At 63.7% G+C, this 57671-nt stretch carries 46 protein-coding genes and 1 riboswitch (1 of these 47 running past the window's edge); of the genes, 23 read left to right on the forward strand and 23 right to left on the reverse strand.

Annotation, left to right across the window (positions count from 1 at the left end):
* From X773_RS50405 to X773_RS50420, 4 genes are all read left to right on the forward strand, one after another.
* A partial coding sequence (locus X773_RS50405; protein ID WP_023675989.1) for a glycine cleavage T C-terminal barrel domain-containing protein occupies positions 1-2320 on the forward strand: 2320 nt, incomplete at its 5' end.
* The gene (locus tag X773_RS50410) at positions 2313-2942 is read left to right on the forward strand and encodes a sarcosine oxidase subunit gamma family protein (RefSeq protein WP_023675990.1); all 630 of its coding nucleotides are present in this window, start codon (positions 2313-2315) and stop codon (positions 2940-2942) included. The genes X773_RS50405 and X773_RS50410, both read left to right, overlap by 8 nt.
* 265 nt (positions 2943-3207) lie before the next feature.
* Positions 3208-5574, forward strand: coding sequence for an aminomethyltransferase family protein (locus X773_RS50415; RefSeq protein WP_023675991.1), 2367 nt, complete (start codon positions 3208-3210; stop codon positions 5572-5574).
* Between the two features lie 396 nt (positions 5575-5970).
* Complete coding sequence (locus tag X773_RS50420; RefSeq protein ID WP_023675992.1) at positions 5971-7680, forward strand: APC family permease; 1710 nt, start codon at positions 5971-5973, stop codon at positions 7678-7680.
* A gap of 147 nt (positions 7681-7827) precedes the next feature.
* Here the strand turns inward: X773_RS50420 and msuE are convergent, their stop codons facing one another.
* The 7 genes from msuE to X773_RS50455 all read right to left on the reverse strand — a co-directional run bounded on the left by msuE (position 7828) and on the right by X773_RS50455 (position 18603).
* Positions 7828-8388, reverse strand: a complete 561-nt coding sequence (gene msuE, locus X773_RS50425; RefSeq protein ID WP_023675993.1) for an FMN reductase — start codon at positions 8386-8388, stop codon at positions 7828-7830.
* 115 nt (positions 8389-8503) lie between these two features.
* Entirely contained in the window at positions 8504-9859 is a 1356-nt protein-coding gene (locus X773_RS50430; RefSeq protein WP_023675994.1) for an LLM class flavin-dependent oxidoreductase, read from the reverse strand.
* A 133-nt stretch (positions 9860-9992) separates the two neighbouring features.
* Positions 9993-11486 carry an aldehyde dehydrogenase family protein gene (locus X773_RS50435; protein ID WP_023675995.1) on the reverse strand — a complete coding sequence of 498 codons (1494 nt, stop codon included), beginning with the start codon at positions 11484-11486 and terminating at the stop codon, positions 9993-9995.
* Between the two features lie 70 nt (positions 11487-11556).
* Positions 11557-14697 carry an efflux RND transporter permease subunit gene (locus X773_RS50440; protein WP_023675996.1) on the reverse strand — a complete coding sequence of 1047 codons (3141 nt, stop codon included), beginning with the start codon at positions 14695-14697 and terminating at the stop codon, positions 11557-11559.
* Positions 14698-14905: 208 nt separating this feature from the next.
* Positions 14906-16054, reverse strand: a complete 1149-nt coding sequence (locus X773_RS50445) for an efflux RND transporter periplasmic adaptor subunit (RefSeq protein WP_023675997.1) — start codon at positions 16052-16054, stop codon at positions 14906-14908.
* Between the two features lie 62 nt (positions 16055-16116).
* Positions 16117-16725, reverse strand: a complete 609-nt coding sequence (locus tag X773_RS50450; RefSeq protein WP_023675998.1) for a TetR family transcriptional regulator — start codon at positions 16723-16725, stop codon at positions 16117-16119.
* Between the two features lie 237 nt (positions 16726-16962).
* Positions 16963-18603, reverse strand: a complete 1641-nt coding sequence (locus tag X773_RS50455) for an acyl-CoA synthetase (protein ID WP_023675999.1) — start codon at positions 18601-18603, stop codon at positions 16963-16965.
* 188 nt (positions 18604-18791) lie between these two features.
* Between X773_RS50455 and X773_RS50460 the strand changes: the two genes are divergently transcribed.
* Together X773_RS50460 and X773_RS50465 are read left to right on the forward strand one after the other, a co-directional pair.
* Positions 18792-19757 carry a sugar-binding transcriptional regulator gene (locus X773_RS50460; protein WP_023676000.1) on the forward strand — a complete coding sequence of 322 codons (966 nt, stop codon included), beginning with the start codon at positions 18792-18794 and terminating at the stop codon, positions 19755-19757.
* 83 nt (positions 19758-19840) lie between these two features.
* Positions 19841-21895 carry a bifunctional aldolase/short-chain dehydrogenase gene (locus X773_RS50465; protein WP_023676001.1) on the forward strand — a complete coding sequence of 685 codons (2055 nt, stop codon included), beginning with the start codon at positions 19841-19843 and terminating at the stop codon, positions 21893-21895.
* 68 nt (positions 21896-21963) lie between these two features.
* Here X773_RS50465 and X773_RS50470 read toward each other — a convergent pair whose 3' ends face one another.
* From X773_RS50470 to X773_RS50480, 3 genes are all read right to left on the reverse strand, one after another.
* Positions 21964-23019 carry a substrate-binding domain-containing protein gene (locus tag X773_RS50470; protein WP_023676002.1) on the reverse strand — a complete coding sequence of 352 codons (1056 nt, stop codon included), beginning with the start codon at positions 23017-23019 and terminating at the stop codon, positions 21964-21966.
* 47 nt (positions 23020-23066) lie between these two features.
* Positions 23067-24062, reverse strand: a complete 996-nt coding sequence (locus tag X773_RS50475; RefSeq protein WP_023676003.1) for an ABC transporter permease — start codon at positions 24060-24062, stop codon at positions 23067-23069.
* 83 nt (positions 24063-24145) lie between these two features.
* Positions 24146-25657, reverse strand: a complete 1512-nt coding sequence (locus X773_RS50480) for a sugar ABC transporter ATP-binding protein (RefSeq protein ID WP_023676004.1) — start codon at positions 25655-25657, stop codon at positions 24146-24148.
* Between the two features lie 135 nt (positions 25658-25792).
* Between X773_RS50480 and mtnK the strand changes: the two genes are divergently transcribed.
* From mtnK to dhaL, 10 genes are all read left to right on the forward strand, one after another.
* Positions 25793-27064, forward strand: coding sequence for an S-methyl-5-thioribose kinase (gene mtnK, locus X773_RS50485; RefSeq protein WP_023676005.1), 1272 nt, complete (start codon positions 25793-25795; stop codon positions 27062-27064).
* On the forward strand, positions 27061-28155 hold the full coding sequence (gene mtnA, locus X773_RS50490) for an S-methyl-5-thioribose-1-phosphate isomerase (RefSeq protein WP_023676006.1): 1095 nt from the start codon (positions 27061-27063) through the stop codon (positions 28153-28155). The genes mtnK and mtnA overlap by 4 nt, the downstream gene beginning before the upstream one ends.
* A gap of 181 nt (positions 28156-28336) precedes the next feature.
* A complete protein-coding gene (locus X773_RS0137610; protein WP_031211585.1) occupies positions 28337-29221 on the forward strand; it encodes an AraC family transcriptional regulator in 885 nt (294 codons plus the stop codon).
* A gap of 130 nt (positions 29222-29351) precedes the next feature.
* Complete coding sequence (locus tag X773_RS50495) at positions 29352-30011, forward strand: 2Fe-2S iron-sulfur cluster-binding protein (protein WP_023676008.1); 660 nt, start codon at positions 29352-29354, stop codon at positions 30009-30011.
* A 3-nt stretch (positions 30012-30014) separates the two neighbouring features.
* A complete protein-coding gene (locus X773_RS50500) occupies positions 30015-31001 on the forward strand; it encodes a xanthine dehydrogenase family protein subunit M (protein WP_023676009.1) in 987 nt (328 codons plus the stop codon).
* 71 nt (positions 31002-31072) lie between these two features.
* Positions 31073-31543 carry a nuclear transport factor 2 family protein gene (locus X773_RS50505; RefSeq protein WP_023676010.1) on the forward strand — a complete coding sequence of 157 codons (471 nt, stop codon included), beginning with the start codon at positions 31073-31075 and terminating at the stop codon, positions 31541-31543.
* Positions 31544-31689: 146 nt separating this feature from the next.
* The gene (locus X773_RS50510; protein ID WP_031211586.1) at positions 31690-33951 is read left to right on the forward strand and encodes a xanthine dehydrogenase family protein molybdopterin-binding subunit; all 2262 of its coding nucleotides are present in this window, start codon (positions 31690-31692) and stop codon (positions 33949-33951) included.
* Between the two features lie 116 nt (positions 33952-34067).
* Positions 34068-34214: riboswitch (FMN riboswitch) on the forward strand.
* Between the two features lie 77 nt (positions 34215-34291).
* A complete protein-coding gene (locus X773_RS50515) occupies positions 34292-34765 on the forward strand; it encodes a 6,7-dimethyl-8-ribityllumazine synthase (protein ID WP_023676012.1) in 474 nt (157 codons plus the stop codon).
* A 66-nt stretch (positions 34766-34831) separates the two neighbouring features.
* On the forward strand, positions 34832-35839 hold the full coding sequence (locus X773_RS50520; RefSeq protein ID WP_023676013.1) for a dihydroxyacetone kinase subunit DhaK: 1008 nt from the start codon (positions 34832-34834) through the stop codon (positions 35837-35839).
* Positions 35840-35848: 9 nt separating this feature from the next.
* Positions 35849-36487: a dihydroxyacetone kinase subunit DhaL gene (dhaL, locus tag X773_RS50525; RefSeq protein WP_023676014.1), complete on the forward strand. Its 639-nt coding sequence runs from the start codon at positions 35849-35851 to the stop codon at positions 36485-36487.
* On the opposite strand, the gene X773_RS50530 is transcribed toward dhaL, so the two are convergent.
* From X773_RS50530 to X773_RS50540, 3 genes are read right to left on the reverse strand one after another with little or no spacing between them, the layout of a single operon-like run.
* Positions 36484-36927 (reverse strand): RpiB/LacA/LacB family sugar-phosphate isomerase, encoded by a 444-nt coding sequence (locus X773_RS50530; protein WP_023676015.1) that lies wholly within the window; start codon positions 36925-36927, stop codon positions 36484-36486. The two genes, dhaL and X773_RS50530, sit on opposite strands and share 4 nt — an antisense overlap.
* A 26-nt stretch (positions 36928-36953) precedes the next feature.
* A complete protein-coding gene (locus X773_RS50535) occupies positions 36954-37712 on the reverse strand; it encodes a triose-phosphate isomerase (RefSeq protein WP_023676016.1) in 759 nt (252 codons plus the stop codon).
* A gap of 10 nt (positions 37713-37722) precedes the next feature.
* Positions 37723-38487, reverse strand: a complete 765-nt coding sequence (locus tag X773_RS50540) for a DeoR/GlpR family DNA-binding transcription regulator (protein WP_023676017.1) — start codon at positions 38485-38487, stop codon at positions 37723-37725.
* Positions 38488-38743: 256 nt separating this feature from the next.
* Between X773_RS50540 and fba the strand changes: the two genes are divergently transcribed.
* A complete protein-coding gene (gene fba / locus X773_RS50545) occupies positions 38744-39808 on the forward strand; it encodes a class II fructose-bisphosphate aldolase (protein ID WP_023676018.1) in 1065 nt (354 codons plus the stop codon).
* A 47-nt stretch (positions 39809-39855) separates the two neighbouring features.
* On the opposite strand, the gene X773_RS50550 is transcribed toward fba, so the two are convergent.
* The 10 genes from X773_RS50550 to X773_RS50595 form a co-directional block, all read right to left on the reverse strand.
* A complete protein-coding gene (locus X773_RS50550; RefSeq protein ID WP_023676019.1) occupies positions 39856-40794 on the reverse strand; it encodes a TIM barrel protein in 939 nt (312 codons plus the stop codon).
* On the reverse strand, positions 40794-42311 hold the full coding sequence (locus X773_RS50555; protein ID WP_023676020.1) for a glycerol-3-phosphate dehydrogenase: 1518 nt from the start codon (positions 42309-42311) through the stop codon (positions 40794-40796). The genes X773_RS50550 and X773_RS50555 overlap by 1 nt, the downstream gene beginning before the upstream one ends.
* A gap of 19 nt (positions 42312-42330) precedes the next feature.
* Positions 42331-43371: a 2-hydroxyacid dehydrogenase gene (locus X773_RS50560; RefSeq protein WP_023676021.1), complete on the reverse strand. Its 1041-nt coding sequence runs from the start codon at positions 43369-43371 to the stop codon at positions 42331-42333.
* A 7-nt stretch (positions 43372-43378) separates the two neighbouring features.
* Entirely contained in the window at positions 43379-44941 is a 1563-nt protein-coding gene (locus X773_RS50565; RefSeq protein ID WP_023676022.1) for an FGGY-family carbohydrate kinase, read from the reverse strand.
* On the reverse strand, positions 44941-46065 hold the full coding sequence (locus tag X773_RS50570; RefSeq protein WP_023676023.1) for an ABC transporter ATP-binding protein: 1125 nt from the start codon (positions 46063-46065) through the stop codon (positions 44941-44943). Before X773_RS50570 ends, X773_RS50565 begins: the two co-directional genes overlap by 1 nt.
* The gene (locus tag X773_RS50575) at positions 46062-47180 is read right to left on the reverse strand and encodes an ABC transporter ATP-binding protein (RefSeq protein ID WP_023676024.1); all 1119 of its coding nucleotides are present in this window, start codon (positions 47178-47180) and stop codon (positions 46062-46064) included. The genes X773_RS50570 and X773_RS50575 overlap by 4 nt, the downstream gene beginning before the upstream one ends.
* 4 nt (positions 47181-47184) lie before the next feature.
* On the reverse strand, positions 47185-48042 hold the full coding sequence (locus X773_RS50580) for a carbohydrate ABC transporter permease (protein WP_023676025.1): 858 nt from the start codon (positions 48040-48042) through the stop codon (positions 47185-47187).
* A 9-nt stretch (positions 48043-48051) separates the two neighbouring features.
* The gene (locus tag X773_RS50585; RefSeq protein WP_023676026.1) at positions 48052-48975 is read right to left on the reverse strand and encodes a sugar ABC transporter permease; all 924 of its coding nucleotides are present in this window, start codon (positions 48973-48975) and stop codon (positions 48052-48054) included.
* 152 nt (positions 48976-49127) lie between these two features.
* The gene (locus tag X773_RS50590) at positions 49128-50573 is read right to left on the reverse strand and encodes an extracellular solute-binding protein (RefSeq protein WP_023676027.1); all 1446 of its coding nucleotides are present in this window, start codon (positions 50571-50573) and stop codon (positions 49128-49130) included.
* 44 nt (positions 50574-50617) lie between these two features.
* Positions 50618-51592 carry a sugar-binding transcriptional regulator gene (locus tag X773_RS50595; RefSeq protein WP_023676028.1) on the reverse strand — a complete coding sequence of 325 codons (975 nt, stop codon included), beginning with the start codon at positions 51590-51592 and terminating at the stop codon, positions 50618-50620.
* 227 nt (positions 51593-51819) lie between these two features.
* Between X773_RS50595 and X773_RS50600 the strand changes: the two genes are divergently transcribed.
* From X773_RS50600 to X773_RS50625, 6 genes are all read left to right on the forward strand, one after another.
* Positions 51820-52863 (forward strand): substrate-binding domain-containing protein, encoded by a 1044-nt coding sequence (locus tag X773_RS50600; RefSeq protein ID WP_023676029.1) that lies wholly within the window; start codon positions 51820-51822, stop codon positions 52861-52863.
* A gap of 36 nt (positions 52864-52899) precedes the next feature.
* Positions 52900-54168 carry an ABC transporter substrate-binding protein gene (locus tag X773_RS50605; RefSeq protein WP_023676030.1) on the forward strand — a complete coding sequence of 423 codons (1269 nt, stop codon included), beginning with the start codon at positions 52900-52902 and terminating at the stop codon, positions 54166-54168.
* A gap of 75 nt (positions 54169-54243) precedes the next feature.
* Positions 54244-55089 carry a sugar ABC transporter permease gene (locus tag X773_RS50610; protein WP_023676031.1) on the forward strand — a complete coding sequence of 282 codons (846 nt, stop codon included), beginning with the start codon at positions 54244-54246 and terminating at the stop codon, positions 55087-55089.
* The gene (locus tag X773_RS50615) at positions 55086-55928 is read left to right on the forward strand and encodes a carbohydrate ABC transporter permease (RefSeq protein ID WP_023676032.1); all 843 of its coding nucleotides are present in this window, start codon (positions 55086-55088) and stop codon (positions 55926-55928) included. Before X773_RS50610 ends, X773_RS50615 begins: the two co-directional genes overlap by 4 nt.
* 21 nt (positions 55929-55949) lie before the next feature.
* Positions 55950-56990 (forward strand): ABC transporter ATP-binding protein, encoded by a 1041-nt coding sequence (locus tag X773_RS50620; RefSeq protein WP_023676033.1) that lies wholly within the window; start codon positions 55950-55952, stop codon positions 56988-56990.
* Between the two features lie 32 nt (positions 56991-57022).
* Positions 57023-57671 carry the 5' portion of a trehalase family glycosidase gene (locus X773_RS50625; RefSeq protein WP_023676034.1) on the forward strand. It continues 632 nt past the right edge of the window, so the window shows 649 of its 1281 coding nt (coding positions 1-649); the start codon lies at positions 57023-57025; its stop codon lies beyond the right edge, outside the window.

Raw genomic sequence — 57671 nt, forward strand, 5'->3', positions numbered from 1 at the left:
GGCGGCCGAATGGATTACGCGCACGCTGGCCGAACTTGCCGCACTGCCCGATGTCCGCATCATGACCCGCACGACATTGTTCGGCGTCTATGATGGCGGCACCTATGGCGCCATCGAGCGGGTCAACGACCACCTGCCCTCGCCGCCCGAGCACCAGGTGCGCCAGCGGCTGTGGCGGATCGTGGCCAAGCGCTGCGTCGTCGCCGCCGGCGCCATCGAGCGGCCGATCGTCTTTGCCGGTAACGACACGCCGGGCGTGATGATGGCTTCGGCTATGCGGACCTATGTCGCGCGCTACGCGGTTACCCCTGCCAAGAGGATCGCGCTGTTCACCAACAATGAGGATGGCTGGCGCACGGTCGAGCCCGCGCTTGGCGCCGGTTTGCAGATCGCGGCGGTCGTCGATGCGCGCCCGGACGTCTCCGCCGCGCATCGCGCGCTTGCCGCCAAAGGCGGCTTTGCCGTGCTCAACGGCTCGGTCAGCGGCGTCGAAGGCGGCAAGGACGGGGTCCGGAAAATCGTGGTGGCGCTGACCGGCGGCGCACGGGCGGAAGTCGAAGCCGACGGGCTTGCCGTGTCCGGCGGCTGGAATCCGGCGGTCGGGCTGACCTCCTATCATCGCGGCCGGCCGAAATGGCAGGACGATATCGCAGCCTTCGTGCCGGATGGTGCGCCGCCCGGCATGGTGGCCGCCGGCGCCGCCAACGGCGCCTTCGGGCTGGGCGACTGCCTGCGCCAGGGCTTTGCCGCGGGTGCTGCGGCAGCGCAGAGTGCTGGACGCAGCGGCAATGCCGGCACATCGCCGGTCGCCGACAGCGAGGCGTTTTCGCTGACGCCGCTTTGGTATGTGGCCGGCAAAGGGAAAGCCTTCGTCGATTACCAGCATGACGTGACCGCGTCCGACATCGAACTGGCGCAGCGCGAAGGTTTCGAATCGGTCGAGCATCTCAAGCGCTATACGACGCTCGGCATGGCCACCGACCAGGGCAAGACCTCGAACGTCGCCGGTCTCGCCATCATGGCGGCAATCAGCGGCAAATCGATCCCCGAAACCGGCACGACGATCTACCGCCCGCCCTATGTGCCGGTCGCCATCGGCGCCTTCGCCGGCCATCACCGTGACGAGAATTTCCATGCGACGCGGCTGACGCCATCGCATCACTGGGCGGCCGAACAGGGCGCGATCTTCGTCGACACCGGCCTGTGGAAGCGCGCGCAATGGTATCCGCGCGCCGGCGAAAAGGACTGGCTGGAATCGGTCACCCGCGAGGTCAAGGCGGTGCGCTCCGGCGTCGGCTTCTGCGATGTCTCGACGCTCGGCAAGATCGACGTGCACGGCCCGGATGCCGGCGCCTTTCTCGACCGCGTCTACATCAACACCTTCTCCAGTCTCGCCGTCGGCAAAGCCCGCTACGGGCTGATGCTGCGCGAGGACGGCATCGTCTATGACGACGGCACGACGTCACGGCTGGCCGAGGACCACTATTTCCTGACCACCACCACCGCCAAGGCCGGGCTGGTGATGCAGCATCTCGAATTCTGCCGGCAGGTGCTGTTCCCCGAATTCGACGTTCAGCTGACATCCGTCTCGGACCAGTGGGCGCAATTCTCGATCGCCGGGCCGAAGACCCGTGACCTGCTCCGGGAAATCGTCGCTCCGTCCGAGGATTTGTCGAACGAAGGTTTTCCGTTCATGGGGGCGCGGGAAGTCGCGCTTCGCGGTGGCATCAAGGCGCGGCTGTTCCGCATCTCGTTTTCGGGCGAAATGGCGTTCGAGATTTCGGTTCCCGCCCGCTATGGCGAGGCGCTGGTGCGCAATTTGATGCTGGCCGGCAAGCCGTTCGGCGTTACGCCCTACGGTACCGAGGCGCTCGGCGTCATGCGCATCGAAAAGGGCCATGTCGCCGGCCCGGAGCTGAACGGCACGACGACCGCCGCCGACCTCGGGTTGGGCAAGATGATGTCCAGCAAGAAAGATTTCATCGGCCGCGTCATGGCCGGGCGCGAGGCGCTGATTGCGCCGGACCGCCAGGTCGTGGTCGGCATCAAGCCGGTCGACAAGACGCGCCGCCTGCGTTCCGGCGCGCATATCATCCCGAAGGGCGAGACGCCCGGTCCCGATAACGACCAGGGCTACGTCACCTCGGTCTGCTTCTCGCCGACGCTCGACCAGTGGATTGGGTTGGCACTGGTTGAGCGCGGGCGCGAGCGCATCGGCGAAATCGTCCATGCGCATGACCCGCTGCGCGGCGAAGACTACGACGTCGAGCTGTGCAGTCCCGTCTTCTACGATCCGGATGGAGGGCGCCAGCGTGGCTGAGTTTTCCTGGATTGCCCGCAGTCCGCTGGAGAAAGCGCTTGTTGTCGGCGCCTATGGCGCGCGCGGCACGGCGGCCGGCGTATCGCTCACCGAGATCCGCAATTTCGACCTGATCCAGGTGATGGCGCGGCGCGGCAAAGCGGCAGAACTGGGGAAGGCCGCCGAAACCCGCTTCGGCGTTGCCGCCCCGGAAACGCCCAAGGCGACCCAAACTCCCGACGCTACGCTGATCTGGTCGGGACCGGATCAGTTCCTGGTCCTGTCCAATGGCGGCAAGCACCCGAGCGAACCGCTGAGCCAGGCGTTTGCGCAATCCGCCTCGTTGTCCGACCAGTCGCATGCCCGCGCGCTGATCAGCGTTTCCGGAGAAAAGGCGCGCGCGATGCTGGCCAAACTGTCGTCGCTAGACCTGCACCCCGCGGCGTTCCCGGCCGGCACCGCTGCGGCGACCTCGGTCGATCACACCAGCATCAATCTCTGGCGTGGCAATGACCGGCCGGACGGACAGGCGGTGTTCAATCTTCTGGTGTTCGCCACCTTCGCGGAAAGCCTGTGGCATACGATGCTGGACGCTGCCGCCGAGTATGGCGTCGAGATCAGCCACAACGAGGAGTTGGCATAGCCTTGGCGCGTCTTCCCTTCTCCCCTTGTGGGAGAAGGTGGATCGGCGCGCAACGCCGAGACGGATGAGGGGTGTTCCAGCGGAGTGAGAGGCTGGCGTTCCCTGGGACACCCCTCATCCGTCGCCTTCGGCGACACCTTCTCCCACAAGGGGAGAAGGGGGAGCTTGTGCCACCTTCACCTTGCCAAACCCGATCCCCCTGCTATTCTTCCCGCTAAAATAATTTTACACACAGGCAAACTTGTTTCTCGAAACCAAGGTTGAGATGAGCCAGTCGCCCTACCCCGTCGTCGCCGGACCGCCCCGGCCGAGCCTGATCCTGCGGCCAGGCCAGATTACGCTGCCGGCCGGGATGGAGCGCTACTCGGTTCAGGGCAATGGCGCGATGCTGATCGAGGTCGAGGCCGGCGACATTGTCACCGTGCGCGATGTCGAGGGCGGGCAGGCCTGCGAGCTGCTGGCATGGGACAGCAGCGACGCGACCGATCCCGGCATTCTCGGCGAGAAATCGAACAGCAATGCCGCCGGCATCAAGGCGCTGCTGGCCGAAGGCGACGACAGCCTCGCATCCTTGCGCCGGGGGCTCGAGCGGCGCCAGGTGCAGCTCGACCAGGCGAAGGCGGTTCGCGTTTTCGGCGGCGCCACCCCTGCCGGTACCGAACAGGCTTTTACCGTCGCCCGCGATGGGTCGATGCTGATTGCCGCGCCCGGCGGGCCGATGCTGGTCGACGGCCACGATACGGCGACGCCGCTTAGCGTCATCGTCCGCCGCGCCACCATCCGCCCTGCGGCGAAATCCAGGCTTGCCGACCCGCTGGCCGATCCCGTGCTCGACCTGCGCGTCCATTCGGCGACGGCGGAGGCCTACTTCGTCAAGGCGGGCGACTATCTGCAGATCATCGATGTCGACGGGCGCCAATGCACCGACTTCCAGTGCTTTTCGGCGCGCAAGCTGGACAAGGGCCGCGATCATCCGCTCGACGTGACGACGACGCGCACGCTGATGGGTTCGAGCTATCCGATGCCCGGTCTGCACTCGAAATACTACGACCAGGACATGGAGCCGCTGGTCGAGGTTGTGCAGGACACTTGCGGCCGCCACGATGCATTCGCGCTCGCCTGCGCGGCCAAATATTACGACGACATCGGTTATCCCGGCCATCCCAACTGCTCGGAGAATTTCAACCACGCGCTGGCCGACAAGGGTGTCACGCCTCGCGCCGGCTGGATGGCGATCAACTTCTTCTTCAACACGGCCATCGACGCGCATGGCGTCGTGGTATCGGACGAGCCGTGGTCGCGGCCGGGCGACTATGTGCTACTCAGGGCGCTCACGGACATCGTCTGCGTCTCGTCCGCCTGCCCCGACGATACGACGCCGGCCAATGGCTGGAACCTGACCGACATCCATGTGCGAACCTATCCCGGCCAGCACAAATTCTCGCGAGCGATCGCCAGACGCATGACGCCCGATTCGGAACCGAAAATGACCCGCGAGACCGCCTTTCATTCGAGCTTTGCCAAGCACACCCGCAACTTCGTCGAGTACAAGGGCTATTGGCTGGCCAATTCCTTCGCCAGGCAAGGCCCGATCGATGAATACTGGGCCTGCCGGCAGGACGCCGTGATCATGGACCTGTCGCCGCTGCGCAAGTTCGAGGTCACCGGGCCGGACTCCGAGGCGCTGCTGCAATACACGCTGACCCGCGACATCAAGAAGCTCGGCGTCGGCCAGGTCGTCTATTCCGCCATGTGCTACGAGCATGGCGGCATGATCGACGACGGCACGCTGCTCAGGCTCGGCAAGGATAATTTCCGCTGGGTCGGCGGCGACGATCTATCCGGCGAATGGCTGCGCGAGACGGCGACAAAGCTCGGCCTCAACGTGCTGGTGCGCTCGTCGACCGACCAGATGCACAATGTTGCCGTGCAGGGGCCGAAAAGCCGCGACGTCCTGCGGCAGATCATCTGGACCTCGCCGCTGCAGCCGTCGATCGACGAACTCGAATGGTTCCGTTTCGCCGTTGCCCGCATCGGCGGCGGCAACGGCATTCCGGTCGTTGTCTCGCGCACCGGTTACACCGGCGAGCTCGGCTACGAGATCTGGTGCCATCCGCGCGACGCCGAAAAGGTCTTCGACGCGATCTGGCAGGCCGGCCAGCCGCACGGCCTGAAGCCGATGGGGCTGCAGGCGCTCGATATGGTGCGCATCGAGGCCGGGCTGATCTTTGCTGCTCACGAGTTTTCCGACCAGACGGATCCGTTCGAGGCCGGCATCGGCTTCACCGTACCGCTGAAGACCAAGAGCGACGATTTCATCGGCCGCGAGGCGCTGATCCGGCGCAAGGAAAACCCGCAGAAGAAGCTGGTCGGCCTCGACATCGACGCCAATATCGCGGTCGGCCACGGCGATTGCGTGCATGTCGGCCGGGCCCAGATCGGCGTCGTCACCTCCGGCATGCGCTCGCCGGTGCTGAACAAGACCATCGCGCTGGCCAGGCTCGACGTCGCGCATTCGGCGATCGGCACCGAGGTCGAGATCGGCAAGCTCGACGGCCACAGCAAGCGGCTGCCGGCGCGCGTCGTCGCCTTCGCCCATTACGACCCGCAAAAGAACAGGCCGCGCTCCTGACCGACGCTTCCTGGTTCTTCCCTTCTCCCCTTGTGGGAGAAGGTGGATTGGCGCGCAGCGCCAAGACGGTTGAGGGGTGCTGGACGAAGTGCGGTTTTGCCAAGCTGGAACACCCCTCATCCGACCGAGCTTCGCTCGGCCACCTTCTCCCACAAGGGGAGAAGGACAGACCGCACCCTTGGGCAGCGCCAGCGAAGCTCGACTGTTTCACAAGCGCAATGTGCACAGCGTCACAAAGCGCTTGACGTGAAAGCGCGTTGGGTCAATCTTCACTGCTAAGAAAAAAATACTACTGAGCGGAAAACGCCTGGGGCCGTTCAACGTGAGCGTCGATGACGCCTCGCGAGATTGCGGCTGTTGCCGATGGGGAACATCAAAAATGGGGAATCCACGTAAATGAGCACGATAGTCACCACCTTGGTGCCGCCTGCCGAAGGGCAGCTGCACCGGAACATCGATTGGCGCGGCGCCTTCTGGGTGGCAAGCGGCGTTCCGGCCCTTGTCCTGTTTTCGATCGGCGGCATCGCCGGCACCACCGGAACACTGGCCTTCCTGATCTGGGCCGTATCCATGGTCATGGGCTTCCTGCAGTCCTTCACCTATGCGGAGATCGCCGGGCTGTTCCCGAACAAATCCGGCGGCGCCTCGGTCTACGGCGCCACCGCATGGCTGCGCTATTCGAAATTCATCGCGCCGCTTTCGGTGTGGTGCAACTGGTTCGCCTGGTCGCCGGTTCTGTCGCTCGGCTGCTCGATCGCCGCCGCCTATATCCTCAACGCACTGGCGCCGGTGCCGCTGTTCACCGACACTTCGCCGGAAGTCGCCGCCTATATTGCGGCCCATGCCGGAACCAGCGCCGCTGACGCCATCACCGCGGTCACCGCGGCGGCGACGCCGGCGATCCGTAACTGGACGCTCTACGGTCACACGCTTGGCCCGGTTTCCTTCACCTTCAACGCCACCTTCTTCATCGGCGCGGTGCTGATGCTGATCATCTTCTCGATCCAGCATCGCGGCATCCTGGGCACGGCCAACGTGCAGAAATATATCGGCCTGCTGGTGATCATCCCGATGCTCATCGTCGGCGTGGTGCCGATCGTCACCGGCCAGATCAACTGGGCAAATTTTTCGCCGCTGGTGCCGCTCGCCGCCGCCTATGCGCCGGAGGCCGGCGCGTGGAACATCGCCGGCTGGACGCTGGTGCTCGGCGGCATGTTCATCGCGGCATGGTCGACCTACGGCTTCGAGACCGCGGTCTGCTACACCTCCGAGTTCAAAAACCCGGGCACCGATACCTTCAAGGCGATCTTCTACTCCGGCCTGTTGTGCATGCTGCTGTTCATCCTGGTGCCGTTCACCTTCCAGGGCGTGCTCGGCTTGAACGGCATGCTGGCGACGCCGATCGTCGACGGCTCCGGCGTTGCCGATGCGCTGGCCGGCATGGTCGGCGGCGGACAGCTGATCCACAGCCTGCTGGTGATGCTGATGATCCTGGCGCTGGTGCTCTGCATCATGACGGCGATGGCCGGCTCCTCGCGCACGCTCTATCAAGGTTCGGTCGACGGCTGGCTGCCGCGCTATCTCAGCCATGTCAACGAGCACGGCGCCCCGACGCGGGCGATGTGGACCGACCTGATCTTCAACCTGATCGTGCTGGCCATCGCCTCGGCCGACGCAACGAGCTTCTTCTTCATCCTGGCGGTGTCGAATTGCGGCTACATCATCTTCAACTTCCTTAATCTCAATGCCGGCTGGATCCACCGCATCGACAATGGCCACATCGCGCGGCCATGGAAGGCGCCGAGCTGGGTACTCGGCCTCGGCGCCATCTTTGCCTATGTCAACGCGGTCTTCATGGGCGCCGGCGCCAAGGTGTGGAACCCGATGGCATTGTGGGCCGGGCTGATCACGGCAGCCTTGATCATCCCGGTGTTCTGCTTCCGGCACTACATCCAGGACAAGGGCAAATTCCCCGACCACATGCTGGCCGATCTCGGCATGAGCTCGTCCGACCTTGCGGTGAAAAAGGCGGGGATGCTGCCCTATCTGACGCTGGTCGCCGGCGTCGTGGTGATGCTGCTCGCCAACTGGCTGTTCGTCATCTGACGGCTTGCCTTGAGGGATCGGGCGCGCAAGGCGCGCTCGATCCCTGCATTTTGTTCTTGCTTTGTGCCGGCAGCTATGCTACTAATCTCGATATGGTGCTGATTCGCCCCGAGACCCGCCGCCGAGGCGGGTTTTTCTTTTTAGGGGCTATTCGGCAGCGGTGCCTGCGCGGGAGCGACCGCCAAGCGCTGCACCGATATCCTCGAGCACCTGTCCGACGCGCGCCTGGATCGTCTCGGACGCAAGCACGCCGTCGATGAAATCCCTGTCCGAAGCGTAGATCGCGGTCGGCAGCGTAAAGGCCTCGAAGAAGCCGAACAGCGGCCTCAGCTGGTGCTCGATGATCAGCGCATGCCGGTCGCCGCCGCCGGTCGCCAGCAGCACCACCGGCTTGCCCCTGAGCGCCGTTGGGTCGACAAGATCGAAGAAGTGCTTGAACAGGCCGGTGTAGCTGCCCTTGTAGGTGGGCGAGCCAACGACGAGCACGTCCGCCGCGACGACGCACTTGAGGATATCGCCCGCTTGCGCATCCAGTTCACGCGCCCATCTGGCGCCACCGAGGCTGGGGCCGAGGTCGACGACGTCATGCGTGCTGGCGGCCAGGCCATATCTGCCGGCTACCTCGTTCACGATACGATCGACGAAGCCGCGCGTCTTGGACGGCCGGGTGAAATTGCCTGAGAAACCGACAACGGCCGGATTGGTCATGATGCAAAGCCCTCGCGACGATTTCGGGCTGCCAGCCCGCTGCTCATGACCCTATGGACATTCGGACCGAACGAAAAGAACGGATGCTTGCCACGGTCTAAAATCATTACCGGTTCTAACCAGCTTTGCGGATCGCTGCCGTCTCAGGTTGGAAGAACCGGTTTGGCGGCCGCTTCAGGCCAAGATTTTCGCGCAGGGTCGATCCTTCGTATTCGCTCCTGAAAATGCCGCGCCGCTGCAATTCGGGCACGATTTTCTCGACGAAATCATCCAATCCGGCGGGAAGATAGGGGAACATGACGTTGAACCCGTCCGAGCCTTCGGTGACTAGCCATTCCTCCATCTCGTCGGCGATGGTTTTCGAAGTGCCGACGAAGGCAAGACCGGAATAGCCGCCCAGCCGCTGCGCAAGCTGCCTGACGGTCAGGTTTTCCTTGCGCGCCAGTTCGATGACGCGCTCGCGGCCGCTCTTGCTGGCGTTGCTTTCCGGGATTTCGGGCAAGACTGAATCCGGATCGAACCGCGACGCGTCGTGGCCGAGCGCGATCGACAGCGAGGCGACGCCGCTCTCGTAGTAGACGAGGCTGTCGAGCTTGGCCCGCTTCGTCTGCGCCTCCTCGACAGTCTCGCCGACAATGACGAAGGCGCCGGGCAGGATCTTGATGTCGTCGCGCGACCGGCCAAGTTTTTGCGCACGTTCCTTGACGTCGGCAAAGAAGCGCTGCCCCGAGGCGAGATCGGCATGGGCGGCGAAGATCACCTCGGCCGTTTCCGCGGCGAGCTGCCGTCCGGCCTCCGACGCGCCGGCCTGCACGATGACCGGCCAGCCCTGCACCGGCCGCGCGATATTGAGCGGTCCCCGCACCGAAAGATATTCGCCCTTGTGGTCGAGCACATGCAGCTTCGCCGGATCGAAATAGAGCCCGCTTTCGGCGTCGCGGATGAAGGCATCGTCGGCAAAACTGTCCCACAGGCCGGTGACGACATCATAAAACTCCCGCGCCCGGCGATAGCGCTCGTTGTGCTCGACATGCTCGTCGAGGCCGAAATTCAGCGCGGCGTCGGGATTGGATGTGGTGACGATATTCCAGCCGGCGCGCCCGCCGCTGATATGGTCGAGAGAGGCGAAACGACGGGCGATGTGGTACGGCGCGTCGAACGTCGTCGAGGCGGTTGCGATCAGCCCGATACGATCGGTGACGGCGGCAAGCGCCGACAACAGCGTGAACGGCTCGAAGGACGTGACCGTGTGGCTGCGCCGCAGCGCCTCGATCGGCATGTTGAGCACGGCCAGGTGGTCGGCCATGAAGAAGGCGTCGAACTTCGCCGCTTCCAGCCTTTGCGCGAAGTGCTTGAGATGCGCGAAATTGAAGTTGGCGTCGGGATAGGCGCCCGGGTAGCGCCAGGCGCCGGTATGAAGGCTGACGGGCCGCATGAAAGCGCCAAGCCGCAATTGTCGATTTTCTGCCATGGAAAAACGCACCGATGACGACGAGCGTAACGCTCCAATTGCTCGAGCATGGGATGGCTTTGCGGCCATGGGAAGGAATTCTGTTTTGCAAAACCGGCGTCGGGGAGCATTTTTTGTGCGGGCGGCGGACCGATCAATCGATCTTGATGAACACGCCCTTGGTGTTGAGATACTCAGCGAGGTGCTCGGCGCCGCCCTCGCGGCCGTAGCCGCTCATCTTGTAGCCGCCGAAGGGCACGGCCGGATCGATGGCGTGATAGGTATTGACCCAGACCGAGCCGGCGCGGATCTTGCGCGACAGCTGGTGGGCGGTGGCGAGATTTTGGGTGAAGACCCCTGCAGCCAGGCCGTAAGGCGTGTTGTTGGCCCGCTCGACCGCCTCGTCCAGCGTATCGAACGGCAAGGCTGAAATCACCGGCCCGAATATCTCCTCACGGGCGATCTTCATGTTGTCCGAGACGCCGGCAAAGACGGTCGGCGCGACGAAATTGCCGGCGGCAAGCGCGCCTTCCACAAGCCGGGTGCCTCCGGTGACGAGTTTCGCCCCTTCCGCGGTGCCGGCCTCGAGGTAACCGGTGACCCGTTGCAGCTGCTTTTCGGAGACGAGCGGACCGATCTCGGTCGCCGGGTCGATGCCGTCGCCGACCCTGAGACCCTTGGCGTATGCCGCGAGCCGCTCGACGAACTCGTCATGGACGGCGCGTTCGACGAAAAGGCGCGAACCGGCGATGCAGATCTGGCCGGAATTGGCGAACACCGACATCGCCGCCACCGGCACCGCCTTGTCGAGATCGGCATCGGCGCAGACGATGACCGGCGACTTGCCGCCGAGCTCCAGGGAGACGCGCTTGAGGTTGCCGGCCGAGGCCCGCACGATCGACTGGCCGGTTGCCGTCGAGCCGGTGAAGACGATCTTGTCGATGCCCATATGCTCGGCGAGTGCGGCACCTGCCTCGGTGCCGGTGCCGGTGACGATGTTGACGACGCCGGCCGGCACGCCGGCCTCGTTCATGATGTCGGCGATCAAAAGTGGCGTCAGCGGCGCCTCTTCCGACGGCTTCAGCACGATGGTGCAGCCGGTCGCCAGCGCCGGCCCGATCTTCCAGATCGACGCCGCCGTTGGCGCGTTCCAGGGAATGATGGCGCCGACGACGCCGACCGGCTCCTTGCGGGTGAAAGAGACGATTTCGCCGGGCAGCGAGTTGTCGATCGTCTCGCCGTGCAGCGCCGTCGCCATGCCGGCATAGTAGCGCAGCATGCCGATGACGCGGTTGCGATTGGCGCGGGTGCGTATGATCGGCATGCCCATGTCGGTGGTGTCGGAGCGGCTGATCTCTTCCCAGTGCTTTTCGAAGAGGTCGGCGATCCTCAGCAGCAGCACCTGCCGCTCATAAGGCTTGAACCGGCTCCACGGGCCCTCGAACGCCTTGCGCGCAGCAGTCACCGCCGAGTCGATGTCCTGCCGGTCGGCGCGCGGCACCGTGGCGATGACCGCGCCGGTGGCGGGATTGCGGCTCTCCGTGGTCCGGCCGGAGCGGGCATCGACCCAGCCGCCGCCGATGAACATCTCGCGATGGCGCCCGTCGATCGGCAGCCGCAGCGGTGCCTTTGTCTGAGCCATGGTCATGACGGTCCTCCTCCGGCGCCTACGCCTGGTGGGCGGATTAAACCGCCGGAGGTCACATTTGCCAACAGCTCTATTCGGCCGCCAGGGCCAGTTGCGGCCTTTCGCTTTCTTCTGCCACCTTGGCCGCCTCTTCCGTTGCCACCACCTTCTTGGGCTCCCTGCCGAAGAACAGCGCATAGGCTGCCGGCAGGACAAGGATGGTCAGCACCGTGGCGACGAGAATGCCGCCCATCATGGCGTAGGCGAGCGGCCCCCAGAAGACGCCGCGCGAGATCGGGATCAGCGCCAGCACCGCCGTCAGCGCCGTCAGCACGATCGGCCGGAACCGGCGCACCGCCGAGCCGATGATGGCCTCGGAGCGCTCCACGCCGGCGGCGATGTCCTGGTCGATCTGGTCGACCAGGATGATCGAGTTGCGCATGATGATGCCGAGCAGGGCGATGACGCCGAGGATGGCGACGAAGCCGAACGGCGCGCCGCTGATCAAAAGTGCCGCGGCCGCGCCGATGATGCCGAGCGGACCGGTGGCCAGCACCAGCATGGCCTTGCCGAAATGCTGCAGCTGGATCATCAGCAGCACGACGATGACGGCCAGCATGATCGGCGCTTTCGCCGCAATCGAGGCCTGGCTTTCGGCCGCATCCTCGGCGCCGCCCTGGATCTCGATCTTGTAGCCGGGTGCGAGGCTGGCGCGCAGGCCCTGCATCTCGCTGTACATTTTCATGGCGACATCGTTCGGCTGCACGCCGTCCGGCAGCGTGGCGCGCACGCTGATGGTCGGCAAGCGGTCGCGCCGCCATTCGACGCCTTGCTCCAGCACCGGGACGATCTTGGCGACCTGCGACAGCGGCACGGAGCCACCGAAATCGGTCGGGATGTAGACGGAGTCGACCGCCGACAGCAGGTGACGGCTTGCCTCCGGCTCACGGGCGACGATCGAAACCGTCTCCTCGCCGTCGCGGAAGTCATCGAGCGGCGCTCCCGACATGGTCGCCTGCAGTATCTGGCGGATGCGCTGCGAGGTGACGCCGAGCGCACGGGCGCGATCCTGGTCGATCACCAGCTTCATCGCCGGCACCGGCTCCAGCCAGTCGTCGTGGATGGCGCCGAGCAGCGGATTTGCCTGGAACTTCGCCTTCACCTCGTCGGCGATGCGGCGCACCTCCTGGCGATCCGGACCCATGACGCGCATCTGCACCGGCCAGCCGGTCGGCGGACCAAGGAACAGGCGATCGACCTTGGCGCGGATCGATGGGAAATCCTCGGCCAGGATGGTGCGCAGCTTGACGATCAGCCGCTCGCGGGCTGGTTCGTCATTGGCCATCACCAGAAGCTGGGCGAAGTTCGGGTTGCGAAGCTGCTGGTCGAGCGGCAGGAAGAAGCGCGGCGCGCCTTCGCCGATATAGGTGGCGATGAAGCGCTTGTCCTTGTCGTCCATCATCCTGGCTTCGAGCGCCTTGGCCTGGGTCTCGACTTCCTTGATGCTGGTGCCTTCCGGCAACCAGAGGTCGACAAGGATTTCCGGGCGCGACGATTGCGGGAAGAAATTCTGCGGGATGAACTGGAACGCCCACAGGCTGGTGGCAAACGTCATCAGCGTCATCACCAGGACGATGATGCGGTGGCGCACCGCCCATGCAACGGTCGAGCGAAGACGGCGGTAGAAGCGCGTGTCGAAGACATCGTGATGGTTGCCGGCGTGCTTGCGCTGCTTCAGGATCATGTGGCCGAGCCATGGCGTGAAATAGACCGCCGCGAACCAGGACACGATCAGCGCGATGCCGACGACGTAAAAAAGGGTGCGCACATATTCGCCGGCGGTCGAGGCAGCGAACCCGACGGGAATGAAGCCGGCCGTCGTGATCAGCGTGCCGGTCAGCATCGGGAAAGCGGTCGAGGAGTAGGCGAAGCTCGCCGCCTCGACCTTGACCAAGCCTTCCTCTAGTTTTCGCTCCATCATTTCGACGACGATCATCGCGTCGTCGACCAAGAGCCCAAGAGCGATGATCAGCGCGCCGAGCGAAATGCGCTGCAGGTCGATGCCGAGCTCGTACATGATGGCGAAGGTGGCGGCCAGGACCAGCGGAATGACGATCGCGATCACCAGGCCCGAGCGCCAGCCGATCGACAGGAACGATACAAAAAGCACGATCAGCAGCGCTTCGCCGAGCGCTTCCATGAACTCGCTCACCGCCTCCTTCACGACATGCGGCTGGTCGGAAATCTGATCGACCGAAACGCCATAGGGCAGCGCCTCTTCGAAGCGCTTGTAGGTCGCTTCGACGTCCTTGCCGACGTCGGTGACGTTGAAGCCCTTGGCCATGACGACGCCGAGCTGGACGCTGTCGTGTCCGTTGAAACGGTACTTGCGCTGGTACGGATCCTCGAGGCCCGAGGTCACGGTGGCGATGTCGCCGAGGCGCGTCACCTGGTTGCCGGCGCGCAGGCGAAGCTCGCGGATGTCGGCCGCCCTGGTGACATCGCCCTCGACCGAAATGCGCACCGAACGCTGGCCGGTGTCGACCGAACCTGCCGGGTCGACATTGTTCTGGCCTCGGATCGCATTCTGCAGGTCGGTCAACGTCAGGCCACGTTCGGCAAGCGCCTTGGATGAAACGTCGATGTAGAGTTTTTCCGGCTGGTCGCCGATGATCACGGCCTTCTCGACACCGGGCGTCGTCAGCAGCATGTCACGCGCCTGGATGGCGAATTTCTTCAGCTCGGGATAGCTGTAGCCGTCGCCGCTGATCGAATGCAGGGTGATGAACGTGTCACCGAATTCGTCATTGAAGTAAGGCCCAAGCAGCCCCTGCGGCAGCTCATTGGCGATATCGCCGACCTTCTTGCGCACCTGATAGAAAGCATCGGCGACCTGCGCCGGATTGGTGTCGCCCTTGACCTGCAAGGTGATGATGGCGCTGCCGGCGCGGGTGTAGGAGCGGACGAAATCGAGGTGCGGCGTTTCCTGCAGCTTGCGCTCGATCTTGTTGACGACCTGGTCCTCCATCTCCTTGATCGAGGAGCCTGGCCAGATCGCCTGGACGACCATGACGCGGAAGGTGAAATCGGGGTCTTCCTTTTGGCCCATGCGCATCAGGCCGAGCGCACCGGCCACGATGATCAGCCCGAACAGGAAGCGGGCAATGCTCGGATGGCCGATTGCCCAGCGCGAAAGATTGAAAGACCGCTTTTCATTGGTGTCGATGGTCATCGGCGTCAGTCCGTTTCAATTTGATCAACAGAGCACGCGCTTTCGCATGCCCAAGGAACTTCCGATGTGGGCTTCCGGGCGGCGTGGCTTTCCGAGTTGAGAGATCTACATCGCGGTGGGACGCGAGGATCGACGTGGGGGTTACATCGACCTGAGATCTCGAAAATCGGGGGCGCCTGCCGCCCGGAAACCGTGAATTGCCTGGCCGTCAGCGCAAGCGCCTTGCAGCGTCATCGGCCGACGCCGACTGTTGCGCCGCATCACCGGTCAGCTTGACTTTCAGATTCTCGGTCATGAACTGCGTGCCGGCGGCGACGACGACGTCACCCGGCTTCAGCCCATCGGCGACACTGACGCCGTCGGGGGTGAAGGCGGCGACCTTGACCGGATGCGCATGGACGGTCCCGCCGTTGCGGTCGACTGTCCAGACGATCGATTGGCTGTCCTTTTGCGCCAACGCGGCCAGCGGGATCGACACCAGTTGCTGCCGGTTGTCCGCCGCGGCTTCGATGGAGGCGGTCATGCCTAGCAGCACGCGAGAATCGTTGGGCAGGCTGACGCGAACGGCAAAGGTGCGCGACTGCGGATCGGCGCTGCCGGCGACTTCGCGGACCTTGCCGTCGAGCGTCAGCGCCTCATCGGACCAGAAGCCAGCCTTGACGGTCTTGCCCGGCTTGAATTCGGCGATATCGGTTTCCGGAACAGCGATCAGGACTTCCTTCTCGCCGTCGATGGCAACGGTCACCACCGGCGTGCCGGAGCCGACCACCTGGCCGACATCGGCGGCAACGGCAGTGACGATGCCGTTCTTGTCCGCCTTGAGATCGGTATAGCGGACCTGGTTCTGTGCCTGGGCAAGCTGCGAGCGGGCGGAGTCTCGCGTGGCGACAGCCTGATTATAGGCGAGCGTCGCCTGCTCGAGCTGCGACTTCGGCGCGAAATTCTTGGCGTAGAGCTGTTCGGCCCGCTTGCGCGTAAGCTCGACTGTCTCGACCTGACGGTCGGCAGCATCGAGGCTGGCCTGAGCGCTTCTCACCGAAAGCTCGTAGTCGGTGGGATCGATGCGGGCGAGAACGTCGCCCGGCTTGACGCGGTCACCGATGTCGACAAGGCGCTCGGTGATCTTGCCGTTGATGCGAAAACCGAGATTCATCTCGGTGCGGGCACGCACCGATCCGGAATAGGAAAGCTGACGGGTATCGCTCGCCTTAGCGATCTCGACCACCTTGACCGGGCGGATGATCTCGGTGACCTCGGCTTTCTCCTGCGAGCAGCCGGCGAGGCCGAGAGCGACAACCATAATCAATGCTAGGCCGGCGGCCGGTCGCCTGTAGGTGATGGACTTGGACAAAGACACTTTTCGTACTCCCGAACTGTGGGGATGAATTGCCGGTATCGCCGCCCGACGGGCGGCAACGGTCATTTCTTCAAGGCTCTGATGGCAAACTCGGTAAGCTCGTCCGGCGTCGCCCGGTTCTTCTTGGCGAGGCACTGGGCCATCATCTGCGGATGACAGAGGCTGATAATGGCAGCGCCGAAGCACCGGGAAGCGATCACCGGATCCTGATCGACGAACTCGCCGGTAGCGATTCCCTCGCGGATCACTTCCGCGACCAGTTCATGGATGCTGTCGATGTGCTTTTCGATGACGTGCCAGTCGCGCTCGATGGCGACGATGACCATCTCGTGCACCTTCTCCTGGTCGATCATGGTCTCGAGCGTCCACTGGTAGTGCGTATGCACGTAGCGGCGGAGCTTTTCGCTGGCGGTGCCGGGGCCATGGCAGGCTTCGTAGGTCAACCGGTAGCAGGTCTCGAGCATACGGCCGCAAACCGCCTGGTGGATTTCCACCTTGGAGGCGAAGAAGCGGTAGATGTTGGCGGTCGACATGCCGAGTTCGCGCGCTATGTCGGCGACGTTGGTCTTGCCGTAGCCGTAGTGGCGAAACAATCGCTCCGCGCAATCCAGGATGCGCGTGACATTTTCCTGGCGGGCGGAATCGGCGGTGGTGTCTAGGGTTTCAAGCATCTCGTTGGCCAATTTACGACTGACGAATTTAGAATTTCGTCACTCGTAAATTGAAAACCATCACCTGTCAAGGCACGATTTTGGCTGCTGATGACAGATGGTGACATCCCTGGACGGAGTTGGCCCATGAAACGCATGTGGTTTCCGCCGGGCGAGCCTGCAACGCCGCCCCGTGTTTTTTTGCGAACGATCTTGAAAAGATGCTTTCCGAAATCGGTTCCGTTTTCGGATCAGGCCCTAAGGCTGCTTTGCCATCTCCCGCAGCCGGAACTTCTGGATCTTGCCCGTCGAAGTCTTCGGGATTTCCGCGAAGATCACCGCTTTCGGCACCTTGAAGCGGGCGAGCAGCGCGCGGCAGTGCTCGATTACCTCCGCCTCGGTCGCCGCCTTGCCCGGCTTCAGCTCGACATAGGCGACCGGCACCTCGCCCCATTTGTCGTCGGATCGGGCGACAACGCCGCAAGAAGCGACGGCGGGATGCTTGTACAGCGCCTCCTCGACCTCGATCGAGGAGATGTTTTCGCCGCCGGAGATGATGATGTCCTTGGAACGGTCCTTGAGCTGGATGTAGCCGTCCGGATGGATGACGCCGAGGTCGCCCGAATGGAACCAGCCGCCGGCAAAGGCCTCGTCGCTCGCCTTGCGGTTCTTGAGATAGCCTTTCATGACGATGTTGCCGCGGAACATCACCTCGCCGATGGTCTCGCCGTCGGCCGGCGTCTCTTGCATCGTCTGCGGGTCCATCACCGTCAGGCCTTCGAGCGCGGCATAGCGTACGCCTTGCCTGGCCTTCTTCGCCGCCCTCGCCCCTTTCTCCAGCCGGTCCCACTCGCCATGCCATTCGTTGACGACGGCCGGGCCATAGGTTTCGGTCAGGCCGTAGAGATGGGTGACGGCAAAGCCCGCATCGGCCATGCCCGACAGCACCGCCTCGGGCGGCGGCGCCGCGGCGGTGTTGAAGGTGACGGTCTGCGGGAACTGCCGCTTGTCCTCGTCCCTGGCGTTGATCAGCACCGACATGACGATGGGTGCACCGCACAGATGGGTGACGCCGTGATCGGCGATGGCGTCGTAGATCGGCTTCGGCCGCACCCAGCGCAGGCAGACATGCGTGCCGCCCTGCACGGCAAGCGTCCAGGGAAAGCACCAGCCGTTGCAGTGGAACATCGGCAATGTCCACAGATAGACGGGGTGCTTGCCCATGCCGGCATGGATGGTGTTGGCATAGGCCATCAATGCCGCGCCCCGATGGTGGCAGACGACGCCCTTCGGATTGCCTGTCGTGCCGGAGGTGTAGTTGAGCGAAATGGCATCCCATTCGTCGTCCGGCATCGACCAGGCGAAATCCTCGTCGCCGCCGGCGACAAACGCCTCATAGTCCAGCGTGCCGATCCGCTCGCCCTTGGGATAGGGCGCATCGGCGGCATAGTCGGGATCGTCGTAATCGATCAGCAGCGGCCTGACCTTGGCCAGCGTCAGCGCTTGCCGAACCACGCCGGCGAATTCGCGGTCGACGATCAGCACCTTGCTTTCGGCGTGATCGAGCTGGAAGGCAATGACGGCGGCGTCGAGGCGGGTGTTGAGCGAATGCAGCACCGCCCTGGTCATCGGCACGCCGAAATGCGCTTCCAGCATCGGCGGTGTGTTGGACAGCATGACGGTGACGGTGTCGCCCTTGCCGATACCGCGCTTCGCCAGCGCCGAGGCAAGCCTCAGCGAGCGCTTCCAGAAATCGCGATAGGTCGTGCGCTGGCGGCCATGGATGATGGCGGTCTGATCGGGAAAGGTTTTTGCCGCCCGCTCAAAATAGGTCAGCGGCGTCAGCGGCTGGTGGTTGGCCGGGTTCCTGTCTAGGTCCTGTTCGTAGGGATTGCCCATCCCGTCCTCCGCAATGTGTTCGTCGAGAACTTTAGCTACCGGCTTCCGACCCGTCACCACCAACGATGCCATCATAGACCGCGTTTGGCACAAGAAAGGTCTAGATTTGGCGAGCGAAAGGGCATCTATGCCTTCCTCCCAATTTGACTTTTGTCGAGAGCCGTGAATAATGTCAGCAAGGAGATGGCATGGCGATCCGACCGGCAGAACAGCTTATCCACAAGGCCGCCTGGCTTTACTATGCACACGGCCTGCGCCAGGACCAGGTGGCCAGCCAGCTCAAGATTTCCCGTGCCTCGGTGGCGATGTATCTGCGCAAGGCGCGCGAGACCGGCATCGTCAACATCTCGACCTCGACCCAGCTTTTCACCGACGACGTGCTGGCACGCAAGCTGGAAGACGCGCTGAAGCTCGACGCGGTCTGGATCGCGCCGGAAAACGGCTATGTCGCCGACCCCTCGACCGACATCGCGGTGCTGGCGGCAAGCGTCTTTCTCGAGCTGATCAGGAAGGGCGACCGCATCGGCGTCGCCTGGGGACGGACCATCTACACGATCGCCGACATCATGTCCTATGCCGATCTGCAGGACGTCACCGTGGTGCAGCTCTGCGGCAATCTGGGCGCCCCCTATTCGTACCGGCCGGACCAATGCACGATGGAAATCGCGCGCCGGCTCAACGCCAAGGGGCTGAATTTCTACGCGCCGCTGGTGCTGACGACGGAAGAACTGGCACGCGGCCTGCGCGCCGAGCCGGTGATCCGCGAGCAATTGTCGGGCATCGGCGAATGCGGCCTGGCGCTGTATTCGGTAGGCTCGGTGGACACCGACAGCCATCTGGTCAAATGCGGCGCGCTGACGCCAAGCGAAATGGCTGTATTGCGCAAGGCGGGTGCGGCCGGCGTCATTGCCGGGCAGATCATCGACGCCCGAGGCCAGGCGCTCGACTGCAGCTACAACCGCCGGCTGATTTCGGCAGAGCTGTCATCGCTGCGCAGGATCGGAAAGCGCCTTGTAGTGGTGCAGGAGGACAGCAAGTTCGAACCGCTCGCCGCGGCGATCGCCGGCGGGCTCTGCACCCATCTCGTCGTCGGCGCGCGCATGGCGCGGCGGCTGCTCGACCACGCTGGAGCAACAGCAGAAGAGGTCGCCTGATACCCAGTTCCAGCCGCCGGCGCGTTGGCATCAATGTGTCGCGGCATTCCTGTTCCAACAAAGAGAAATCGGACGAAGCTGACATGAAGAACCTGTGGAATGACGGCGAGGCGGAGAAGCTGGTCGCCGACTATGCAAAGAAGGGTGTGGCCCGCGATCTGGCGCTGCGCGTCTATACGACCAGGCTGCTGGGCGGCGAGCCGCGGCTCGTCCTGCATGGCGGCGGCAACACCTCGTGCAAGACCAAGGCCACCGACCTTGTCGGCGACGAATGGGACGTGCTCTGCGTCAAGGGCAGCGGCTGGGACATGGGCGTCATCGAGCCGCAGGGCCTGCCGGCGGTCAAGCTCGGCGCGCTGTTGAAGGCGCGGTCGCTCAAGAAGCTCTCCGACGAGGACATGGTCGCGCTGCAGCGGGCGAACCTCATCGATCCGTCCTCGCCCAATCCGTCGGTCGAGACGCTGCTGCACGCCTTCCTGCCGCACAAATTCGTCGACCACACGCATTCGACAGCGATCCTGGCCATCGTCGACCAGGAGGACAGCGAAGCGCTGAGCCGGAAGGTGTTCGGCGAAAAGATGGGCTTCGTGCCTTACATCATGCCGGGCTTCGATCTGGCCAAGGCGGCCGCCGATGTATTCGACGCCGATCCGACGGTCGAAGGCCTGATCCTAGACAAGCACGGCATCTTCACCTTCGGCGACGATGCCAGGCAGGCCTATGACCGGATGATCCATTATGTGAACGTCGCCGAGGATTTCATCGCCGGGAACGGCAAGCCGCGCACCGAAAAAGTGGCACTGCCGGCCAGGCTGGCGAAGCCCGCGGACATTGCGCCGATGCTGGGCGGCGCGGTGGCGGTGGCACGCGGCGAAGGCCGCTTCGATCGGATGATCAGCGATTTCCGCACCTCGGATGCGATCGTCGATTTCATCAATTCGGCAAAAATTGCCGACTATGCCGGACGCGGCGTGTCGACACCCGACCTGTCGATCCGCATCAAAACCGGACCGATGGCACTGCCGGCGCCCGACGCGGACAAGGTCGGCGACTACAAATCCGTCATCCGCCAGCATGTCGAGAAATTCGCCAAGGACTATCGCGCCTATTTCGAAACCAATGATGCGCTCGACGACGTGAAGCGCACCATGCTCGACCCGATGCCGCGGCTGACGCTGGTGCCCGGCCTCGGCATGTTCGGCCACGGCCGCACGCTGAAGGATGCGAAGATTGCCTCGGACGTCGGCGAAATGTGGATCGAGGCGGTACGCGGCGCCGAAGCCGTCGGCGATTTCCGCCCGCTCTCCAAAAGCGATCTGTTCCCGCTCGAATACTGGTCGCTGGAACAGGCCAAGCTCGCCGCCAACAAGCCGAAGCCGCTGACCGGCCAGGTGGTGCTGGTCACCGGCGGCGCCGGCGCGATCGGTGCTGCCACGGCAAAGCTGTTCGCCGACAACGGTGCCCATGCCGTCGTCGTCGATCTCGATGGGTCAAGGGCTGCCGAGGCGGCAAAAAAGGCTGGCAACGGTTCGATCGGCATTGGCGCCGACATCACCGATCCGGTGCAGATGCGCGCCGCCTTCGACAAAGCGGTCGACGTCTACGGCGGCCTCGACATTCTCGTCTCCAATGCCGGTGCTGCCTGGGAGGGCCGGATCGGCGAGCTCGACGACGCCACCTTGCGCAAAAGCTTCGAACTCAATTTCTTCGCCCATCAGTCGGCGGCGCAGAATGCCGTGCGCATCATGCTGGAACAGGGCACCGGCGGCGTGCTGTTGTTCAACACCTCCAAGCAGGCGGTCAATCCGGGGCCGAAGTTCGGCGCCTATGGCATTCCCAAGGCGGCAACGCTGTTCCTGTCCAGGCAATATGCGCTCGACTACGGCGCGCATGGCATCCGCTCCAATGCCGTCAACGCCGACCGCATCCGTTCGGGGCTGTTGACCGATGCCATGATCACCAGCCGCTCGGGCGCGCGCGGCGTCTCGGCGAAGGAGTACATGTCCGGCAACCTGCTCGGGCAGGAAGTGACGGCCGAAGACGTCGCCCAAGCCTTCCTGCATCAGGCGCTGGCCGAGCGGACCACCGCCGATGTGACGACAGTCGATGGCGGCAACATCGCGGCGGCGTTGAGGTAGATCTAAACACCGGACCAACAAAAAGAGCGGCCCGCGAGCCGCTCTTTTCCTTTGCCTATAGCGAAAGACTACTTCGCGTTCGGGTTCGGCATCCAGGCCGGCATCGCGACGTCGGCATGGGCGAATTGCGGCAGCTTGGCCGAGAGGTCTTCCATGTTCTTGATGTCCTTGTCGACGAGGTCCTTCTGGGTGATCAGCGTCGGCGGTACAATGACGTTGTGGCCGGGATCTTCACCGGCCAACAGCTGCGCCAGCGCACGCACCGAGACCTGGCCGACGACGGCCGGGTTGGTGGCGGCGGTTGCCGCCCAGGCGCTGTCCGGCTCGCGCATCGCGGCGATGTCCGAGGTCGAGATGTCGGCCGAATAGATCTTGATGTCCTTGTTCAGTCCGGCTTCGTCGACCGCGATCTTCACGCCCTTGGCGAATTCGTCATAGGGCGCGAACATCACCTTGATGTCGGGGTGGGCCGATAGCACCGAACGGGCCTGGTTGGCGACCGAATTGGCGATCGGATTGTCGAGCGTGCCGAACATGGCGGCTTCGTTGATGCCCGAATATTTCTTCTTGAATTCGACCCAGGTCTCGTTGCGGCGGTCGAGCGGCGCGATGCCGGCGACATAGACATAGCCGGCCTTCCAGCTCTCGCCATTGTCCTTGACCGCCTGTTCGAGCGCCAGGCGCGCGAGGTCGCGGTCGGATTGCTCGATCTGCGGGATCTTGGGGTTTTCGACATTGACGTCGAAGGCGACGACCTTGATGCCGGCCTCGACCGCGCGCTGGGCGGCGTCCTTCATCGATTCCGTCAGGCCGTGCTGGATGATGATGCCCTGGACGCCGAGCGCGATGGCCTGGTCGACCATGTCCGCCTGAAGCGCCGCGTCCTGGCGGCTGTCGAGCACGCGCAGGTCGACACCGAGTGCCTTGGCCTGCGCCTCGACGCCGGACAGATACGCCTGGAAGAAGTCGCCAGTCGAGAGATAGCGGACCAGCGCTATCTTGACGGCGCCCGGCTTGTCGAACGGCGCCGGCCTGTCCTGCGCCATCGCCGGCAACTGCATAAGCAATGTTGCGCCGGCAAGCCCGAGCGCTGCCTTCCCTAAAAGCCTTCTTGTGATGTTCACGTCGTTTCCTCCACTTGTTGAACCCAAAATGTGACCCGGTCGAACCCCTATCTCCTGCCCCTGCCGGAAAGGGCGAAGGTAAAGACAAGGGCGACCACGAGAACCACGCCCTTGACGAAATCCTGCGTGTAGTAAGGCGCGTTCATCATCGTCAGGCCCTGCAACAGCACGCCGACAAACACCGCGCCGACAGCCGTGCCGAAGGCGTTCGGCTTGGCGGCGCCGAGAACCGCGTAACCGATGAGTGCCGCAGCCACCGCGTCGAGCAACAGATTATTACCCGAGGCGATGTCGCCGCGTCCAAGCCGGGCAGCGAGCAAAATGCCGCCGATCGAGGCAAAAACTCCCGAAATCACATAGGCCCAGATTTTGTATGCCTTGACAGGCGCGCCGGCGAGTTCTGCGGCGCGTTCGTTGCTGCCGACCGCATACATCATGCGCCCGAAACGCGTGTATTCGAGAAAGAACCAGATCAGCACCGCCAGCACGAGCAGGACGACGACCGACACCGGAATGAGGTTCGGGATGAAGAAATCGAAGCGATGGCGGCCAAGCGCCAGGAACGCGGCGCCGAAACTGCCGTTGGCGACCGAGCCGTCGGGCATGGTCATGCCAGTGGCGATCGAACGGCCCTCGGTCGGTATGCGCTGCAGGCCGACAAGCAGGAACATCATGCCGAGCGTCGCCAAAAGGTCCGGAACCCGCATATAGACGATCAGCCAGCCATTGATCAGGCCGACGACGGCGCCGATCACAAGACAGACGACGACCGCCACGACGGCGTTCTGCCCCAGCACCACCATGACATAGGCAGCCGCCATCATGGCGCTGGTGGCGACAGAGCCGATCGACAGGTCGAAGCCGCCGACGACCAGCGTGGCGGTGACGCCGAGCGCCAGAACACCGGTGATGGCGACCGACTGGAAGATGAAGACGGCGCTTTGCGGCGAGACGAAACCATCGGCGGCAACAGCGAAATAGGCGATCAGCCCGAACAACAGAACGATGAAGCCGTAGCGAATAGCATTGTCGCGCAGGATCATTCAGCGCTCCCGCACGCTGGCACCGTCTTTATCCGACCCGAATTCATGCCCTCTCCATTCCAATTCTCATCGTCTTCCCGCTCTCAGGCTGCGCTGTGCAAAGGCCCGCCCGCCACTTCGGCCAGCAGACGCTCGAGATCGACATCGGTATTGCGGTGCTCGCCGACGATCGTCTGCTCCGACATCACCAGGATGCGATCGGCCGTCTCCAGGGCTTCGTCGAGTTCGGTGACGAACAGCAGCGTCGCGCGGCCGTGGGCGCTGGTCCGCAGCTTGGCGGCGATATCGCGTCTGGCCGAGATGTCCACACCTTGAAACGGCTCGTCGAGGATGAAAAGCCTTGCCGCCTGCGACATCCAGCGGGCGACCATCACCTTCTGCTGATTGCCACCGGAAAGCGACGCCATCTCGTCCCTCTCGGAGCGACAGACGATGCCCAACTCCTGGATCTGCTGGCGAGCAATGGCGCGTTCGATACGGCGCTTGAGGACGCCGAGACGCGACATGCGCCTGTGGAACGGCAGGCTGATATTCTCCTGGACGTTGAAGTCGCCGACGATGCCGTTTTCGCCCCGGTCCTTGGCGACGAGAAACACACCGGCGGCAATCGCTTCGCCGGTCGATGCCGGCGCATAGGGTTTCCCGTTCAGCATCATGGTCCCGCCCAGCGGCTGGCGCAGGCCGAACAGCGTCTCGGCGAGCGCGGTCTTGCCGACGCCGACGAGGCCGGTGATGGCAACGACCTCGCCGTCGCCGAGGGTCAGCGAAATCGGCCGGGCGCCTTCTGCAACCCGCAACCCGTCCGTGGCAAAAATTGCTTTGGCCGAATTCCTGGCGACGATCCGCTCGAGCTGGATCTTGCGGCCGAGCATGGCGTTGACCGCACCTTCGTAATCCAGCGGCTTCTTGTCGAAGATGCCTGAGATGACCCCATCGCGCATCGAAATGATGCGATCGGCAAGCCGCCTGATGTCAGACATACGGTGCGAAATGTAGAGGATGGCCACGCCTTGCTGGCGAAGCCGGTCGAGCAATGCGAACAGCCGGTCGGCCTCGGCGCTGGACAGCGAGGAAGTCGGCTCGTCGAGGATCAGCACTTTCGGCCGGTGCGCCATGGCGCGGGCGATCGCCACCATCTGGCGGTCGGCCAGAGAGAGATCGCTGATCCGGGCCTTGAGGTCGATGGCCAGTCCCATGCGGTCGGCCACCGCCTTTGCCTCGCGACGCACCCGGCCTGGATTGAACAGGGTCGGCACGCCGCTGCCGCTCAACCTGTCGAGGGTAAGATTGGTGGCGACGTCGAGGTCGGCGACGACACCGTCATTAATGTTCTGGTGGACGGTGACGACGCCGGCGCGGATCGCCTCCGCCGGCGTTTTCGGGTCGAACTCATGACCGGCAAGCGACATCGAGCCGCCGCCATGGTCGTAGACGCCACTGATGATCTTGACGAGGGTGGATTTGCCGGCGCCGTTGGCGCCCATCAGCACGGTCACTTCGCCGGCATGCAATTCGAGCGAGACGCCGCCAAGCACCTCGATATGGCCAAAGGATTTCCTCAGGCCGTCGACGCGGAACACGGCATCATTGCCCATTCGTTCCTCCCTGACCATGACGCTATGGGCTATATCGGCAATTGTCAACACGATTGACAATTGCCAGCAGGCTTCCTAGCTTGGCCCGACCGCGTTGGCTCCGCTATCATCGGAGCACATGAGCGGGAGGTGAGGATGACTGGGAAATCGCCGTTCGAAGCACTGTCGGTCGAGACACTGGCGGGCCGTCTCGGTGCCAACGAGCCCCTGTGTTCGCAGATCGGCAAGGATACGAGCCAGTGGAAGGTTCGTGAAGTCGGCGATGGCAATCTGAACCTGGTGTTCATCGTCGAGGGTGCTGAGGGTGCGGCCGTCGTCAAGCAGGCCCTGCCCTACGTCCGGCTGGTCGGCGACAGCTGGCCGCTGCCGCTAAAACGCTCCTTCTTCGAATACCATGCGCTGACGCGGCAACAGGCGCGGGCGCCGGGTTCGGTGCCCGATATCTATCACTTCGACGAAGGCCAGGCGCTGATCATCATGGAGTATCTGTCGCCGCACATTATCCTGCGGCGGGCGCTGATCGAAGGCCGGCAATTGCCCAACATCGCGACAGACATCGGCTTGTTCATGGCCCGCACGTTGTTTCGCGGCTCCGACCTGCATATGGCGACCAAGGACCGCAAGGCCGATCTGGCACTGTTCGCCGACAATGTCGAACTCTGCGACATCACCGAGAACCTGGTTTTCTCGGATCCGTATTTCGATGCCAAGATGAACCAGCACACCAGCCCGCAGCTCGATGGCATTGTCGCCGAGCTGCGCGCCGACCGCGACCTCAAGGTCGAGGCGCAGCGCATGAAGCACATCTTCGCTGCCAATGCCGAGACGCTGCTGCATGGCGACCTGCATTCCGGCTCGATCATGGTCACCGACATCGAAACGAGGATGATCGACCCCGAATTCGCCTTCTACGGGCCGATCGCCTTCGACGTCGGCATGCTGCTCGCCAATTTCTGGATGGCGTTCTTCTCGCAGCGCGGCCATGAACAGGACGGAAGCCGCGACGCCATGCGTGACTATCTGCTCGGCGTTACGGTCGAGACATGGTCGGTGTTTCGCGCCGAGTTCTCGCATCTGTGGCGAACCGAGCGTACCGGCATGCTCTACCAGAAGAGCCTGTTCGAAGATCAGGGCGACAGGCTTGGCGCCGAGCAGGCGCTAGACCACATGCTGCATTCGATCTGGACCGATCTGCTCGGCTTTGCCGGCGTCGAGGTTCACCGGCGAATTCTCGGCCTTGCCCACAATGCCGATTTCGAGACCATTGCCGATCCGGATCTGCGCGCCAGATGTGAGGCAAAGGCGCTGAAATTCGGCCGTCACCTCGCCGTCAACCGGCGCCAGATCCACAGCATCGACGAGGTCAACCGGTTGGCCGCGCTGATCGAACGGGAGAGCAGGATTTGAACGTCGGCGACCGCCACTACCGCACCATCTGGCCGAGTGACGACGGGCGTTCGGTGGAGATCATCGACCAGCGCTGGCTGCCGCATGATTTCCGCATCGAAAAGATCGATTCCGTCGCCGGCATCGCCACGGCAATCCGCGACATGTGGGTGCGCGGGGCGCCGCTGATCGGCGTCACCGCGGCCTATGGCGTCGCCATGCAGATGGCCGACGATCCGTCGGATGCAGCACTCGACGCCGTCTGGGCAACCATGCACGAAACGCGCCCGACGGCGATCAATTTGCGCTGGGCGCTGAACGAAATGCAACGCTTCCTGCTGACGCTTCCCCTGGCAGAACGTGCCGCGGCTGCCTATCGGCGTGCCGGCGAGATCGCCGACGAGGATGTCGGCCTCAACCGCGCCATCGGCGCCCATGGGCTCGAAATCATCAAGGCGATCGCGGCGCGCAAGCAGCCGGGCGAACCGGTCAATATCCTGACCCACTGCAACGCCGGGTGGCTGGCCACGGTCGACTACGGCACCGCCACCGCGCCGATCTATCTGGCGACGGAAGCCGGCATTCCAGTCCATGTCTATGTCGACGAAACACGACCCCGGAACCAGGGTGCCCAATTGACCGCCTGGGAGATGGCCGGCCACGGCGTGCCGCATACGCTGATCGTCGACAATGCCGGCGGCCATCTGATGCAGCGCGGCCAGATCGATATGGTCGTCGTCGGCACCGACAGGACCACCGCCGACGGCGATGTCTGCAATAAGATCGGTACCTATCTCAAGGCGCTTGCCGCCGACGACAACGACGTGCCGTTCTATGTCGCGCTGCCGTCGCCGACGATCGACTGGACTGTGGGCGACGGGCTGGCCGACATCCCGATCGAACAGCGCTCGCCCGACGAGGTCTCACTGGTCTGGGGCAAGACCGCTTCCGGAGAGATCGCCCAGGTCCGCGTATCGCCGGAAGCCACGCCGGCGGCCAATCCGGCCTTCGACGTGACGCCGGCGCGGCTGGTCACCGGCTTGATCACCGAACGCGGTGTCGCTACGGCCTCGCGCGAAGGCCTGAGGGCGATGTTTCCCGAGCGCGGATGATCCGCTTTGCCGAGAGGGCGCTCCGGATTTGCCTGATCTCACGATTTCTTGAACGCGGCACGGTTAAAAACGCCCGTTGCCTGTCCCACATGGACGGCCGTATGCGTAGCGGCGGCGCGGCGCCCAACGCTCGAAGCCGGGGTTGCCCACGGCTCGGCGAGTGAACCAGCGGGATACCGCGATGTCATTCAGACCGTTGCTTGGTGACGGACGGGTTCGGAGCCAGGACGAGAAGTCGGAGCCCCTGCAAACCGCGTCATGGGTCAGCTCCTCGATCGTCTTCGACAACCGGCGGTGGGCGTGCCGGGAGGCGGAGCTCCGCTGGACAGCCCCTCATCATCTGATCGTGCTGACCGAAGAAGGCGGCACGTCCCATACATCCATCCGGCACGAGGCACGATCCCTTTACGACGGAATGGACCGTCCCGGAGCCCTCACCTTCGTCCCGGCAGGCGCGGAACGACAGGGCTTCTATCGCGATGTAAACCTCTCCTATTCAGCCCTGTGGATCGATCCCGATATCGGGCTTCCCGGATGCGAACGCCTGAGGAACCTGCCTATACTGGTAAACAAGAAAGACGCGGTCGTCGCCACGCTCTTGAGTTCGCTTCGTGACGAGATGGCACTCGGCCACAAGCCAGACACTGCCTATGTCGAGCATCTGGTCGCCCTCGTCAGTCTCCGCGTGGCCAACCTGAGCCGGGAGCAACCGCGGTTTGTACGTCACGGCTGTCTCAGCCGCCGGGCACTTGGTCGCGTTCGGGATTACATCGATGCGCATATGAATTCCGACATTTCGCTAAGCGAGCTGGCAGCCGCCGCGGGCATGGCCGTCGACAGTTTTGCGCGTCGCTTCAAGGCGACGACCGGCCTTGCACCCTACGCCTATGTGATCGAGGAACGGGTGCGGCGAGCGGAGGCGCTGCTGCGCGAAACGGGTTTGTCGATCGGTGTCATTGCCTTTCGGCTCGGCTTCTCAAGCCAGAGCCACTTCACCACGACCTTCCGACGTCTGAGGGGCATGACGCCTCGTGCCTATCGGGTGAATTCTTCTCCAGAATCCTGATAGTGCCGCCGGTTTCTTGAAAGAAAGCCGCCGCCCGCACTCCCACCTCCAGTGTCGTTGGGTGACAGAACCCGAGGGTTCGCTCGGGTCAAGTTGCCGTCTGCGCTTCATTGCGACTGGGAGATCATGCATGGCCAAAACGGACAACAGGAGCGGACCGACGCGTCGAATGGTATTGGAAGGCGGTGTTGCGACCGGGGTGCTCCTGGCTACCGGACTACCGGTTGACGCCGAGCCGGCCGAGACCGTCACAGCGGCTGCGTCGTCCTCACCACTACCGACGATGACGATGTCGTTACGGATCAACGCGAAGGATCTTGCCATCGAGCTCGACCCGCGGACGACGCTGCTCGACGCCCTGCGCAACCATCTCGGCCTCACCGGCTCGAAGAAGGGCTGCGACCACGGCCAGTGCGGCGCATGCACGGTGCTCGTCGATGGGCGCCGGATCAATTCCTGCCTGACGCTTGCCGCAATGCATCAAGGCGACGAGATCACCACGGTCGAGGGCCTTGCCGAGGGTGACCGGCTGCATCCGGTCCAGGCCGCCTTCGTCGCCCGCGACGGTTTCCAGTGCGGCTACTGTACGCCAGGCCAGATCTGCTCGGCGGTTGGCATGCTGGGCGAGGCGCGGGCCGGCTGGCCAAGCCATGCGAGCGCCGACGTGGCAGCGGCTTCCGTCGCTCTCACCGATGCCGAGATCCGCGAGCGGATGAGCGGCAACATCTGCCGTTGCGCCGCCTATCCGAACATTGTCGCTGCAATCCGCGACGCGGCAGAGGAGGCATGAGCAATGCAGTCCTTCACTTATGAACGTGCGACGAGTGCTGAGCAGGCGGCGGCCGCGGTTGCGGCCCGGCCGGACGCCAAGTTCATCAGCGGCGGTACCAACCTGCTCGACCTGATGAAGCTCGAGATCGAGCGCCCAGCGCATCTCGTCGACATCAGCCGGCTGCCGCTTGATCGGATCGAGGAGACGGCGGAAGGCGGGCTTCGGGTCGGCGCCCAGGTCCGCAATAGCAATCTCGCCGCCGACCCGCGGGTAAGGTCGCGCTACCCGATGCTCACGCAAGCGCTGCTGGCGGGAGCGTCCGGCCAGATACGCAACAAGGCCTCGACCAGCGGCAATCTCCTGCAGCGCACGCGCTGCCCCTATTTCTACGACCGCAACATGCCCTGCAACAAGCGCCAGCCGGGTTCGGGCTGCGCGGCACTTCAGGGCTTCAACCGCATGCACGCCGTACTCGGCGCGAGCGAAGCCTGCATCGCGGTCCATCCTTCTGACATGGCGGTCGCCATGTCCGGGCTCGACGCCAGGATCGAGACCGTCTCGCCCGGCGGCGAGACCCGTACGACCCCGATCGGCGATTTCCATCGATTGCCCGAGACGATGCCCCAGGTGGAGACCGTGCTCGGCCACGGCGAAATGGTCGTCGCGGTTGTCCTGCCGCCGCCGCCACCCGGCCGGCAGCTTTACCGCAAGGTGCGCGACCGTGCTTCCTACGCCTTCGCGCTGGTGTCCGTGGCAGCAATCGTCGAGAAAGGCGGCGACCGTATTCGAAGTGCTCGGATCGCCATGGGCGGCGTGGCAGCCAAGCCCTGGCGCGCGACGGAGGCGGAGCGCACGCTCGCAGGAGCGTCGGCGTCCGACGGTGCCTTTATCGACGCGGCCGAAGCCGCGCTCGCCGGAGCTGTCGGGCATGGCGCCAATGATTTCAAGATCCCGCTGGCGAAACGGACGATGCGGCACACGCTCGCTGCTGCCGTCGAGAGTGCGTGAGGTGACACGATGACAGAGACGACGACCCCGAACAGCGGTTCCCAGATGCAGGCGACGAGCAGGAGATCGATATGAAACTCACGCGACGCGCCGTTGCCGCCGCGGGTGGCGGCCTTTTTGTTTCTGCCGCAGCAGCTTGGGGCGCCACATCCGACCCGGGAGCTCGTCACGGGCTCGAGGCCGCCGTCGACGCCTTCTTTGCCGGCTGGGCCTCTGGCGACTGGACGGCATTCCTTGATTGTTGCGATGAGACGATGACCTTCCAATTCCCTGTCGGCGAGCAACGAGGCCGACACGGACCACCGGAAGGCAAGCGGGCACTCGCAGCCTGGACCGCCGCGCATCAGGCGCAGGGAAACAGGATCACGAAATCGACCGTCGATCTCAAGCTCTTCGCCGCCGACTGGGTCATCGTCTGCGACCGCGGGAGCGGGACAATCGGTGGCGCGCCCTACACTGGCCTGCATGCGATCCTCATCCGGGCCGGCCCGACAGGGAGGCTGGTCGAATTTCGCGAGTATTTCGGCGAGATCGCCGCGTGAGCTCCGGCCGCCGCGCGACGAACATAAAGGTGCGAGGAAGCGGCGTCGTCGCGGCCTCGATGCTTCCGAACTCCAGATGAAAAATCTTTAGGTGACTTATGAACGAGACCATACCCGGACTGCCCGGCTCCGCCACCCATTCAAGGATGAAACCTCGTCCCGATGCTGGCATCATCGGGAGGCCGATCGACCGCATCGACGGTCCGCTCAAAGTGACGGGCGGCGCCACATACGCTTACGAGAATGAGCTGGATGGTACAGCCTATGGCTACATTCTCGGCGCCTCCGTCGCCAAGGGCCGCATCGCCGAGATCGACACGACCGAAGCCGAACGGGCGCCGGCAGTGCTGCTCGTCATCACGCACCGCAATGCGCCGGCCCAGCCGGATTTCGGCCCAACGGTCACGCCAACGGTGCCGGAGGTCTTCACGCGCCCCCGGCCCGCGCTCAACAGCGATCGAGTACGGTATTACGACGAGCCGGTCGCGCTGGTCGTTGCGGAGACGTTCGAGGCGGCACGCGCTGCTGCGGGCCCCATCAGAGTACGCTATGACGAGGAGCCGGGCCTCTACGATCTACCGGGACATATCGCCGACGCCTACGCGCCAAAGCGGACCAATGCCGGCTTCGAGACCGACAGCGTGGTCGGCGACTTCGAGCGCGCCTTTGCGACGGCGCCGATCAAGATCGATTCCACCTACGGGACCCCCTTCGAACATCACAATCCGATGGAGCCGCATGCGACGCTTGCTGCCTGGTCAGGCAACGAGCTGACGATCCGTACATCGGCGCAGACCCTCGCGAACTTCCGGGCCGGGGTCGCCAGCACGCTTCGCATCCCGCTCGAGCGAGTGCGCATCGTCAGCCCCTTCATCGGCGGAGGCTTCGGTTCCAAGCTGATTGCCCATGCCGACACGATCCTGGCCGCACTTGCAGCGCAGGTGCTGCAGCGCCCCGTGAAGATCGCGCTGACGCGACAACAGATGTTCGCCAATGCCGGTCATCGCGCAGAGATGGTCCAACAGGTACGTCTCGGCGCGGACACTGACGGGCGGCTCACCGGGATCGCGCACGATGTCTGGTCCGCAACGTCCAGCTTCGAGGAGTACTGCGAACAAACGGCAGTTTTTGCGCGCTCGCTCTACGCCGCGCCGAACCGTCTCACCCGCCATCGCCTGGTTCCGCTGGACATCAACCGCGGCGAATGGATGCGCTCGCCCGGCGAAGCGCCCGGCATGCTGGCTTTCGAATGCGCCATGGATGAGCTCGCCGAGCGCGCCGGTCTGGACCCGATCGAACTCAGGATCCGCAACGAACCGGCACAGGATCCCGAGCGCGGCGTGCCGTTCTCCACCCGCAATCTCGTCGCCTGCATGGAGGAAGGCGCCCGCCGTTTCGGCTGGGAGCGGAGAAACCCGACACCGGGCCGAACTCGGGAGGGCCGCAAGCTTATCGGCCACGGCATGGCGGCGGCGATCCGTCCGAACTATATCGGCGCGGCGACGGCGCGGGTTGCGATCGACCGGGACTGTCGGGTGACGGCGCGGCTCGACATGACCGATATTGGGACCGGCACCTATACGATCCTGACCCAGATTGCCGCCGAGAGCCTCGGCCTGCCGATCTCGTCCGTCAAGGTGGAGCTCGGCGACAGCCGCTTCCCGCGTACCGCCGGCTCCGGCGGGTCCTGGGGCGCAGCAAGTGCGGGTTCGGCCTTGTATAATGCGTGCAACGTCCTCAAGGAACGGATCCTGGAGGCGGCGCAGTCGAACGAAGCCTCGCCGTTGCGCGGCGCGAACGCCACCGAGGCAAGCTTTGCCGACGGCGAGGTCAGGGTCGGCCAGCGATCGGCGAGCCTGGCCGATCTTATCCGAGGGATCTCTCCCGACGGGCTCGAAGCCGAAGGCTCCGTAGCCGCGGGCGCCACCACCCAGTCATACAAGACCTATTCGCAGCATTCCTATGGCGCGCATTTCGCAGAGGTCGCTGTCGATTGCGATACCGGTGAAATCCGGATGCGCCGGATGCTGGCTGTGATCGGCGCGGGCCGTATCCTCAACGCCAAGACCGCGCGCTCGCAAATCATCGGCGGCATGACCTGGGGGATCGGTGCAGCGCTGATGGAGCAGACGGTGCTCGACCCGCGCTACGGCCACTTCGTCAATCACGATCTTGCCGAGTATCATGTGCCGGTCAATGGCGATGTCCCCGATATGGAGGTCGCCTTCCTCGAGGAAGACGACGACAAGGCCAACCCGCTTGGCGCAAAGGGTCTCGGCGAGCTCGGCGTGTGCGGTGCGGGGGCTGCTGTCGCCAACGCCGTTTACAACGCGGCCGGCGTGCGAGTGCGTGAATTTCCCATCACCTTGGACAAGGTGCTGCCTGCCTTACCGGTGATCGCCATTTGACGCTCTCCTCCCTCGCCCTCAACGGTGACCAGGTCGAAACGAATCGCTATTTCTGCGCCATCGACGACGACGCCGGTGGTTGACAGCGCTTTCCGGCCCTTCCATACAAACGCCGTCAATGTTCTCAGGGCGGGGTGAAAGTCCCCACCGGCGGTAAGGGTCTCGGCCCAAGCCCGCGAGCGCTTTCCGGTTAGCCGGAGGGGTCAGCAGATCCGGTGTGATTCCGGAGCCGACGGTCACAGTCCGGATGGAAGAGAACGAAATGGAAGACGGTCCGCTTTCGCGGTTCGGACTCCGTATCGTGCGTCCTGATTCTGGTTCGAAACGGAAGGATGGACCCATGAATCAGCATTCCCACAACGACTATGAAACGATCCGCGTTGCCGTCATTCGCGCGCGTTGGCATGCCGATATCGTCGACCAATGCGTTGAAGCATTCGAGGCGGAACTGGCGGTTCTCGGAGAGAAACGCTTTGCCGTCGATGTCTTCGATGTGCCTGGCGCTTATGAGATTCCCCTGCATGCAAAGACGCTTGCCGTGACCGGCCGCTATGCCGCTATCCTCGGCGCCGCGTTCGTCGTCAATGGCGGCATCTACCGGCACGAGTTTGTTGCAAGCGCGGTCATCGACGGGATGATGAATGTGCAATTGTCGACTGGCGTGCCGGTGCTTTCGGCGGTGCTGACGCCGCACAACTACCATGACAGCGCGGACCATCACCGCTTCTTCTTCGAGCATTTCAAGGTCAAGGGCAAAGAGGCGGCCAGTGCCTGCGTGCAACTGCTGGCAGCACGCGAACACATCGCGGCGTGAAACCTCCACCGCCGGGTGGAAATCCCGGTAAGGCGCTGTAGTATCTCACGAAGCAGGAGGATGCCGGTGCAGACCAAGAAGATCATCAATGACGGCAATCGCTCCGTCGACGAGATGCTGGAGGGCATCCTGGCTGCGCATCCGCGCCACCTCAGAAGCGCGGACGGCAGTCCGCGCGCCATTATCGCCCGCGACGGACCGCGCCCAGACAAGGTCGGCCTTGTCATCGGCGGCGGCTCGGGCCATGAGCCGACCTTCCTCGGCTTCGTCGGCAAGGGGCTGGCTGACGCGGCCGCGATCGGCAATGTCTTCGCCTCGCCGCCGCCGGACCCGATCCTCGAATGCGCCAAGGCGGCCAGCGGTGGCGCCGGCGTGCTGTTCATGTACGGCAACTATGCCGGCGACGTGATGAACTTCGACATGGCCGCCGAAATGGCGGCAATGGACGACATCGAGGTGCGTACCGTGCTGACCACCGACGATGTCGCCTCGGCGCCACGCGACCAGAGGCAGAAGCGACGCGGCGTCGCCGGCAATTTCTTCATCTTCAAGGCCGCCGGTGCCGCCTGCGACCGAATGCTCTCTTTCGACGAGTGCGAGCGCATCGCCAGGAAGGCCAACGATCACACCTTCACCATGGGCGTGGCGCTGTCGCCCTGCTCCTTGCCGCAGACCCGCCGGCCCAATTTCGAGATCGGACCGGACGAGATGGAGATCGGCATGGGCATCCATGGCGAGCCAGGCATCGCGCGCGGAAAATTGAAAACCGCCGACGAGATCACAGACGAGATGCTGGACAATATCCTCGACGAGATGGCGCCGGCGCGCGGCGACAAGGTCGCGGTGCTGGTCGATTCGCTCGGCTCGACGCCGCTGATGGAACTCTACATCATGAATCGGCGGGTCAAGCAGAGGCTCGACGAGATCGGCGTTTCCGTCCACGCGACCTGGGTCGGCAATTACTGCACCTCTCTCGAAATGGCCGGCGCCTCGGTGACGCTGATGCATCTCGACGGCGAGTTGCAGGCGATGCTCGACCATCCTTGCGACTGCGCCATGTTCCGCGCCGGCTGAGAAAGCATCATGACCTCGATCGATTCAGTCGGCTTGAAAAGAATGTTCGATGAGATCGCGGCGGCGATCGACGCCGACAAGGACAGGCTCTGCCAACTCGACGGCGTCATCGGCGACGCCGACCATGGCATCGCCATGGCACTAGGCTTCAGTGCTGCGCGCGATGCACTAGCGCAACTCGACCTCGCGGCGACCGAGCCGACGGCGCTGCTCAACACTGCGGCGAAATCCTTCCTCAACGCGGTCGGCGCCTCGTCAGGCCCGCTCTATGCGACCGCCTTCATGCGCGGTGCCGCCGCCGTCAAAGGCAAGGCAATTCTGGAGGACGCTGACATCATCGCCATGCTCCGGGCGATGGCGCAAGGCATCCAGGATCGCGGCAAGGCCGAGCTCGGCGAAAAGACCATGGTCGACGCCTGGCTGCCGGCGGCGCAAGCAGCGGGTGCCGCGCAGGAAGCCGGCAAGAGCCTGTCCGAGAGCCTGGAGGCTGCACTTGCAGCGGCCGAACGAGGTGCCGAGGCGACCAAGGACATGATCGCCGCCAAGGGCCGCTCATCGCGGCTCGGCGAGCGCTCGCTCGGGCATATGGACCCCGGCGCCGCGTCGGCCGTGACGATCATCAGGGCGATGCGGAACAGTCTGGCTTAGCCCCGCTTCGCCGCGTCGAGCCTGTCGATGGCCTGGACATTGCCGGCCGATGGTCCCTTCTCATCGAATTCCGATGCGAGCCAGGCGTCGACGATCGACTTGGCCAGTTCCGGGCCGATGACGCGCGCGCCCATGGTGATGATCTGGGCGTTGTTGGATTTCGCGGCGCGCTCTGCCGAATAGGTGTCGTGGGTGAGTGCGGCGCGAATGCCGGGCACCTTGTTGGCGGATATGGATACGCCGATGCCGGTGCCGCAAAACAGGATGCCGCGATCGTTTTCGCCGTCCAGGATGGTCTGCGCGAGCTTCTGTGACAGGTCGGCATAGTAGCCCGACTGGCTGAGGTCGCTAACCGTGAGGCCGGGCTTGGTAGCGAGGTGAGCGGCAATGACGTCGAGCAGCGGCTTGCCGGCGCTATCAGCTCCAATGGCAATTTTCATGTTCCGTTTCCTTCCTGTTTGATGATTCAGATCGCCGCCGAGGCGCGCTTGAGGATGTCGACATAGCCGTCCGCCTGCCAGGCCGAGCGGCCGATGAACAAGCCGTCGATGTTGGGCTGGCCGACCAGTTCGGCGGCATTTTGCGGATTGACGCTGCCGCCATAAAGCACCGGCGGCACCATCGGCAGCAGGTCGCGTGCGATTTTCTTGATTAGCGCCTGCTGCCTGTCGGCATAGTCCGAACTGGCCGGCACGCCCTTGTCGCCGATCGCCCAGACGGGCTCATAGGCAAACAGGATCGTCGCCGCCTTCGCCGCGCCTTCGAGAAACTGCAGCGCGCCGTGCACCTGCAAGGCCAGCACCGCAGCGGCCTGCCCGCTGTCGCGTTGAGCCAAGGTCTCGCCGACGCAGATGAGTGGCACGAGACCGTGCTTCACCGCCGCCGCAGTCTTCAGCCCGACAGCCTTGTCGGTCTCGCCGAAATGCTCGCGCCGTTCGCTGTGGCCGAGCTCGACCATGTCGAGCCCGCAGTCTTTCAGCATGACCGGCGAGATCTCGCCGGTCCAGGCGCCGGCGTCGGTCCAATGCATGTTCTGCGCGCCGACCTTGATGCGCGTCGGCGACAGCGCTTTCTTGACCTCGCGGATCGCCGTGAAGGGCGGGATGACGAAAGGCTGGATGCGCTCGTCGAAACCGGGGACGAACTCCGCCAGCGCCTCGGCGAAAGCCATCGCCTCGGCGAGCGTCTTGTTCATTTTCCAGCTGGTGCCGACCCAATAAACCATGCGTGCCCTCCTATTCTGCGATCACTGTCAGCGAAACGCCGGCACCATCCAGCGCGGCGCGCATCTGCGGCTGCGGCTCGCGGCCGGTGAAGACCGTGTCAAAGGCCTTGAGATCTGTCAGGAAGTGCAAGGCAGTGCGGCCGAATTTCCCATGATCGACCAGCAGATATTTGCGCGCTGCTGCGGCCATCATCAGCCGTTTGGTCTGGACCACTTCCTGATCCTGGTGAAAGGCAGAGGCACCATGGATGGCCGATGACGACAGGAACGCGACATCGGCGCGCAATGATTTCAGCGTGTCCTCGGCGAGCAGGCCGAAGAAGCCGTGAAATTTCTTGTTGTATTGGCCGCCGAGCGCAATCAGGTTGATGCCGGCAACGCCCGCCAAATCCTGGATGACAGCCAGATTGTTCGAGATCACCGTCAGCGGACGCAGATCGGCAAGATGCCGAGCAACGCCGCCCGCGGTTGAGCCGTCGTCGATGATCACCGTCTGACCCGGTTCGATCATCGTCACGGCAGCGGCGGCGATGCGCTTCTTTTCGTCGCCGGCCAGCCGCTGGCGGTAGCGGAAATCGCTCTCGAAAAGGCTGCTCGGCTGGATCGAGGCGCCGCCGCGCACCTTGCGCAGGAAGCCGCTTTCCTCGAGCTCGTCGAGGTCGCGGTGGACAGTCATCTTTGACACGCCGAAGCGTGAGGCAAGATCGTCGACACTGGCGGTGCCGATGTCCATCAGAAAATCCATGATGCCTTGCCGACGGCCGTCGCTCTTCATTTCCGCGGCTTCCTCGTGCAATCCGGTTCCGAGATATAACAGCAAACGTCGCACAAGCCACCAAATTTTTTGTGATAATGTTATATCTCCATGGGATATCATGACGCTTCTGCTCGCGTCCTGTAACAAGAATTGCTGCCGGCCGAGCGCCCAGCGGTTGCGGTGCCGCGGAAATCCGGCCAGAAGCATCAGGGGCTCGACGACAACCGAACGGCCCGCAAACACTGGCTCGAAACCGGATACGGGAGACTACTGAGTGGCTCGCATCACACTGAGACAATTGCTCGATCATGCCGCCGAATACGGCTACGGCGTGCCTGCCTTCAACATGAACAATATGGAACAGGGCCTCGCCATCATGGAGGCAGCCGAGGAGACCAAATCGCCGGTTATCCTGCAGGCGAGCCGCGGCGCGCGAGCCTACGCCAACGATGTGGTGCTGGCCAAGCTGATCGACGCGCTGGTCGAAATCCATCCCGATATCCCGGTCTGCATGCATCTCGACCATGGCAACAACGAAGCGACCTGCGTCACCGCGATCCAGCACGGCTTCACCTCCGTGATGATGGACGGATCGCTGAGGGAAGACGGCAAGACGCCGGCCGACTACGCCTATAATTCCGGCATCACCCGCCGCGTCGTCGACATGGCGCATTGGGGCGGCGTCTCGGTGGAAGGCGAGATCGGCGTCCTTGGATCGCTTGAGATGGGCGGCGGCGAGCAGGAAGACGGCCATGGCGTCGAGGGCGTCATCAGCCACGACCAGCTGCTGACCGACCCGGTGCAGGCCGAACAATTCGTGCGCGACACCCGTGTCGATGCGCTGGCCGTCGCCATGGGCACCAGCCACGGCGCCTACAAGTTCAGCCGCAAGCCGGACGGCGCTGTGCTGGCCATGAACGTCATCGAGGAAATCCACCGCCGTCTGCCGAGCATGCATCTCGTCATGCACGGCTCGTCCTCGGTGCCAGAGGAGTTGCAGGAGATCATCAACAAATATGGCGGCCAGATGAAGCCGACATGGGGCGTGCCGGTCGAAGAGATCCAGCGCGGCATCAAGCACGGGGTGCGCAAGATCAATATCGATACCGACAACCGCATGGCGCTGACCGGCGCAATCCGCAAGGTGCTGACCGAGAACCCGAGCGAATTCGATCCGCGCAAATATCTGACGCCGGCAATGGCCGCGATGCGGAAGCTGTGCAAGGAGCGCTTCGAGCAGTTCGGCACCGCCGGCAACGCACCGAAGATCAAGCCGCTGCCGCTGTCGGAAATGGCCAAGCGCTACAAGTCCGGAAGCCTCGATCCGAAATTTGGCTGACGTATTCCGGTTCTGAGCAGGAGCTGCCTCAGCTCCTGCTCATCCGATCATGCTCGCGGCAAGAGATCGGCCCTGCCGGTCTCGATAAATGGTGCCCAGTAGTCGACCGACTCGCGGATCATGGCGATGACCTCGTGGTCGACGGGCTCGCGCTCGCGGAACGACAATTCCAGGCAGATCTCGTTGTCGACGCCGCCGCCGCGACGCACTGTCTGAAGGAGCTTTTCCGGCGTGATACGGCCGTCGTTGTTGTAGGTCGCAGTGAACGGCCAATGGCCGCCCTTGTTCATCGACGACTGCTTGACGTGGATGATCGGCGATTGCCTGGGAAAGGCTTCGGCCCAGGCATAAGGGTCGGTGTCCGCCGGATTGCTCGAGGTCACGTCGCCATGGTCGATGTCGACCATCATCTTGAGCGGGACGGCCATGCCGGCCGCTTCGATCTCGCGCTGCAGTGCCCGGCAGCTTTCGATCGTATGGCCGAATTCGCGGCCGACCGACATCGGCTCCCAGAACAGGTAGGTCAAGCCGGCTGCTTTGGCATGCTCGGCGACCTCGCGCCAGCATTCCAGCGCGATGTCGAAAAGCCGCGCGCGACGTTCAGGATTGTCGTAATCCCGGTGGGTGAAGATCGCGAATTGCGTGCCCATGCCCGCGGCGCCGAGCTCGGCCGAAACTTCTGAAAAGGTCTTGAACCAGTCGACGTAGTAGCGCCGCACGTCGGCATCGGGATGGCCGAAATGATTGAGCCGGCCGTAAGGGCCGGTCATCGCGGAGGTCACGCGCACACCGGTGCGGTTGAGCGCGGAGCGGAACAGGCGGACGAATTTGGCGATCGTCGCCGCCGGCCAGCCGGGATTGACGAATTCATGGGTGAGTTGGACGTCCCTGATACCGATCTGATAGGCGATCGCGTCGATCAGGTCGTCCGGCTCCGCAAAGCGGTTGACCAGCGGATTGGTGTTGAGCGAAAGCGTAAAGGCCATCAGCCGGCCTTTGCCAGCCGGCTCGAGCACCAGTCCTCGAAGGCGGTTCTTTCCGCGGCGGACAGATGCAGGCCGTGCTTGGTGCGCCTTTCGAGAATATCGGCGGCGGTCTCGGCCCATTCATGCTCGAACAGGTAATTGGCTTCGCGCTCGAAAAAATCCTTGCCGAAGCGCCGGCCCAGTTCGGCGAGCGAGGTGGCCGCGCCGACCAGATCGCGCGTCCTTGTGCCGTAGAGCCTGCCGTAATGCTTGACCAGCGATGCCGGCATCCAGGGAAATTCATGGCCGAGGTCGCCCAGAAACTGCTCGAAATCGGCATTGGCGATATCGCCGCCCGGCAGGTGCCCTTTCGAGGTCCACGGCTTGCCCATTTTCGGAAAGAACGGGGCGATACGGTCGAGCGCGTGCTCGGCCAATTTGCGGAAGGTGGTGATCTTGCCGCCGAAGACCGAAAGCAGCGGCGCCTGCCCAGCCGGTGCGTCGAGTTCGAATATGTAATCGCGGGTCACCGCGCTCGGATTGTCGGCATTGTCGTCATAGAGCGGCCTGACGCCGGAAAACGAGTAGACGACGTCGCTTCGTGCGAGCTGGCGCTTGAAGTAGCGATTGACTGCCTTGATCAGGTAATCGATCTCGCTCGCATCGGCGGTCACGTCCTCCGGCCGCCCGTCATAGGGAATGTCAGTGGTGCCGATCAGCGCCAGATCGTTCTGATAGGGATTGATGAAGATCACCCGCTTGTCGCTGTTCTGAACGAGATAGGCCTGCCGCCCTTCCCAGAATTTTGGCACGACGATGTGGCTGCCCTTGACCAGGCGCACGTTGCGCCTGGAATTCTGGCCGGCGACGCGGTTGATGACGTCGTCGACCCAGGGTCCGGCGGCGTTGATCAGCGCCCGTGCCCGGACTGTGGTCCTGACGCCGGTTCGACCGTCGCGCATCTCGATCGACCACAGGCCGTTTTCGCGACGGGCGGCTATGCAGGCGGTGCGGGTGAATATCCTGGCTCCGCGCTCAGCGGCGTCGAGCGCGTCGATGACGACCAGGCGAGCGTCATCGACCCAGCAGTCAGAATATTCGAAGCCGCGCTTGAAGGCGTCCTTGATCGGCGCGCCTTCGGGCGCGGTGCGCAGGTCGAGCGTACGCGTGGCCGGCAGCCGCTTGCGGCCGCCAAGATGGTCGTAGAGGAACAGGCCGAGCCGGACCAGCCAGGCCGGCCGGTCATCGGGGCTGTGCGGCAGCACGAAGCGCATCGGCCAGATGATGTGCGGCGCGGATTCGAGCAGCACCTCGCGTTCGATCAGCGCCTCCCGCACCAAGCGGAACTCGTAATATTCGAGATAGCGCAAACCGCCATGAACGAGCTTTCCCGATCGCGAACTGGTGCCCTCGGCGAGATCGTCTTTTTCGCAAAGAATGACCGACAGCCCCCGGCCTGCCGCATCGCGCGCGATACCGGCGCCATTGACGCCGCCGCCGATGACGAAGAGGTCGACGATTTCGGTTTCACCGCTCATCTCGCTCTATGCCCTGTCGTCAGCATGGATTGACCGGAGGCAGACCGGCGATGAAGCGGCGCACTTCCTCGGCCGCCTGCTCGGCCGCGTAGGTCACGGTGCGTACCGACGCGCCGGCGATATGCGGCGTCAGCGTCACGTTCGGCAGTTGCAACAGCGGCCAGTCGGCAGGCACTGGCTCGACGGCGAACGTCTCCAGCATAGCACTGCCGATGTGTCCCGAGACGAGCGCCTCGTAGAGCGCATCGTAGTCGACCAGCGGTCCGCGCGCGGTATTGACGAAGATCACGCCGGGCTTCATCCGGGCGATGGCGTCCTTGCCGATCAGGCCGCGCGTCTCCTCGGTGACCCGGGAATGCAGCGTGACCACATCGGAGCGCGATAGGAGATCGTCCAGCGCAACCAGTTCGACCCCGGCATTGCGGTCCTCGGCGTTCAATTGCACATAGGGATCGCAGACCAGGATGCGGCAGCCGAAGGCGCGCAGCAGCCGTACCAGCCTGGTGCCGATATTGCCGTAGCCGATGACGCCGACGGTCATTTCGTTGAGCTCGCGGCCGGTACGGTCGGCGCGGTAGAGATCGCCGCGCCACTCGCCCTTGCGCAAGGCTTCGTGGCCGACGCGGATCAGCCGCGTTTCGGCGAGAATGGCGCCGATGGTGAACTCGGCTACGGCGCTGGCATTGCGGCCGGGCACATTGACAACGGTAATGCCGTGGGCCTTGGCGGCGGCCATGTCGATGTTGATCGGTCCGCCGCGCGAGACCGCAACCAGCTTGAGCGTGGGCAGGCGCTGCATCATGCTTTCGGAGAGCGGCGCAAGCTGGGTGACGAAGATTTCGGCGTCGCCGATGAAATCCACCACCTCGTCGGGATCGCCGAAATACTCCTTGACCTTGTCCAGACCAAGCGCGGCATTGCCGAATTGCATCGGCTCGTCGGGCCAAGCGGTCTCAATGCTGCGGATGTCGAGATTGTCGCCGCAGGCCGCCTCGATTTTCTCGCGAAACACTTCCGGAAGCATGAAGCGGTCGCCGATGATCGCAATTTTCTTGGGCATGCTCTTCTCAATTCACGTCGGTTTGCCTGGACGCGGCCATCGAGCGCCAGACCGGCCGCAGCGCCTCATGCGCCAATGTGTAGGACGGAGCCATCGCCTCATAGGCAGCGGCAAGTTTCCGATCGCTGGGTTCGGCCGTACGGAGCAAAGGCGTGACCCATTCGCTGACGCAATCGTCCATCGATGCGTATTGGCCGACGCAGACCGCAGCAATCATTGCGGCGCCCGCAGCACCGGCCTCCTCGCGTTCGCTGGTGCGAATGTCGGCTCCGACCGCAGCACCCAGGATCTTGCGCAGAGCCGGGCTCCTGGCCGCTCCGCCGGTCAGGCGGATTTCCTTGGGCAGTGGCCCCATGGCGGCGTAGCAATCGCGTGCCGCGAAAGCCAGCCCCTCGAACACCGCGCGGACCATGTCGGCATAGCCGTGCCTGGACGAAATGCCGATGAAGCCGGCCCTGGCATTGGCATCGACGAACGGCCCGCGCTCGCCGGCCTCCGAGACATAGGGCTGGTAGAGCAGCGAGCCTGGCTCGGACGACGATATCCACTGGTCGACCAGCGCGATCATCTCGCCATTGGTCCGCGTAATACCTTGCGAGGCGAGAATGCCGGAGGCGAGGCCAAGGACCCAGTCGATATTGAGCGTTGCCGCCATGTTCGACTGCATCTGCGCAAAGACGCCGGGTGCCGGCATCGTCATCGTGTAGCCGGTTGCAGCCTCGTTGAGCAGAACCTCGTCCGGCGTTTCGGCAAGCCGCATATGCATTCCGGTGGAGCCGATGATCGAGCATCCCGGCTTGCGTTCGCGATCGAACAGGCCGGCGCCGAGCGCCGTGCAGGCGACATCGACATAGGCCAGAACGACCGGTGTGCCGGCGAGCAGGCCAGTCGCATCGGCTGCTGCCACCGACAGCGAGGTGCTTTGCCTGGTGCCATCGACGATGGGCGGCAACAGATGCCGGAGATCGGTGACGCCGAGTACCTCGAGCACATCATCGCAATAGCCGCGCGTGCGGAAGTCGCCGAAGGTGAAGGTGCCCTCGGACGGGTCGGTGGCGCGGTGGCCGGTCAACTTGAAATAGAGCCAGTCCTTGCAGTGGAACGCCGTCGCTGCATTGGCAAGCATCGCGGGCATGTGGCGCTTCATGAACACGAACTGCGATCCCTGCTGGCAGGCAGCGAGCCCGCTGCCGGTCTTTTCGAAGCGCAGCCGGTCCTCCGGCCGCGCGCGGATCTCCTCGACGACCGCGGCAGCGCGCGCGTCGAGCCACAGCCAGCCCTTGGCAACCGGCTCGCCATCCTTGTCGATCAGCCAGGTACCGTCGCCCTGCCCGGTCACGGCGATGGCAATGGTCCGGCTGGCGAGATCCGGCACCTTATCGGCAAGCTCGCGCAAGGTCGTCGCGGTATCGGCCCAGGTGCGTGTCAGGTCCTGCTCGGCGCCGCCGCCCGGCAGTGTCTCGTATTTATTGGGCAGCGCGGCGGACGCGATCTGCCTGCCCGCCGTGTCGAAGGCGACGGATTTTATGACAGACGTGCCGGCGTCGATGCCGATCAGCACATCCTGCATCAAGCAAGCTCCGTGCCGTGCGAAATGGCATTGCCGCTCGCCTGATCGAAGACGTGAAGGTTTTTCGGATCGATGCTGATCTTGATCGGCGCGCCAAGCTCCAAGCGGGTTCGGTCATGTTCGACCAGGACCAGCGAACCGCCGGCGAAATCGGCGGCGATATGGGTCTGGTCGCCGAGCCATTGATTGGCCGAAACCGTCGCCGGCACACCATCCTTCGAGCGGCGGACCGCATAGGGCCTGACGCCGATGACGACGCGCTGCCGGTTGAGCAATTCGTCGCGAACCGGGCCGCTGAACGCATCCTTGTCGTAGTCGAGCGAAAGCCCGTCGGGCAGCTTGAGACTGATCTTGCCGGCAGCCGTGCCGACATAGGCCTCGAAGACATTCATCGGCGGCTCGCCAACGAAGGTGCCGGTGAACAGGTTTGCCGGCCGCTCCTTGAGCCTGTCAGGCGTATCGAACTGCTGCAGCACGCCGCCCTCCATGACGGCGATGCGGTCGGCCAGCGCATTGGCCTCGGTCTGGTCGTGGGTGACCAGGATCGCGGTCAGGCCGCGCTCCTTGATGAAATGCTTGATGCGGCCGCGCAGCACGGCGCGAAGCTGCGGCTCGAGCTGGCCCATCGGCTCGTCCAGCAGATGCAGGTCGGCCTCGCGGATCAGCGCCCGGCCGAGGCTGGCGCGCTGCTGCTGGCCACCGGAGATCGAGCTCGGATAGCGCTCGAGAATGTCCTCGATCTCAAGCAACTTGGCGATATTGGCAACCTTTGCATCGACCGCACTCTTCGCCAGCCTGGCAGCCTTGAGGGCGAAGGCCATGTTCTCGCGCACGGTCAGCGGCGGATAGAGCGAATAGCCCTCGAAGGCCATCGCGACGTTGCGCTTGACCGGAGGCAGCATGTGCACTTTGCGGCCGGCAACCGAGATGCTACCGCGCGAGACCTCTTCGAAGCCTGCGATCATGCGCAACGTCGACGTCTTGCCGCAGCCGGACGAGCCGAGCAGCGCCACGATCTCGCCCTTGGCGATTTCCATCGTCAGGTTCTTGACGGCGTGCACGCCGCGATCAATCGGGCCGTAGAACTTGTCGACGCCCGAAACGGTGATTGCGCTCGGGCTCATGCCGCTTCTCCACTGCGCAAATTGACGACGTTTTTCGAGCCGATGCGCTCGCCGCTTGTGCGATCGAACAGCAGGGCGCTTTTGCTGTCGACGGCGATGTAGACCTTGCCCTCGGATTGGCCCGGTGTCCCGGACGGACGCGAAACCAGGATTTCACGGCCGCGCACGGTGCGCACCAGCGTGACGATCTTCTCGTTGAGCGGCGTCTCGGCCTCGACCGTCACCGGGATGGCGCCGGGCGTGCGTTCATCGACAAACGCCAGCGCCTCCGGCCGCAGCCCGATCACGCAGTCGCGGCCGACCGCCGCCTCATGCGCGCCGGCAAGATGGACCTGGACGTTGGACAGGCCGACATAGATGCCCTTGGCGTCCCGCGCCGGCTTGACGTCCAGAAGGTTGATGGTCGGGTCGCCGAACAGCCGGGCAATCTCGACGTTGGCCGGCTCGCGATAGATCTGCTCGGGCGTGCCGAGCTGTTTGACGACGCCCTGCGACATCACCGCGATGCGGTCGCCGAGCGCCATCGCTTCCTTGTAGTCCTGGGTGACATAGATGACGGTCGCGCCACGATCCGCCAGCAGTCTTGGCAATTCCAGCCGCATTTCGAAGCGCAATTTGGCATCGACGTTGCGCAAGGGATCATCGAGCAGCAGCAGCGGCGGCGAGCCGACCAGGGCGCGGGCAAGTGCGGTGCGTTGCTTCTGGCCGTTGGACAGCGCCCGTGGCTTGTGGCTGAGCACATGGCCGATTTTCAACAGCTTGGCGACGCTCTCGACGCCGGTCTTTATCGTGCCTTGCGATGAGTGCTTCGCCTGCAGCGGCGTCGCAATGTTATCGAACGCCGTCATATGCGGGAACAGCGCGAAGTTCTGAAATGCCATGCCGACGCCGCGGAACTCGGCGTCGAGATCGGTCATGTCCTCGCCGCCGATGAGTATCTTTCCCTCGTCGGGGTCGATGACGCCGGCCACCAGCCGCAGCAGCACGGTCTTGCCGGCGCCGGACGGCCCGAACAGGACCAGCGTTTCGCCGTCGGCGACGGTCAGCGACAGATTGTCGAGAACAGTCTGGCTTTTATAGCGCTTGACGATGTTTCGCAGTTCGAGGCTTGCCATCGGACTATCCTTTCACCGCGCCAAGCGACAGGCCTTCGACGAGATAGCGTTGCGCATAGAGCGCGAGCGCCAGCGTTGGCGTGATCGACAGCACGATCGCCGCCGAGATCTGGCCGTACTGGATGCCCGAGGAGGTGATGAAGGCGAGCGCGCCGACCGTCACCGGCTGCTTGTCGGCCGAGGCGAGCACCAGCGCAAAAACGAAATTGTTCCAGGCAAAGATGAAGGCGAGCAGACCGGCAGCGGCAATGCCTGGGCCGGCGAGCGGCAGCGCGATCTTGCGGAAGGTGGCAAACCAGGAATGTCCGGCAATGCGGTAGGCGTATTCGATGTCGGCGGGAATGTCCTCGAAATAGCCGCGCACGATCCACAGGATCAACGGCAGGCAGATCAGCTGATAGACCCAGATCAGCCCGATATAGGTGTTGGCCAGCCCGAGCTTCTGGAAATAGAGGGTGAGCGGCAGGAGCACCAGCAGCGCCGGCGCAAACCGGAACGACAGCAGCGTAAAGGCAATGTCCTCCGAGCCGCGGAATTTGTGCCGCGCAAAGGCGTAGGCCGCCGGAACGCCGAGCAGCAACGCGACGGCAACCGAGGTGACCGACAGGAAGACGGAATTCCAGAGGTTGCGCATGAAGGCGATATCGAGCGTGCCGGCCGCCGTCATCAGCTTGCCGGTGATCAAGGCAGTGTAGTTGGCGAGCGTCGGCTCGAAGACAAGCTGCGGCGGAATCCGCAGGATTGTCTCGTTGGTCTGGAACGACATCATCAGGATCCAGACGATCGGGAACATGAAGAAGATCACGACCAGCGCCAGGGCAATGCCGCGCAGGATGCGTTCGAGAAGCGAGGTGTGTTCCACGCCAGCCTCCTATGCCTGGCCGCGGGCGCGTTCGCGCAGCCGCAGCCAGTTCTTGATGAAAATGTTCGAGAGGAAATAGGTGATCGCCCACAGGATGATCATCAGTGCCGCCGAGCGGCCGACATTGGTCGACTGGAAGAAATTGAGATAGGCCTCGACCTGGAACACGGTCAGCGTGTCGCCCGGACCGCCCTGCGTCATGGCGTAGATGATGTCGAACTGCTGGATGGAATCAAGCAGGCGGAACAGGGTCGCCGTCAGGATGTAGGGGGTCAGCATCGGCAGTGTGATGCGGAAGAAGACGAAGCTGCGTGGCACGCCGTCGAGTGCTGCCGCCTCGAAGGGCTGCGTCGGCAGGCTGCGCAGGCCTGCAAGCAGCAGGATCATGATGAAGGGCGTGTAGACCCAAATGTCGACGAGCACGACGGTGAGCAGCGCCGTCGACGGAGACGAGGCCCAGCGGAAATCCTGCAACCCGATCAGGCTGGCGAGATAGCTGAGCACGCCGAAACCGGGATTGGTCATCAGCTTCCACATCAGCGCGGCGAGCGCCGGCGCCGTCATCAGCGGCATCAGCAGCATGATCGAGATGAAGTTGTTCAGCGTCGAGCGCTTCTGCAGCAGCATGGCGATGCCGAGACCGAGAAGCAGCTCGAGCACGACGGTGATGCCGGCGTAGAGCAGCGACACCTGCAACGTGTTCCAGAACTTCGGATCGGTGAAGAAAGAGATATAGTTGTCGCCCCAGTTGAACTGCCGCGCCCAGGGTTGGCTCAACCGGTAGCGCTGGAACGAATAGACCACCGACGTCAGGAACGGGATCAGGATGCCGATGCAGACCAGCAGGGCCGGCAGGCTGAGGAGATAGGGCAGCACCCGCTTGCTGATCCTGAAGCCCGACGGCCTGTTTCTTTGTATTGTCGCCGCAGTCATCGGCTGCTCCGTCATCCTGTTGCTTCGCCGTCCCGGCCGCCCAAGGGAGCAAGGCGGCCGGTCGGGCGAGCAGGCGGCACCTTTCGGGACCGCGTCGCAAACGTATCACATCTCAAAGGCTGGCCCGCGGACGGGTCAGCCTTGGCCGCGGCTTAGCCGAGCCCGGCTTCCTTGAGCTGGCTGTTGATGCTCTCGGCCAGCTTGTCGAGGCCCTCGTCGACCGGCACTTCCTTGGCCACCATCTTCTGCAGCGTCGCCGCCCATTCGGTGGTGAGATCGAAGAACAGCGGCTGCGGGGTGAACTTGATGCTGGCGCCCGGCGCCGAGACGTCGAACATCTCGACATAACCCGGATAGCTCTTGTTCAGCTTCTCGCGGAACATCTCGTCGTTCCAGACCGACTGACGAACCGGATTGACGAAGTCCATCTTGGTCGCACCGAACAATGCATGCTCGGGTCCGGATGCCCATTGCATGAAGTACCAGGTTGCGTCCTTGTCCTTGGAGAAGTTGGACATCGACAGCGACCAGATCCAGATATTGGGCGTCGGCGCCTTGGCGGCAGGATTGGCCTTGAATGCCGAAAAGGCGAGCTTGCCGGCCATCTTGTTGTCGCCGCCATTCATGAAGTAGCCAAGGATGTCGGCGTCGTAAATCATCGCCGAAGCACCTGCACCGAGATCGGTGCCGACCTGGTACCAGGTGTAGGTCGACCAGTCCTTCGGGCCGCTCTCCTGGATCATCTGGACCCACTGCTTGTGGAAAGCCTTGGATTCGGCGGTGTTCATCGCGGCCGACAGCTTGCCGTCAGCCGAGACGTTCAGGTCCTTCTGGTCGAAATTGGCGTAGGCCGACAGGAAGCCCGGGTGGATCGTTGCCCAGGAGCGCGAGCCGCGCACGCCGATGCCGTAGACGCCACCGCCGACGTCCTTGGTGAGCTTCGCCGCCGTAGCGACCATCTCATCCATATTGCCGGGAACGCTGACGCCGACCTTGTCGAACATGCCCTTGTTGTAGGTGATATTGTTCTGCTCGAAGCCCCACGGAATGCACCATTGCTTGGCGTCCGCCGAACCGAGCGCGCCGCCCGGCTGGCCGTTCCAGGCGCAGGAGTTCTTGACGCCTGGCAGGAAGTCGTCCCAGGCATATTTCGGGTTGGTCTTGGCCGGATCCTTGATCCATTCGTTGAGGTCGGTGATCCAGCCGGCCGGGCCGTAGGTCCAGGTCATGTAGGCGCCGGTCATGAAGGCATCGTATTCGGGCGAGCTGGCCGACAGCGCGGCGGTAACCTTGTCGAAATAGACGTCTTCCGGGAATACGTCATAGACGACTTCCATGCCGGTCAGCTTCTTGAAATTGTCGAGGTTGGCGATCATCGCATCGGCGTAAGGATGCTTGTTGAGCAACAGCTTGATGGTTTTGCCCTTATGCGCCTGCCAGTCGAAATCAGCCGCCAGGGCGCGGGTCTGCCCGAAATTGAGCAGTGTGCCGGCGGTGCTGGCGGCAAGGCCCATTGCACCGAGGCCCTTGATCAGCCCACGGCGGTCGACTTGTCCACGCAGGAATGCGTCGATGAGGTCTTTCTCTTTCTCATGCATTTCTCTTCTCCTCCACAGGGTAGTTTCAACGAAATGGTTCCCGGCTACCCGACCGGCGTCTGTTCCACGAGCGATCGCGCCGTCCGCTCGTCGGTTATCAAGCCTTTGAGATAACGGCCCTCCAGCACTGACTTGATGGCGCGAACCTTCACCTTGCCGCCGGCGACGGCGACAATCCTGCGGTTGCTGATGTCTTCGCGCGCCAGTGCCAGCGCCCGGTCGGAAAGCGTCGTCGCAACGGCCTTTCCGGCATCGTCGAAGAAATGGCCGAGCAGTTCGCCGACACCGCCGTTGCGGCGGATCTCCTCCATCTCGCCCTTCTCGATCATACCGGTGGCGACAAGCGAGGCCTCACGTTCGGCGGTGCCGATGCCGGCGATGAGCAAGTCGGCGGACTTGGCGAGGTCGAAGACATCGCTGACGCCTTTCTGCCCGAGCAACACTGTTCGATCCTCGACCGTGTTGGCGAACATCGGTACGGGCATCACATAGGCCTCCGCACCAGTCCGCTCGGCGACGCGGTGGATGACGTCATGCGGGTTGGCCGAGAACTTGCGCGTCAGGCCGCCAAGCAGCGAGACGAAACGGATCCTGCCGGCCGATATGCGCGGCAGATATTCCACGCAGGCGGCAAGCGTGCGGCCGTGGCCGACGCCGATCAGCGCCTCTTCGCCGCGTTCGATCTCGCGCTTGAGAAACTGCGCGCCAGCAATGCCGAGCGCCTTGAGCGGCAGGTCTTCGGCATCGAAGTCCGGAACCACCTCGCAGTAGTCGAGGCCGTACCGGCCGGACAACTCATCCTCAAGCTCCACGCATTCTGAGACTTCGCCGTCGATGTAGACTTTGACCAGGCCTTCCTGATTGGCCTTGGTGATCAGGCGATGCGCCTTGAGACTGGTCAGGCCAAGCCGTTTGGCGACCTCCGATTGGGTCAGGCCGCCGGCATAGTGAAGCCAGGCGGCACGGGCTGCCATTCCGGTCTCATCGTCGCGCAGCAGGCCGTTGCCAAAACCAACCATTTCCGCCCTTTGATATTTTTATCAGTTGCTGCAAAATTTTTCACAAGGCGTCGCCCGAGTCAAGCAACCGCTGCGTTTAAATCTCCGGCCAGGAGCTTGCCGGCCGGGGCCGAATAGGGCCGCGCTAACCAACGGGCAAGAAACAACACCGACCGCGCGCCATTTAAAACGTTTGCAATTTCGCTTGAACTGATTACAAACGTTTCAAACTTCGTTCGGGAGGAACGATGCCGGCCCGCGTTACGACCCTCAAGGAACTTGCTGCGCAGCTCGGCCTGTCGATCACGACCGTTTCGCGCGCCCTTGCCGGCCACGAGCAGATCGCCTTGAAAACGCGCCAACGTGTCACCGAGGCTGCGCATCAGGCCGGCTATGTGCCGAACACCGCAGCCCGCACGCTGGTCTCCGGCCGCAGCGGCTTTGTCGGCATGGTGCTTCCGATCCGCGGCCCCAATCTGGTCGATTCCTTCCTCGGCGAATTCGTCACCGGGCTCGGCGAAGGGTTGGTTTCGCACGGCTCCGACCTGATCCTGGCCGCAGCGGCGCAGGGCCAGTCGGAACTTTCCGTGCTTCGCCATGTCGTCGAATCCGGACGCGCCGATGGGGTCGTCGTCACCCGCATCGCCGAGGTCGACGAGCGGCTTGCCTATCTGCGTCACCGCAATTTCCCGTTCGTCGCGCATGGCCGGCTGCTCGACGGCGACTTTGCCTACCATTGGCTCGATACCGATGGCGCGCACGCATTCGGCGAGGCCTTCGACATGCTCTACGATCTCGGACACCGCCATTTCGGCCTGGTGACGATTTCCGAGCCGATGACATTTCGCCATCTCAGACAGGACGGGCTCGCCGCCGCGATCGCCCGCCGGGGCGATCCGTCCGTCAGGCTCGATGTGGCGACGGCGCCGCGTTTCGATCGCGGTGCCCGCATCCAGGCAATCAACCGGCTTCTGCACGCCACCGAGCGGCCGACGGCGATTGTCGCGCTGTTCGACGAGCTGGCGCTGACTGTGATGGAAGAGGCGGGGCGCGCCGGACTTGCCATTCCTCGCGACCTTTCGGTGATCGGCTTCGACAACATAGCCGCCTCCGCCTATGCGCCGCCGGGGCTGACCACTTTCGACGCCTCGATCCGCCGGTGCGCGCGCGAGATCGGCGAGATGCTGCTGACCGTCATCGGCGACAGGCCGGACTCGCCACTGACGCGGCTGGTCCGGCCGACACTTGTCTCGCGGGCAAGCCATGGCCCGGCACCCACAGGACGGAACTGACGCCTTAGCGGCGCACAACCAGGGAGGAAGACGACGATGAATGCGTTGAGGACATTGGCAGGTGCGGTGCTGGCGTTGTCGCTTGCTGCCGGCGCAGCACAAGCCCAGCAGGTGTTGTTCTGGTCGACACAGGCGCGACCAGTGGAAGAGACACAGAAGATGCGCAGCGAAGTGCTGAAGGGGTTTGACGGCCAGGTCGACTATCAGGTCGCCGAGGACGGGCCCTGGCTCACCCGCCTTCAGGCCGAACTGCAGGCCGGCTCCGGCACCATAGGCGTGCTCGGCGGCCTGCACGGAGACTTCTCCACCGTCGGCGCGAACCTTGTCGATCTCTCTGGCGTCGATCTCGGTGGCGTCAAGGTCAACGAGACCTACAAGAAGCTCGGCATGCTCGGCACCGGCGAGCAGAAGTACCTGCCATGGATGCAGGCCACCTTTCTGATGGCGGCCAACAAACAGGCGCTGCAATATCTGCCGGCCGGCACCGATCTCAACACCATCACTTATGACCAACTGATCAAGTGGGCGAAAAACATCGCTGAAAAGACCGGTTCGCCCAAATTCGGTTTTCCGGCCGGCCCGAAAGGGCTGAAGCACCGTTTCTTCGAGGGTTTTCTCCTTCCATCGTATACCGGCTCGATGGTGACGAAATTCCGCTCGGCGGAGGCCGAGACGGCGTGGAATAAGTTCAAGGAATTGTGGCAATACACCAACCCGAATTCGACCAACTATGCCTTCATGCAGGAGCCGCTGCTGACCGGCGAAGTCTGGGTGGCATTCGATCACGTGGCGCGCCTCGCCGACGCCTTCAACCAGAAACCCGACGAGTTTGTCGCCTTCCCGGCGCCGGCTGGCCCGGCAGGCCGCGGCTACATGCCGGTGGTGGCCGGTGTCGCTATCCCGAAGACCTCGCCTGACATGGACAAGGCCAAGGCGCTGGTCGCCTATATGCTGAAACCGGAAACCCAGATCGCGACGGTGAAGGCGACAAACTTCTTCCCCATCGTCGACGTCAAGCTGCCCGACGACATGCCGGCCTCGGTGAAGGCCTTCAGCCCAGTGATCGCCACCATGACCGGAGCTCCCGATGCGTTGCCGGCGCTGCTGCCGATGGGACTTGGCGGCCTCGGCGGCAAGTTCAACCAGGTCTACACCGACAGCTTCGAGCGCATCGTGCTCGGCGGCGACGATGTGCACGGCGTGCTCGACGAACAGGCGACGGCGCTGAAGGCGATCATCGACCAGGCGAAGGCGCCATGCTGGGCGCCCGACAAGCCCTCGCAAGGCGCCTGCCCGGTCGATTAAGAATCCTCCCGGGCGTCCGGATTTCCAGCGCGCCGGGCGCCCACCCCTTTTGAAGCTTCGAATAGAGAGCGCTCCATGCACAGCAAGGCCCTGCCCTATCTGCTGCTGACGCCGGCGACGCTGTTCCTCTGTGTCTTTTTCCTCTACCCGTTCGTGTTGGTCGCCTTCGAGGCGTTCACCCGCGACGGCGGCTTTACGCTCGACAATTTCCGCACCATGGCGGGCAGCTGGAAGTTTCCGGTCACTGTCCGCAATACGCTGCTGCTGAGCGCCATCGTCGTGCCGATCCAACTGGTGATGGCGCTGCTGATGGCAACGGTGGTGTCGCGGCTTGAAACCGGGCGCAGCGCTGCGCTTTACATCTTCGCTATTCCGCTCGGCATCTCCGATCTCGCCGCCGGGCTGATCTGGCTCGCCATCTTCGACCAGTCCGGCTTCCTGAACACCTTGCTCTCCAATCTCGGCGTCATCGACAGGCCGGTTATGTTCCTCGGCTACCAGAGCAAGCTGACGATCTTCATCGCCGTGGCGCTGGCTGAGATCTGGCGCGCGACCGCCATCATGATGGTCATTCTGGTCGCCGGCATGGGGCTGATCCCCCGGGAATACTACGAGGCGGCGGAGGTCTTTGGCGCTAGCCCGTGGAAGCGCTTCATCAAGATCACGCTGCCTCTGCTGCGCCCAAGCCTGCAGACCTCGATCATCCTGCGCGTCATCCTTGCCTTTGAGGTCTTTGCCGTGGTTGCAGCACTCGGCGGCACCAATCTGCCGGTGCTGATGGGCGAGACCTACAATTGGCAGTTCACGCTGCAGGACCACAATGTCGCCGCCGCCATGGCGCTGTTCATCCTCGCCATCTCGATCGGCTTCACGCTGTTCTTCCTGCGGGTGCTGCGTGTGCCGAAGGAGACTCGCATATGAGCACTGTCGCGGAGCTCTCGATCGCCGCGCCTGAGGCCCGCAAAGCCGGCAACTGGTTGCTGGTCGCAACGGTCATCCTGCTTTGCGTCTGGGTGCTGCTGCCGATCTATCTGTTGATCGTCAACGCGCTGTCGTCGCCGGAAGAGGTGACCGCCTTTCCCAAGCGCTTCTTCCCGTCATTCGATTTCGGCAGCCTTTCTTTCTTCATCAATTTCGCCGGCGTCGCCAAGGCGCTGTGGAACTCCGTTCTCGTCGCCACGCTGACGATGCTCCTCTCGATCGGCTTCGGCGCACCCGCGGGCTACGCGCTGTCGCGCTTCGAATTCCCGGGCAAGGAAACGTTCCGTTTCCTTGTGCTGATGACCCGCGCCTTCCCGCTGCCGCTGCTGGCGCTGCCGCTGGCGGTGATGTTCATCCGCACCGGCCTCGACGACACCGCGATCGGGCTGGCGCTGGTCCACACCACGCTGGCGCTGCCGTTTGCGGTGCTGATCACCTTCTCGCTGTTCTCCGGCATTCCCGTCGAGCTGGAGGAGGCGGCCTGGACGCTCGGCTGCACGAGATTGCAGGCATTCCGAAAAGTCATTCTGCCGCTGGCGCTGCCGGGCATCGCGGCGTCGGCGGTGTTTGCCTTCACCATCTCCTGGAACGAGGTGTTTGCTGCCGCAGTGCTCACCATAGAGAACCGGACGCTGACTGCCTTCCTGTTGCAGAGCCTCGGCGAATCGCCGCTCTACCTCAAATTTGCCGGTGGCGCGGCACTGGTCATTCCGGCGCTGATCTTCATCTTCGCCGTTCGCAAATATCTGTTCGCCATGTGGGGGATCGCCAACCGATGACGCGCACAAAAGAGAACGCCGATGGCTGAGATCGTCATCAAGCAGGTGGCAAAACGTTTCGGCGGCTTCACAGCGCTGCATTCGATCGACCTGACCATCGCCGACCAGGAATTCATGGTGCTGCTTGGCGCCTCGGGTTGCGGCAAGACCACGCTGCTGAGGATCGTCGCCGGGCTGGAAACGCCAAGCCAGGGCGAGGTCTGGATCGGCGGCCGTCGCGTCGACCATCTGCCGCCGCGCGAACGCGGCATCGCTATGGTGTTCCAGAATTACGCCGTGTTTCCGCACCTGACGGTATTCGAGAATATCGCCTTCGGCCTGCGCATGAAGAAGCTGCCGCAGCAGGAGGTCGACGGGCGCGTCAACCGCACCGCCGAGCTCATGCATATCGAACAGCTTTTGAAGCGCTATTCGGGCCAGCTTTCCGGCGGTCAGCGCCAACGCGTGGCTGTGGCCCGGGCCCTGGCGATGGAGCCTGACGTGATCTTGATGGACGAGCCGCTGTCCAACCTAGACGCGCTGCTGCGGCTCGAAATGCGCGCCGAGCTCAAAGGTGTGCTCGCGGCGTCCAAGACCACCACCATCTACGTTACCCACGACCAGGTCGAGGCGATGAGCCTCGCCGACCGCATCGCCGTCATGCATCAGGGCCGTATCGTCCAGGCCGCCTCGCCGGTAGAGGTCTACCGCAATCCGGCGGCCCGCTTCGTCGGCTCCTTCATCGGCAACCCGCCGATGAATTTCATCCCGGCGACGAAGACGGCCGACGGCAGTTGGACCGTCGCCGGGCTGACGCTGCCCGGCCCCAAATCGGACAAGCAGACGATAGAATTCGCCATTCGCCCCGAGGATGTGGACGCCGGCAACGAAGGTATTAACGCCACCGTGCGCGTTGTCGAGCCGCTCGGACCGCACACGCTGGTCACCTGCGACGTCGAGGGCGGCCTGTTCCGCGCCATCCTCGAATCGAATGCCACGGTCGCCGTCGGCGATCACTTGCGGCTTTCGCCCAAACCCGATCGCGTCCGCTGGTTCGATCCCGAAACCACCAACGCCCTTTGATCCCCTTCGATTCTGAAAGTACGAACGCCCCGATGATATCTCTTGCTGTCGACGAAACCATCGCCCGCGCCGTCGAGGTGCTCAGGGAAAATGACCAAGGCACCTATACCATACCGACCAAGGGGCTCTACCCGTTTCAGTGGAACTGGGATTCCTGCCTGACCGCGCTCGGCCTTGCCCACTATGACGAGGCGCGCGCCTGGACCGAGATCGACACGCTGTTCGCCCACCAATGGCCAGACGGCATGGTGCCGCACATCGTCTTCCATGTCTGGAGCGACGGCTATTTCCCCGGGCCGGAGGTCTGGCGAACCAACCGCCCGACTGCCACCTCCGGCATCACCCAGCCGGCGGTCGCCGGCTTTGCCGTGCGCCGCTTGTTCGACCAGGCCAAGGACAAGGCCCTGGCGGCCGATCGCGCCCGCGCGCTGTTGCCGAAAATCGATGCCTGGCACCGCTGGTTCTACGAAAATCGCGACCCGGACGGCGAAGGGCTGGTCGCCATAATCCACCCATGGGAGTCCGGCCGCGACAACTCGATCGACTGGGACGAGGCGTTCGAGCGCGTGCCGACCGAAGGCGTCGAGCCCTACACCCGCCGCGACATCCTGCACGCCGATCCGGCGCATCGTCCAACCAAGGCACAGTATGACCGCTATGTCTGGCTGTTGCAGCATTTCC

The sequence above is a fragment of the Mesorhizobium sp. LSJC280B00 genome (assembly GCF_000502835.1).
Classification (GTDB): Bacteria; Pseudomonadota; Alphaproteobacteria; order Rhizobiales; family Rhizobiaceae; genus Mesorhizobium.

Bases quoted from the DNA above. Each gene is read 5' to 3' on its own strand.
- X773_RS50415 (WP_023675991.1), top strand. From the start codon at position 3,208: ATGAGCCAGTCGCCCTACCCCGTCGTCGCCGGACCGCCCCGGCCGAGC.
- X773_RS50420 (WP_023675992.1), top strand. From the start codon at position 5,971: ATGAGCACGATAGTCACCACCTTGGTGCCGCCTGCCGAAGGGCAGCTG.
- msuE (WP_023675993.1), bottom strand. From the start codon at position 8,388: ATGACCAATCCGGCCGTTGTCGGTTTCTCAGGCAATTTCACCCGGCCG.
- X773_RS50430 (WP_023675994.1), bottom strand. From the start codon at position 9,859: ATGGCAGAAAATCGACAATTGCGGCTTGGCGCTTTCATGCGGCCCGTC.
- X773_RS50435 (WP_023675995.1), bottom strand. From the start codon at position 11,486: ATGACCATGGCTCAGACAAAGGCACCGCTGCGGCTGCCGATCGACGGG.
- X773_RS50440 (WP_023675996.1), bottom strand. From the start codon at position 14,697: ATGACCATCGACACCAATGAAAAGCGGTCTTTCAATCTTTCGCGCTGG.
- X773_RS50450 (WP_023675998.1), bottom strand. From the start codon at position 16,725: ATGCTTGAAACCCTAGACACCACCGCCGATTCCGCCCGCCAGGAAAAT.
- X773_RS50455 (WP_023675999.1), bottom strand. From the start codon at position 18,603: ATGGGCAATCCCTACGAACAGGACCTAGACAGGAACCCGGCCAACCAC.
- X773_RS50460 (WP_023676000.1), top strand. From the start codon at position 18,792: ATGGCGATCCGACCGGCAGAACAGCTTATCCACAAGGCCGCCTGGCTT.
- X773_RS50465 (WP_023676001.1), top strand. From the start codon at position 19,841: ATGAAGAACCTGTGGAATGACGGCGAGGCGGAGAAGCTGGTCGCCGAC.
- X773_RS50475 (WP_023676003.1), bottom strand. From the start codon at position 24,062: ATGATCCTGCGCGACAATGCTATTCGCTACGGCTTCATCGTTCTGTTG.
- X773_RS50480 (WP_023676004.1), bottom strand. From the start codon at position 25,657: ATGGGCAATGATGCCGTGTTCCGCGTCGACGGCCTGAGGAAATCCTTT.
- mtnK (WP_023676005.1), top strand. From the start codon at position 25,793: ATGACTGGGAAATCGCCGTTCGAAGCACTGTCGGTCGAGACACTGGCG.
- X773_RS0137610 (WP_031211585.1), top strand. From the start codon at position 28,337: ATGTCATTCAGACCGTTGCTTGGTGACGGACGGGTTCGGAGCCAGGAC.
- X773_RS50495 (WP_023676008.1), top strand. From the start codon at position 29,352: ATGGCCAAAACGGACAACAGGAGCGGACCGACGCGTCGAATGGTATTG.
- X773_RS50500 (WP_023676009.1), top strand. From the start codon at position 30,015: ATGCAGTCCTTCACTTATGAACGTGCGACGAGTGCTGAGCAGGCGGCG.
- X773_RS50505 (WP_023676010.1), top strand. From the start codon at position 31,073: ATGAAACTCACGCGACGCGCCGTTGCCGCCGCGGGTGGCGGCCTTTTT.
- X773_RS50510 (WP_031211586.1), top strand. From the start codon at position 31,690: ATGAAACCTCGTCCCGATGCTGGCATCATCGGGAGGCCGATCGACCGC.
- X773_RS50515 (WP_023676012.1), top strand. From the start codon at position 34,292: ATGAATCAGCATTCCCACAACGACTATGAAACGATCCGCGTTGCCGTC.
- dhaL (WP_023676014.1), top strand. From the start codon at position 35,849: ATGACCTCGATCGATTCAGTCGGCTTGAAAAGAATGTTCGATGAGATC.
- X773_RS50530 (WP_023676015.1), bottom strand. From the start codon at position 36,927: ATGAAAATTGCCATTGGAGCTGATAGCGCCGGCAAGCCGCTGCTCGAC.
- X773_RS50535 (WP_023676016.1), bottom strand. From the start codon at position 37,712: ATGGTTTATTGGGTCGGCACCAGCTGGAAAATGAACAAGACGCTCGCC.
- X773_RS50540 (WP_023676017.1), bottom strand. From the start codon at position 38,487: ATGAAGAGCGACGGCCGTCGGCAAGGCATCATGGATTTTCTGATGGAC.
- X773_RS50550 (WP_023676019.1), bottom strand. From the start codon at position 40,794: ATGGCCTTTACGCTTTCGCTCAACACCAATCCGCTGGTCAACCGCTTT.
- X773_RS50555 (WP_023676020.1), bottom strand. From the start codon at position 42,311: ATGAGCGGTGAAACCGAAATCGTCGACCTCTTCGTCATCGGCGGCGGC.
- X773_RS50560 (WP_023676021.1), bottom strand. From the start codon at position 43,371: ATGCCCAAGAAAATTGCGATCATCGGCGACCGCTTCATGCTTCCGGAA.
- X773_RS50565 (WP_023676022.1), bottom strand. From the start codon at position 44,941: ATGCAGGATGTGCTGATCGGCATCGACGCCGGCACGTCTGTCATAAAA.
- X773_RS50570 (WP_023676023.1), bottom strand. From the start codon at position 46,065: ATGAGCCCGAGCGCAATCACCGTTTCGGGCGTCGACAAGTTCTACGGC.
- X773_RS50575 (WP_023676024.1), bottom strand. From the start codon at position 47,180: ATGGCAAGCCTCGAACTGCGAAACATCGTCAAGCGCTATAAAAGCCAG.
- X773_RS50585 (WP_023676026.1), bottom strand. From the start codon at position 48,975: ATGACTGCGGCGACAATACAAAGAAACAGGCCGTCGGGCTTCAGGATC.
- X773_RS50590 (WP_023676027.1), bottom strand. From the start codon at position 50,573: ATGCATGAGAAAGAGAAAGACCTCATCGACGCATTCCTGCGTGGACAA.
- X773_RS50595 (WP_023676028.1), bottom strand. From the start codon at position 51,592: ATGGTTGGTTTTGGCAACGGCCTGCTGCGCGACGATGAGACCGGAATG.
- X773_RS50600 (WP_023676029.1), top strand. From the start codon at position 51,820: ATGCCGGCCCGCGTTACGACCCTCAAGGAACTTGCTGCGCAGCTCGGC.
- X773_RS50605 (WP_023676030.1), top strand. From the start codon at position 52,900: ATGAATGCGTTGAGGACATTGGCAGGTGCGGTGCTGGCGTTGTCGCTT.
- X773_RS50610 (WP_023676031.1), top strand. From the start codon at position 54,244: ATGCACAGCAAGGCCCTGCCCTATCTGCTGCTGACGCCGGCGACGCTG.
- X773_RS50615 (WP_023676032.1), top strand. From the start codon at position 55,086: ATGAGCACTGTCGCGGAGCTCTCGATCGCCGCGCCTGAGGCCCGCAAA.
- X773_RS50620 (WP_023676033.1), top strand. From the start codon at position 55,950: ATGGCTGAGATCGTCATCAAGCAGGTGGCAAAACGTTTCGGCGGCTTC.